Raw genomic sequence first — 57,671 nt, forward strand, 5'->3', positions numbered from 1 at the left:
CTTTTTTGGGAATGCATGTAAAGATAGGGTATGTTACGGAGTTACCTTGTGGGGTGATTGTTTCGGGGCTTTCAGTTATATCTTGAGATATATACTGACCATATCCTCTTGGGTCGGAACAGGAGAAAGTGAGAGTTAATGTTCCATCAAAAGATGTTTGGCTTAATCTTGATACCTGAGATATTTGACTAAAGTGGCCATAATAGGTGTATTCAGCATCATCACTAAAGACCATAGGATACTCTCCATCACCAGTTATGGTAATTAGATTTGATAGACGTTGAATCTTATCAACTCTGTCAGCTTCAGAAGTAGCTTTAATGGTAACATCAATTTCAAATACCCTTTGACCGTAACTATTGCCTTGAAAAATTTTACCCATCATACCAGGAACGTCTTGGACGTTCTCTGATATTTCTGGGCCGACATTTCTTTTGATGTCATTTACAATCAGATCAAGATCAGTGTTGGAGTTAAAACCACAAAAATTAAATGTTACTTCGTTCAAGTAGTTACCACTCCTTTAGCTAAGTTTCTTAATTTTGTTTTTTGATCTGCATACTTTTTATTGGTGTTGTAAATCTCTTTACCATCTAAGTAAAATGAGTTATCTTTGGCCAATAATTGAGTTAGCAGAGTGATTTGTTGCTGCATAAGGGTAATCTGAGCATCTTGTCGAGCAATAACCTCAGAGTAATCATTGTTCACTGTTACTTGTGAACCGTTAGGAACACCTAAAATCTGTTGAGTTTTAGATAACAGCTGCAATGCCCTTGTCCGTTTTAAAGGATCAAGTGGAATAATTGATTCAGGTTTATTTCCCTCAGCAATATTCGCAACTTGTGCCCTTGTAACAATGCCTCCGTTAGCGTAACCATGGCCTTGACCTAATGCTGATAGAGTTGGACCGTATCTATGTTTTGCATAGTTTAAGGCCGCCAACAGGTTATCGAAGCCATTAAAGATATTGTCATGGCCTTTAAATTTGTAGGCATTGAATGTACTTGAGATAGTTTGCATCAAGCCTTTAGCCAAATCGCCCCGAATCGTGTTTATATCTGTATAACCATGCTGAACGGCTTTTGGATCTCCACCAGATTCAGTTTGAATTTGTCTCAAAACTTTATTAACCATTTCAGTACTTGTTGATAGACCATTCATCTCGAGTGCTCTCTTAACTAAAGGTTTCCAACGCTGAACACCTTTTCCTGGTGGGTTATCAGCTGTAAGTAAACCTTTGATCCAATTTACGGCACCGTCTTTGACAGATGTAACTGCACCTTTAACCATACCGAGAGTTGGATCTTTAAGGGCATCCAATTTAGTGAACTTAGAGATTGCCATTTCTAATAACTTCGTTGGGTGAGTTGCATAAGACCAAATATCTTTTGCTGCATTCGTCACTTTAGAAGCTGCAGAAGAAGCAAACTCTTTCGTCTTATCCCATGCACTATCAAGCCAACCAATACCGGTTGAATACTTAGGCGCCATTTTAAGAAGAGCAGCTGTTTTATTTCCATCAAGAACTGATGTTCCTTTAGGAAGATTCAACATTGTTTCTTTCTTAGGAGATAAGAACATTTTGCCATTTGGAAGAGCTATTAACTCTTGTTTGTTCGGGCCTTTACCATCAGAAACAATAGCTGGTCCACCTGGGTGATTGTCAGTACCACGGGCATATTTTGGAACATCCCATTTAGGAATTCTTAATTTCTTAGGAGCATGAACTTTGTCGAGGATCCAGTTCACACCACCAGTTACACCATTGACCCCTTTAGCCAATCCTTCAATCAAGATCTTAGCAACGGCTTTGGCGCCCTTACCGATTGCTTTAGCACCATTCTTTAATCCATCACCCATCCGACGAGGTAAAGATTTGATGCCGTCAACCATCTTGGTCCAGATGTTTTGAGCACCTTTCTTTAATCCGTCAAAGATTTTTAAGGCGTTCTGTTTAATATTGGTGAAATACTTAACGACTGTTTTAAAGACATTTACAACTGGTTTGATGATTACGTTAGAAATTCCACTCCAAGCTTTTTTAGCGAAATTCCAGATCCAGCTGAAAACTTTTCCGATGAAGTCTTTGATGTTTCCAAATCGGGTTCTCACAGTGTTATACAAAAATTTCGCAGTAGTAACAAAGATTTTCTTGATCACTGACCAAGTTGTAGAGATTACTTTGCTTATTACTTTGAAAATTGTAGTCACAATAACTTTCATACCGTTAAATTCAAGTTTTAAGAATTTAACGATGTACTTAATTACTGTGGTAAACACGAGTTTGATTCCGCCCCAGACTTTGGAGATAACCGTTTTGATTCCACCAAAAACTGTACTCGCTGTTCTTTTCATGATATTAAAGTTGTCTTTCAAGAAGTTAACGATCCATTTGATTGGAGTCTTGAAGATAGACTTTAATACATTCCATAAGCCAACAAACAATGATTTGAAGGATCCAATGAATAACGCAGCGCCTTTAATCATTTTTCCGAACCACATTAATTGGATCGCATTCCAAATTAACTGGAAGGCTCCAAAGAACAATTGTTTGATACCTTCCCACATCTTCTTCCAGTTTCCAGTGAATAGACCACCAAAAACTTTCGCGATACCCATGATTACATTAAGTGTTCCATCAATAACACCTTTGATGTTATTCAGTACTGACTTAATAAGAGCCAAGGCTACCGTAAAAACCAATTTGAATACAACTGAAATTGGAGGAAGTAAGACTTTGAAAAGAGCTACGAGGGATTTGAGGATTGGACCTACAATCTGGAAGATGGTAGTCATAACAGTTGTAACCGTTTTAACTATACCTGAGAAGATATTGACAAAAGCTTTTGTTATCATCGGACCGTTCTGTTGCCAGAAAGCACGGATTTCAGTAGTTTTCGCTTTAATATAAGTTATAACAGACATGATTACTTGTCTTACTTGAGCAACCATACTTCTGATATTTGAAATATCTTTGGCACTCAAGACACCTGATAAAATCGATGTGCCTTTTTTGGTGTTACCAGAGAATAAAGCGAAAATACCAGTTATAACAGTTTTAACTTTGCCGTAAGCGCTCGTAAGTGGGGCAGTCATGTTATAAAATGCCGATTTTATCTTATTTACAGAATCGACAATGACTTTAACCATTTCTGGAGGCATTAGAGAAGATAAGAGACTTTTGCCTTTAGATTGATCACCTTTAAATAAAGCAAAGATCCCGGAGACAGCTTGTTTCACTTTTGAAAAGGCTGTTCCAATAGAAGCTCCAATTCCATTTATGAAATTACGGAAAGTCTCTGATTTCTGATATGCAACTGCAAAGGCAATTCCGAGGGTTGAAATGGCTGCAATTGCGAGTCCGATTGGCCCTAAAGCAAAGTTCATGACTGAACCTAGAGTTGCCATAATTGCTTCAGATTCAGCAATTTTCCGTGTGGCGCTAGCGACAATGGCCCCGAATTCTCCGAAACCTTTAATCGCTCCACCAATACCGATCATAGTAAATCCGATTGCAGTTGCAATTAGTCCAAGGACAGCGACTAATGCTGCCCCAATAACTAAAAAGTGTTGAACAGGAGAAGGAAGGGCATTGAATACATCTACAACTTTTTGAATAACTGTAGCAACGACTTTTAATGCTGGAGTAAGATTTTGTCCAATCGTAATTCCCGCAGTTTCAACTGATCCCTTTAACTGTTCAATTGTTCCTTTTAAGTTATCGAGTTTAGTTTTTGCAACATCATCTGCTGAAATCTTTCCTATTGCAGCTGCCATATCATCCATGCCTTTAGCGCCTTCTTTATAAAGGATATTGGCAGCACGGATTGCATCGGTACCGAACATAGTATTTAGAGCTTGTTGTCTCTGTTCATTACTCAAGTCTTTTAATCTATCCTTGAGTAAGGCAGCGATTTCGGAAATGCTTTTAAGGTTACCATTTTCATCGTAGAAAGCACTTGAAGCCAAACCAGAATATGTTGCTAATTTGTCATACTCTTTAGCTACTTTTGCAGCTGAAGCTCCATGACCAGCTTGGATTTTCGCTAATTTTTGAACGGCTGCTGATACATCTTTAAATTCTGTTGAAGCCGGTTTAATTCCACGGTCGACTAACCATTGATATGCCACTTTCGTGTTAGCTGTAGCTAATCCAAGAGAATCCATCATATCTGATGCAGCTTTTGTGTGAGGGGAAAGGTTAAGGAGCATTGTTTTGAGGGAGGTACCGGCATCTGAACCCTTCAATCCATTTTGAGCGAATGCAGCTAATGCTGTTGAGGTATCTCTGAAACTTAAACCAACACCTGAAGCAACTGCAGAAACCATTGATAAACCGTATTTTAATTCACCAACGTCAGTTGCAGAAGCGTTTGCTGCACCAGCTAAAATATTGGCAGCGTCAGCTACAGATATATTATCATCCCTGAATGCATTCAATGCTGTTGAAGCAATTTCTGCAGCATCTTTTAGTTCTAAACCACCAGCTGTAGCTAATGATAGGGCACCACTTAAACCCCCGTTGATAATATCTTTTACACTAACACCGGCCTTAACCAGTTCTTCTTCAGCTTGGGCAGCTTCTAATGCACTATACTTTGTTTTTGCACCTTGGATAACAGCAAGTTCTTCAAGAGCTTTCCCATACTTGTTTACTTCATCTGGGGCCATAACGGATTTTACAGCTGACATTTGGGATTCAAAATCCATGGCACTCTTAGTCGCAAACCCCAGTCCAAGAGTGAGGGCACCTGTCATTGGAACTACAGACTCTTTAATATTTGAACCAATATCGTGAATCTTTTCTCCAGTTTTTCTGGCTCGATCTGAAACTTCTCTCATTCTTGAAGAAACCTGTCCGAGGTTATCAGAAAGTTCTCCAACAGAAGGGGAGATACGGTCAAATCTGTTTCTTAATTGGTCTAAACGTTCTTGGGCCCGTTGTTGTTGTTCAGTATACCTTTGGAGTTCTTGCCTTGCTGCTTCAACCCTCGAATCATTCTCACCAAAAGTATTTGATAGATTATTGATTCTTTGTCTTTGGGCTTCAATTAGGTTATTGTAATGGTTAACTGTTTGGGATAAACCGTCAATTCTAGCACGTTGAGCCGAATAGACCCTACCACTTGCATTTAAAGAAGCAACATTCTCTTGAGTAGCCCGAGTAATGTTACTAATCTCTTGTCTTAAATCTGCTGTACCAGATTTGAGATCTTCGAGTCTACCTTCGGTAGTTCTTAGCTGTCTTTCCCAGGCAGCTTGTCGGGTAATTGCGGAGTTGATTTGTGAAGCTAATAGCTGAACTTGTTTTGAACCTTCACCATAAGTTTGAATGGCATTCTGGTGTTGTCTACGTAACTCATCAATTTTACGTTTGTTCGCATCCATTATTTGAGTAAGATCTTTAATCTTATTCTCTAATAGAGCGTATTCATCACCAGCATTTGAAAGAATCTCAAGGTTCGCTTTCATTGCTGTTTGAGCAACTCTAATTTCTCTCTTAATACCTTGAAGAGTATTAGAAAACTGGGTGCCATCCATTGATAATTGAATGACCATATTTCCTAGTGGGGTTCCAGTCGTCGCCATCGCTCCACCTCCATGACTTCATTAAATCGATTTGAAGAACTCTTCAATATCGTCAGTTTTTGTTTTCTTCTTTTTGTCTCCCATTAAGCGTAAGAAGCCATTTATGTCCATTTCTTCAATATCCTTATAAGACCAACCGGCCTCGATCAAATCTTTGTAAATCTGATCGAGGTTATCCAGGTAATCTTGGTATGACTTTATTCCGTCACTTTCGCTAGTTCCATCTGTGCCTTCTTTTTTTTAGCTTCTCCACCCAGTACGTCTTGGAGGATTCCAGATAAAACTTCGGCAATTTTGTCGGAGGCAATACCATCATAGATAGTGTCGAAATTGACTTTTTCACTTCTAAATAGGCTTGCGACAAGAGCAACCAATTCGTCTAATTGTTCAAGTTCATTCATAACTTCTGTTTCTTGCTTGACTCCGAATTCGATTACCCGACGTAATGCTCGGGCTGAGACAAATCCTTCAGTGAATGTTTCAACTTTGTCTAGTTCAGGGTTATATAATTCAATTTTTAGCATCGTAAAAATTTCTCTCCTTCGTTTATTTGGTATGTAAATAAAAAACTAGATGCCAAAGGCATCTAGCTTACTTGTGATTAGGCAGTAGTAGTATCAGAGGTTTCAGTAGGGGTTGTTGTTGAAGTGTTAGTTGAAGTTTTATCTTCAGCTGTTGTTCCATTCCAGCCAGGGAAGAGCAATTGAGTAAATGCAGACACAGTGAAGCCTTGAGTGCTTGTACGGCCTTTAGCATAAACAATACCGTCAGAATGGCGAGCAACAAATTCACCAGTCAAAGCACCATCGGTTGTATCAGCTTCCTGTCCTTTGTCCTCACCTGTTTTAAGATCGAATCCATCAGGGTGACCGAATTTACCTTTTGCAAGGGCAATATAAATGTCATCATTGGCCAGGCCTTTTGTTTTCATAATTACGGCACAATAAGGGGCAACTGTATCAGCACCAAGAGTTGTAATTCCATTTTCATTTGTCTTAGCTCCAGAGATGTCTGCGATCATTTCTTCTGTTAAATCAGCTGTATTAAGTTCTAATTTAGGGTTAGAAACACCGACAGCAGAAACATAGAATGGAACGTTGGAAGCATAGACTGTATTAGTCGTTGGAGCCAAACCTGAAATTTTAGCTTCAACAGCACCACCGACTTGGGCGTTAATTTTATGAACTTTTACTACCTGTTCTTGATCATTAAGAATAGCAATTTGGACTTCTTCAAAACCTAATGTTGCCACTAATGATTTCCTCCCTTAAAAAAAATAAGCCTACTCATGTTTGAGAAGGCTCAAATCGTTTAATATTTCAGTTGTTCGATAACGTCTTGCTAACATAAACAAATCAATGGTTGGATCTCTGTCTAACATTCCTGTGTATTGCGACCAATTATTTTCACCCATTAAAGTGTCTAAACGAGTTTTAAATTGATCGATTTTTGCTAGATCTGCAGCCCAAACTGTAATTTGAACACTAATTTCAGAAGAAAATGCTTTATTACTAACAAATCTACTTTGGAAATCGCTTATTTGAGTGATGCAAATAATCGGAGCATTTTCGACTTTTTGGAAGTCTTCAGGAACGTTGATTGAAAATATCATATCTTTGTTCATGAGATTTCCAATTTCTTGATCATTCATCAGCAAGTCATAAACTGTTTTTACTGATAAACTCACAATCCCAATCCTTTCTTGATCTCATTAGCCATAACTGACATGGCTTCTGAACGAGACTCTTCTTCAGTTCGTTGAATAAAACCTTGTGGAGCAATCCTTGATCCACCCATTGTTCCAAATTCAACAAACTTCGCTCTCCATTCAGTTTCTTTGCTATATCCAACTTTGATTTGGCCAAATGTATCAACACCGGAAATGACTACATCGTCTTTCAAGTGTTTGTGCTTATCTACCGGCCAAACTGGAGTATTGTCTTCTAATTTTTCAGCAACAACATGTGCAGCTGCTTTTAATGCTCGGTTTCGAACTTTTGTTTCACGTCCAGCCATTTGTTTCAAAGCTAATTCAATTCCTGAAGTATCTATATCTAGTCCCATTAAGACACCGCCTTTGCAACGATTAAGTCATACATAGAACTTTTTAGATCTGGCTGGATCTCAACGATTTTGTATTTCTGACCTTGAAAAGAGATCATCATGTCGTCTGTAATAGGGACCCTTTGTTTTGACCGAATTAAGAAGGTGATAATATTTTGAAGTTCTGTCCCGTAAGTAGTTATGAATTCTTTCAGTTGTTGTGATTCGACGCTGGCCCAACATGAGGTAACTTCCTTGTAGACCATAGTTGGGGCGCCATAAGAATCTTTTCCTTGAGTTTGTTTTAAAAACGTTATTCTTTTATTTAATTCACTAATATCAGGGCGTTTGGAAGGCATTAAGCATCAACCTCGTATGATTCATCATTCCAATTTCTATAAACATCAAGGAGTCCAGAAAACACATATGAGAGTTCACTTTTAGATGAAATTGATGCAGTCTGAATTTCTCTATGTTCATACCATTGGGAGATAAGGCTAAGTGCTGCGATAGTGAATTCAGCTGGAAGAGGATCGAATTCATCAAACTTTTTATTGAGGTAAGTTTGAATATAATTCTGCGCAGAAATAATCATCATCGAAATTAAAGCATCATCTGCGTCATGATCGACTTTGAGATAATTCTTTACAAAGTCGAGGTCTAACTCAGTGATTTTTACATTACTCAACATTGTTATCTACCTGTGATTCGTCAGGTTTTTCTACAACTTTGGGTTCTTTTTTGCCTTTTTTCGTTTCTTTAACTTCCTCTGCATGGCCATTCTTTACAAGGCTCTTGGCCAAATCTTTATTCTCAATCTCAACAACCTCGTTATGGTTAAAGACTGTTTTATGAGAAGGGAGATAAGCAGATTGTAGGAATTTCACTTTTGGCATATGGGTTACCTCCTTTGGTTATGTATAAAATGAGTATTTTATAAATGAAAAGAAGCTCCGAAGAGCTCCTAATCATTCATATTGTGAAAAGTTTCACATGATTAAGCAGAAGTAGTCGCAGTATCAACTTTTAACACAGAGATAGCTTGTGGGTTGTAGACTGCACCATCCATGTATCCATCAAGAACAAGTAATTGAGAACCACGGATAGCTTGTGTTGTATCACCTGTGACGTGTTGAAGAGCGAATCCTTTCTTAACCATTACTGCATAAGCATCTTGAACAGAACCAAAGATCGCAGGAGTTCCATCAGGAAGTTGATCAGTTACAATGACTTCAGCACCGAAAAGGGTATAAGTTAATTTACCGTTAACGACACCGTTTTGCATGTAGTAATGGCCCATAGAATCTTTCATCTTAGCGATTTGGTTGAAGAAACCACGTTGCATAATGAAAGAAGATGAAGCTAGGAATTCAGGATGAATAGAGTTATAGAGGTCCATTAAGTTATCAATAGTAACTGCACCAGAGACAGGGATTTTTTTAACTTCAGCATCGTTAACGATACCAGAGAATTCTTCTCCGCCTGTACCTACAAGGATTGATTTCTCAACTGCTTTACCTACTCGACGACCCAATAGGTTAAGAGAGTAATCAACGATGTTAACGGCTGTATCGTTAATTAACTGATTAGAAAGACTGATTGCTGCACCAACACGTTTTTGTGCAAGCTTAACTTCATCAAAAGAGATTTGAAGTTCAGATACATCTTCACCTTCACCAACAAATCCTGCAACAGAGTTAAGAGATTCCTTAGCAATCTTCAATGTTCCCGCAACAGATGGAAATTTAGTTGCTCGTGCAAATACCGGTGAAGTTTCTTCCATTTTAAGTACGATTGTTCCTTCAACATTCTCAGGAATTATGGCTCCACCTTGAGAAGTTGTTTGAAGAGCACGAACTTCTTCACCATCTTGACGACGGAGATACTGTTCAATACCGCGGAGTTCTTTTTCTTTATTATCCACTTTACGTTCCTCCATTGTTTTTTCATTTTTCTCGCCATCTTTCTGGCGACTTTCCAATTCGGAAATTTGGTTGTTTAAATCGGTAACATCAGCAGTCAATTCATCAAATTTTGATTTTTCTTCTGCTGATAATGAGCGAACTTCTTTTTCAGCATTTTTTAGTAGTTCATCTGCTTCATCTAACAGGGCATTTCGTTTTTCTTTAAGCGCTTTCAAATTCATATTTAAAGGAAACCTCCTGATTAATTTGATAGTCCAGTTAATTTATTTCGCAATTCTGATAATTCTTCAGAGACTATTGAACGTTTTTTCTCTCCGTCAGGATCTTCATCAGATTTATCTTTTTTAGGATCTTTTTCATCTGGTTTCGTTTCATCAACATTTTCAGGCTTATCTTTTGTTTCAGGTTCATCCTGTTCAGAGTCATTATCTTTAACTTCTGTTTGTTCTCCTGAATTTTCGGTATCCTTTTCCGGATCTTGTTCGTTCACTTTTTCTCTTAATTCAGCAGTAGCTTGTTCGATGAACTCTTTTTGTTCAGAACGAATTTCATCGATAGACTCTTTAAGAGAAGTTAATAAACGTTCTTCTAATCCTTCAAAGAGCTCTTTGATTTCATCCATATTTCTTTGCTCTCCTTCTTCTAATTCCGTTGGAATTTCAATGTCCTCAATAACATCAATTCCTCTGGCTGAGATTGTAGACTGTGAGTAGGCCGGATCTCGCACAACGGAAACTTCAAGTAATTCAAGATCATTAATGGTTCGTTCGTAAATGCCATCATCACGAACATCCCATGAATCATCTAAAGTTCTAAATCCAAATGACATATTCCGAAGAATTTTATCGTCTATCAATTGGTAATAATCATGTCCCCATGTAGTAGGAGAAATTGTAGCTTCCATATATAAACCGGTGCTGTCTTCAAATAATCGAAGGGAACCATTTCGTGTAGAAGCTAGAATATGTTTGGTGTTGTGTTCAGCAAGGAAGTCAATATTATCGGGGTTTCGTGACAGAGCTCGAGTAAATGCACCAGGTGCAATTTTCTCAACAAATTTCTTTCCAGAACCTAGTACTTCACTTAACTCTCCTGTTTTATTGACGTAACCGGAAACAGTCATTGAATCATTATCGTTATTGGCTCGAAGCTCGACCTTGCGGGATAAAAGCTCGAATTTCATAAATTGGTTACACCTCCTTGGAAAAAATAAAGGCCAATAAATCTATTGATTTACTGGCTCATCTTTTATCTTTGAATCTTTATCTTCAGAAGTTTGTTCATTTTCAATTGGAGGTTTATTTGAATCTAAATTAGATGGAGTAGGAGGTTGATTCTGATTTTGTGTGGAAGGTTGAGGATTGTTAGGATCAATCGTTTCTCCCATGTTTGGAATAGTCATTTTTCCGGTTTTAGGATTATAGAAAATTTGACCCAAACCCCACATAAAGAAGTCATCTTTAATTTCAGGCATGTCAATTCTTGAACGGCCTTCATTAAGCGAGATTAATCCTCCTTTTACAGCAGAAACAGTGGCATCGATTTTTTCTTTTTCTGTTGTTCTGAGCAATTCAGAAACATCAAATCTAAAATAATAACCTTGCTCTTTTTCCGTTTCTAATAGGAGAGATTTATTTAGAGCAGATTCAATCGCAGAAATGATCGGACCAACACAGTATTGAAGAAAATAGAGGTTATTTTGTTCGTTTGAAGCATACTTATTAGCCGAGGAATTTAGCATAGACTCTGGAATATTGAAGACTCTAGCAATCTCTGAGACTGTATTTTTCTTGGAGTTAGTTAAATCCATTTCACTTGGTTTCATTGAAATTGGATTGTAATCTAATCCTTCTTCCAAAATAATTGTCTTACCAGCTTTCTTTGGACCACTATAAAGGTTTTCCCAGGAAGATCTCAGGTTATCAATTGCTTTTTGGCTTAATCTTGATGTAGCTTTTAAGACACCTATAGGAAGGGCTCCGTTCTTTAATATTCCATTTGAGTATTCGATTTCATCAAGGGCAAGTCTGAGAAGCTTACTATTATTCTGGAGTATTCCTGATGAAGTAACTCCATCTTCACTGTCTCTTGTAAGAATAATCAATTCATCTGGAGTAAATTCATAAGTTCCAGTTTTGTTATTATAAAAATAATTGATCGTCGCCCATTTTTTATATCCCTGACTATAAGTTGTCACTGAAATATATTTAATGGGCAAGGGATAGAAGTTAGTAACCTCATTCCGAATTTTTTCGATCTTGATGTAGCTAGCTCCATACAGTAAATAGTCCTTAACCATTCTCTTTTTCATGTTATAACCGTTTATCAAATCATTTGGTTCATCATTTAAAAGAGAAACACGGTTATCAGGAATTTTAATTACTGCACCTTTTCGATCTTCTTTATATAAGTAGATTGGCAGCGATGCTATTGATGATGTAATAAGCTCAAGAGCCGAAACAACAGTGGGGATTCTCATAGCTTCTTCTTCTGTTATTGGACCACCATCACCAAAGTAAGAAGTAATAGAATATCCACCACCGTAGGAATATTGCATGGAACGGTCTTCTTTCTGCTTATTTTTTCTCGAAAAAATCCCCATTTAGGTTGGTTATCCTCCTTTCTTAGAGAATAATTAGTTCCCTTTCTTCAAAGTTGGAGGTTAAATTTTCTTCAACTTCTTTATTCCATAGGGCCATAGCGTTTAATATTGAGATAACCATATCAACTTTTCCTGTGGATTTTTTCTTATTAACGTAAGTATTGAGGTTGGAATCCTTAACCTCACGAGCATTTGAAAAGTTGATTTCCAGCAGTCTGTTTTGTAGATACTTAAAGCTGCCTTTCAAAACACGTTCTTTTACAAGTTTAGTAGCAGGGTGCAAGACAGAAGAATGCTGCTTAATTTCGATCGTGTCATAGCCTTCTTCGTACCATCGGTTAGCCGAAGCAACGCAGTTCCACCGGTCATAACCGATGCCTTTAATGATTACTCCATATTTCTTTTCGAGATCCAAGACAAAGTTTTCAACGAACCTATGGCTGATAACTTTATCACCACAGAAATAGCAATAACCATTATCTCTCATGGTAAAGTAATCAACCTTTTCAACTTTGGACTTATTTTCCGCACTATCTTCCGGAATAAAAGCCCAGGACTGAGCAACGTATTCATCTTTATCATGATCATAAGTAACCATTGAAACAGCTGTATTATCAGTAGTTTGAGATAAGTCAACACCAACAAACACTTCTCGACCTGTCCAATCATATGTAGTAATCATATTCTTCTTTAGTTCATCTGAAGGGATATAAACCTCTGAGTCGTCACCATCAACGAAAATATTCATATGCTTTGTTAAGAAGTTCTTTTTTGAACTTGGCATATCTAAAGCAGTTCTACGTTGCTTTTTTAAATATTCCAAGTTATCTTCGAGAACTTCAGCAAGTGGATTTGCTTCAATGAGGGATTTGTCAGATAGCCAATCTTTAGGATCATCAGGTTTATAAAGGAGGGCGAAAAGAGTGGGATCATCAATTAAATCATCCAGAACTTTTTGAGCGTATTCAACTTCTTCAGTCATAGGATTGTTTAATGATTCATAGGCTGTACTAATAAGAATTCCGGTACGGTTTACCATGTTCATTTGAGAAGATTGCATGGCATCAATAGGGTAACGGTTTCTTAATGCTCCAACTTCGTCTGCTACAAAAACGTTGGCCTTACGCAATATTGTTATCGTTAGGCTTTTTATCCTAACTTCTTACTGTCACCAGTAAGTTCGGCGTACATTTTTACCTTCGACTTTACTCGGTCAGGTATCGGACACTCTTGGGAATATTATATTCTATGCTTTTTTGGCAATAAAAAAGCATAGGTTCAATTCCTACGCTCTACGGTGGCTAAAGCTTTTAAACTTTAACTTACCTCGGTATTGTCTTATTTACGTTTTCTACATTTATCACTACAATAAAAACTTCTGCTTGATCTTCCGATAAAATCGGAGCCACATGTTTTACATTTACAATGGTATTCTCTATTTGGCATTTTAAATTTTGATTTAGGTTTAATTAATCTGCATTCTGGGCATTTTGTTACATTATGAATTTTTCCTTCAAATTCTTTCTCACAAATTCCACATATTAGTTTGTATCTTCTTTTCTTAGCAGCCTCGCTAATATTTTTGCGAGCTTCAACGGATAAGCTCTTTTTAGATTCTGACATTTTTCTTCTTGTTTCTTCAGATACAACTTTTCCTTTATTTCCTTCGGATATTTTTCTCTTTGTTTCTTCTGAATGGTGCTTTCCGTAATTTGGATTGTTTTCACCAGAAAGAGCTTCACTGATTTTGTTTATTGTCTCTTCTGAATGGCGTTTTCCATATAGTGGATGAAGATCTCTTCTTCTTCCATACATTGGATTATTTACACCACTTAGTAATACTTTTAATTTTTTTCTTACATCTTTTCTTTTAGAAGGATTTTTATCTCCAGAAATTTTTTCTCCGTTACCGTAATTCGGGTTTTTCTCACCAGTGTTATTTATTCTTTTTAGTTCAATATACTTGTTGTATCTCTCTTCACTCCAGCCGGCGATTAAATTACCACCATCACCACCAGAAGCAATATTATATCCTCTGGAAGTTTTATAGAATGAATCATATTTTTTTATATAGAATTTTTCTTTTTCATTTAATTCTTCGAGAGAATCTGCAGTATCGATCATTTCTAATTTAAAATTTTCTAACCCATACTTATCAATAGCTCGATTTATTAGAAGGCCACTTCCATAATAATCATTTAAAAATACTGCTGAGTGTTTTTTGCCAATATAGATTTTATCATTTACCATATTTGTAACTTTATAGATATAACCAAACATATTGCTCTACTCCTTAATTATATCTCTATAATATAATTATATATCGAGAACATATGTTCGTAAATAAGAATTCTACCGATTTTGCCCGATTTTCTAACATGATATTTCTATCATGCGACGGCAATAAGGCTATGTTTACCGTCCATACGGTTCTCAGAGTTAGCTAAAGGAATGAATTTAGATTTTGTGAGTAAACACCGTACTTCACTTCTTGTTATTTGGAACTGTTTTTGGATAGAAGGGTGAGAAGCTGTAATTGTTTGTTCAACTTCTTTTTTGACTATCGAAGAAAGCTCTTTATCTGGGGCAACAGAATAAAACTCGGAGTATTCTGGTTCAATTAAGAGCAAGAGGATAAAAATTAAAGCAACGAGGAATGATTTACCGGATTTACGACCAATTAGGAGTACTGACTTTTCATATCTTCTTTTAATTGGATTTTGTTTATACTTCCAACATAAAGCATTGACTAAGAAAAACCATTGGAATGGAGCCAAAGCATCATGAGTTGGCGTTCCAGCTTTCAATCCTGTGGCCATATTTATAAGCTTTGTTAAGCCATCAATTTTCTTAAGTTCATCTTCATCGATAAAAAATTCACAATCAGGATTGTGAACGTCAGAAATGAATTTGCAGCAAGCCTTTTTAACGTACTTGCCGGCAGTTAATTTACCTTCAACAACATCTCTAGCATACTGATAGGCAGGATGGGCTTTTAAATACGAAGAAACCATATTATCACTCACCCTCAGTATTATATTTATTGGCAAGGGTTGAAGGAATCGAACCGACATTTTCAGTTTTGGAGACTGACGTTTTACCATTAAACTAAACCCTCATGGCGTACTCGGTAGGATTCGAACCTACGACACTCGGTTTAACAGACCGATGCTCTAACCACCTGAGCTACGAGCACATAGAAAAAATCCCCACTGAAAATCGGAGTGAAAACAGCAGGGATTATAATTAGCTTTTTAATAATTTGAGTAACGGATCTTCTTCTTCGTTTTTTTGTTCAATTTTCAAACCCGCAAGTTGAGCCCTTGATGCTGGAGATAATCCAAGTTGGGTAGATAAAGCTCTAAACTGATTAAGATACTTCTGTTTTGTAGCAACTGCGGGATGTTCTTTTATTAAGGCATTCCCATACCTATCAATTGTGTTTAAAATAAGTCCTTCTTTATTAATAATTTCATCTGCTTGCCTCATTTTACTTAGACAATCAGCAGTTTGTTCGAGTAGAGGAATATCTAAATTGCAGAGGATATTACTTATCTCTAGTTCAGTAGTTAAGAATTTGTAATACTCTTGAGCTAATTCATCAAGATGTTCAGGAATTTCATTCACTAAATCATCATTTCCAAGTAGTTCTTGTTCTGCTTCGGCTCTTTCCTCCAATTGAGCTTTTGATTCTGAATGTCCTTGTTTGAGGGAAGCTGGCTTTCTAGGACGAGCCATCACATCACCTCTTAAAGTTTGAAGTCATAATTGTGATTTTCAAGATTAATGTTTGGTTTAAAATCAAGTTCACCGGAAGTACCTAATTGGAGGTTGCACGTTTTACAAAGGGTAATAAGATTGCTTTCTTCAAACATTAATTCGGGGTAATCAATTCGAGGTTTTATGTGGTGAACTTGCAATTCTGAAGAATTAACGATGCTATATTTGATTAGGCATCGTTGGCAGCAACCTTTGTCTCTGTGGATGATGAGACTTCTTAATTTTTTCCAACGTGCAGTGGAAAGGGGTTTTAAGTATTCTTTATTCTTTTGATAATATTTACGTTGGTATTGGTTCCGATTTCTGTTTTGCTTGCAAGAGCAAGTTTCATTTGAACCAATAATCTTCCCGCAATTATTACATATTTTCTTCTTCATAATCATCTTCCCAATCGTTTGGAGAAAGATCGTCAAAGTTTAAATCATCAGGTTGAATACCACAATAAGAGCATTCATAAATGACTTTTTTCTTTTTCCGATATGTAATAATAGGAGAATTACATTTAGAACAGATTAATTTAGTTCGATTATCTTTCATTTATTCATATTGATCTCCTTTTTTGAAGCTCAATATCTCGAACAATACTGTTTATGTCTCTAATATAAATGTACACAAGTCGAAAATTCTAAACAGTTTTTATTGATTTTTTTAAATAATTTCTTAAATAGAGTGTACGAACCTATGTTTGCGTTTTATAATTTTAAATGTAAGTTACTCAACTACTAAATCGGAGGGGATAAGTTATGAAAACTGAAGCTTATTCTAAACTTGAAACGATTCTGGGGTCCTTAAATTACATTGAAAATGTTGAAGGAGTGGTTCATCCGGAGACTATTTATGAACAAATATTGGACCCGAAAGTTAAAATTGTTCAGGTGATTGATGGAAATCTCTTTAATTTAAGGTACTCTAAGTCTTATAAAGAATTGAAGTTTGTATTTGCAGATGTTCAAGAGCGAGAGATTGATTCTCATATAATTAACTGTTTGGATGTCATTTATAAGTCATTAAACGACATTGGGAGCCTTTTAGACCAACTTACCATAAATTCTAAAGCCAGCTAAAAGACCATATCGTCTGATATGGTCCTTATTTATGCTTATTCTGACCTTTTTATTCATCTGAATTGAGGGATTTTTCAAAAAATGATCCTATTCGTATGAGCCTTTGGTGGTATAATATTAAATATATGTAAAGAAAAGGAGGTATTTGATTGTCTGTTTCGGATTTAATCCCATATCATTATGTAACCACAGACATTAATCATTGGTATGTTGTCATAAAGCAGGGTCGAGTTGAGAAAGCAAAAGAAATGAAAAGAAAAGTTGAAAAAGAATTCGATATGATGGAGAAAAATGAAAAAGTAGCAGTCTATCTTCAGCTATTAAAGCTGCGGCACGAAATAATGCTTTCGTATCTCGAACCTGACTCTGTTAAAAATATAGATGGTGTTTATGCTGATCTCAAAAAAACAAGGGAAAATATGGCCCCTGAATCCCTTACGAATACAATAGAGTTCTATTATAATTTTTTTACCGGTATGTATCACTTCAGAACAAGAGATTTAGTTATTGCCCTAACATATTACCGTGAAGCTGAAAAATATCTTGATTTATTAGATGAAAATGCAAATACAGATAAGGCCGAGTTCTATTTTAAAGTATCAGAGGTCTATTACTATATGAAAGAGACTCATTTCTCCATGAATTATGCTCAGCGAGCATACTCTATATTTAAAGAGCAAAAAGATGCTCAGGGTAATCTTACATATGGCAAAGAAATGGTCCAGTGTCAGTTTGTTATCTTCGGGAACTGGCTAGATAAAATGTGTTATGAAGATGCTTTAGAAACAGCTGAAAAAGCTTTAAAAGATGCCCTAGAAATAGGGGAGCAACATTTAATTGGTTCAGCTCATTTTAACGTGGGTTTATGTTATAATAACCTTGAAGAACTTGACAATGCTGAGAAACATTTTCAAATTTCTTATGAAATTCATAAGGATCGAAAGCACATTTATGAGTCAAAAGCGATTTTTAATCTGGCATATGTCAAAGCAAAGAAGAATGATTTAAAGGCTGCATTAGAATTATATCAGGAAGGCCAGAAGGTTGCTGCTCGGCACAACAACCAGGAAGTAACCGAGAAATTAAAACTGGTTAAAGGCCTTTATTTATCATTCGACTTACAAACACTTAGAGAAGTGTTCAAGTTCTTCGAAGAGAAAAACCTTTATGGTGATATGGAAGAATACGCTGTTGCTGTTGCTGATTTTTTGACCAACAAAGAAGACAGACATGATGCGGTCGATTTTTATCAAATGGCAATTGAAGCACGCAAACAAATTCAAAGGGGGAAACATTTAAATGAAAAAATGTAAAATTGCAATTTGTTTAGCGCTCTTGCTTGGCATTGTTGGAGTATCTAGCGCTTCATACGCTCTTTCTGAGCAGTCCACTTATAAGGTCGCAGATAGAGCAGCAACTTAATATGATAACGAAAAACCCCATTTGGATAGTCCAATGGGGTTTTTATTTTATCAACTCAATATTTATACCTGGGTTTTCATTTAAATCATGCACTGCATTGATAAATTCGTCAGTGTTCATAGGTTGAAAATTAAATTTTCCTTTTCCATATTCTTCAGCCGAGTCTGAAACTGCAAGAATGGTGCTACCACCTAATTCTCCTTGTAATGAATCAAACCATTTTATTGATTCAATAATACCCTCAACATAGAACTTCATTACAAACAAGTATACCGTATTCATGATTACATTCATTCTGAGAGCTAATCCTTTAACCGGTATACTTTCTTCCATATTTTTAATTTCATCTTTAACAGTACCCCATTTTTTATAACTTAATAAATAGCTTTGACTCATGGTTATATGGTTGCCGTGTTCATTGCTGATTAAATTAGAAATTGGGATCCCGAAATGTTGAGCCAGGTTCCTTAATTTATATAAAAATCTATATTCAAAATAATTATCATATATAACTGATAAAAAGTTATCAAATTCATCTTTGACTTTAGAATCAAAGGTTTTAGACAACGAAGAAGGAATATGATCAATGTACGTCCTAATCATCGATAAGTAATTCATAAATAGCCTATTGGCTTCAAATACAACATAATCTGGACTGCCTATTTCTGACGGGTCTTTATCTTTAATCGTATCTAAAAAATGTTCAAATTCTTCTCCATTTCTTACAATTAGGTTATATAAATTCTTATTATTTATATGTAGCCCAAGATACTTTCTGTACTGAAAATATTTTTCTTGTTCTTCTTGAGTGAAGTCTCTTTTAATATCAACTTCGTGCTCTCCTTCTTTTCTTGTCTTAATAGTCCCAATCCTATAATACAAAAATTTTCCCCCTCAACTAGGTTATTTTCTCTATATGTTTATTATATCCATCTAACTATTATTCTATAACAAAGAATGACAAAATTCTTGTTCCTTCTCCTAAATTTCAACACAATTTGGGCGTTTTGGGATGGTTGGTGTGAACGGACCTCCTCCAGTTATTCCTGTCGAGACCGATTTTTTTCCCGAAAGGGTAGGCGGCTACTTTTTCAAACCTCGATCCAACTCTCAGAGCAGGCGGCAATCATTTTCAACTCCACCCGAATTTTTCGTGTGTGAATTTTCCCTCACCTGTGTTTGATTTCTCCCTTTCAATTTACGTTTCATCATTCTCAGATATAAATATATTACAACTCTATAAACCCGGAGACATTTGAAGCTGAGAGTTCACTCCTTTATCAAATAACTCCAAGGTTATCTCGCCGTTGCAAATACCATTAAGCAATTAATGGTGGTGAAGATTCTTCATCTTCGCTGGGATCGATGGATAGACTAATCAATCGTCATTGACCATCCTTATCATTGACTTGCAGTTGATTAGTAATGTTATCCGTTGTCATGTGCTTTAAGTGTTTGAGCCAATAAGAATTAACTTATAAATCAACACTGGAGAAGAACGTATAGTTGTTTAGATGTGGTCGTAAGAATTCTAAACTTAATCTTCATGGATGCTTACGAATAGCTATGGTCTTTATATATCAATTAATTATTAATGAATATATTAAATAATAAATTAAATAAACATATGAGAAATTACGTAAGTAATTTCGAATAGACAATGCTTTAGCATTGGCATATTAAATTAATTCGCTAATGTGGTTTACGTTTTAATAGAGCCAGATATAATCATACCAATTATCAGACATTTCTAAAGTGGTGTTGTTAGATAACCAATTCAGCAGCACCACTTTCACTCAACTACTACATACATTAATCGGAGGGAGATATGATGTTTGAAGACTTTATTATTACTAATCACGTAATACAGCGATATGAACAAAGAGTAGGCGAATGCCGTAAAAATATTGAAAGTAGGATTAAGCGTGATGTAAGAAACTTAAATATAAAGCAGATAGTGAATAACGGTAATGTGAGGCATATCTTTACTAGAAATAGTAAGGAATTCATCTTTGTAAAAGAAAGAAATCGATGGATACTTACAACCGTTATTAAACGATCTCGTAATAATAACCATGAAGCTATTGAGAAAAGAAAAAGGATGGCAAAAAGAATGGCTGCATGTGTATAGAGCTAGATTCAAATATCTAGCTATTATTTTTGCAATATTCTGTAATCAGTGTGTACGACTCAAAAAAGAAGTGATAATATTATTTCGTTACTCGAAATAACCAAAGGAAAATCGGAGGACTCAACTACTATGATGAAGAAATATGTTGAAATTTTTAAGGAGATTAAAAACGAATCAAGCCGAAAAGGAAAAGAAGAATTACTAAGAAAATACGAAAATGTTGAGGGTTTAAAGGAGATTTTCAAGTTTGTTTACGACCCACTTGTTAAAACGGGTTTAGCAAAAAAGAAGATCGAAAAAGAAGTTTGTTTGCCGACTTATACTCAACTTGAAACCATCTTTGATGCTATGGCTTACGTAATTCTTTACAATACCGGATCTGATCAAATAATCCAATCAATTCAGATCTTTTTAAAGCAACTTAAAACAGAAGAAGAACGGGAACTGGCCAAATCTATATTAACAAAAGATTTGCCGATTGGAATCTCTTCAACTACTTTGAATAAAGTATACGGTAAAGGGTTTATCAGTAAACACAAGGTTATGAAAGGTCAAAAATACAATCCTGAAAAACACCTTACAAAAGGAGAAGAGTTCATTGTCTCACTTAAAGTCGATGGCTTCAGATCAACAACGAAGAACTTGGAAGAAGGCAGCGAATTCATTACAACCACCGGTGCCAAATACGAAGGATTAATTGAACTCGAAGAGTTAATGAAAAAACTTCCGACAGGATTTGTTTATGAAGGAGAACTCGTAAACGTGAATAGAGATAATCTTTCCTCATCGGACTTATTCCGGGCAACTCAAAGTCGTTTGAAGAAACACGGAATTAAAAAAGACGTTAGATTTTTGTTATTCGACATGATTCCAATTGATGATTATGAAAAAGGTGTTTTTGATGTTCCTTACAAAACTAGACGCTCTTTTTTAGAAGAAACGATCAAGAAGTCTCTGCCGGCAGATTCGTTAATTTCGGTTGTTCCTAAATTCTATGTTGGAAATGACAAGGATGTTATTGATGACTTGTTTCTTGAAGCAATTGGCCGTGGGGAAGAAGGATTAATGATTCATTTATCGGATGGAATATTTGAATTGAAAAAGTCTCCTAGCATTTTAAAAGTAAAACCAGAAGAAGAAGCAGATTTACGTTGTTTAGATGTTGTGGAAGACATACGTGGTGGTAAATGTGGATCAATTATTGTTGATTACAAAGGACATCGAGTGGCCGTAGCTGGATTAAAAGAGAAATGGAAAGTTGATTTTTGGAAAGATCCATCCTTGGTGGTTGGGAAGATTGTTGAGATTAAATACTTTCAAGAAAGTAAAAATGAACATGGAGGTTTATCTTTACGACAGCCTTCATTAAATAGAATTAGAGATGATAAAGATGAAGTGTCTTATTCATAACGTTATGGGCTTGGTTTTGTGCCAGGCCTTTTCTTTGTAATCCAAATGTAATACTGTTTTGATTTACGAATTCATATTCATAGATATAAGTATAAAAGGTTCTGAAAGAAAAAGAATGAACCAAATAAAAACAGGAGGGCAAGAACCTATGAAAAAACTAATTGCCGTATCGACATTAGTAGTATCGATGCTAATTGCTTCTCCCACGTTTGCTCAAGAAGTGAAACCTGGGGACACAATGTCAAAAATTGCGAGGGAAAATAATATGTCTCTGCAAGAATTGGCAGAAGCTAACCCACAAATCAAAAATCTTTCTTTGATTTTTCCGGGACAAGAAATAAACACGAAAGTTGGAGTTGAAAAACATAAATCAGGGGTTTATGAGGGATATAAACATTTTACTTCAACAGCATATTCAATGGGAACTGTTACGGCGACAGGAACGAAAGTTCAAGAAGGTCGTACGATTGCAGTTGATCCAAGTGTAATTCCGTTAGGATCTAAAGTTGAAATTAAATTTCCTGAAGGATATGAACACCTTAATGGTGTATATACGGCCGAAGATACTGGATCAGCTATTAAAGGAAACAAAATAGATGTCTATTTAAATGCTAATGACAAGTGCATTGAATTTGGTGTTAGAGATATTCAAGTTAAAATCTTAAAGTGAAGGGAATAATAATAAAGGCTGCCATTTCACTTTCTACCTCGCTATAGCCATTGTTGGGAGAGAATATAACGGCAGCCGAAAGTATTGATGGTCCGGTTAATCCGGATTATTTTTTTATTGTATAATCTTTGATTTAAAACACCCAAAAAATAATGACCAACCAAGAGACCACTAAAGTTGCAATAAACCACTTCTCTTGTAGAGAAATTAGAGCATAACAGATATATGATATGGTCAACATCACAATAGAAGTAATCTTAACATACCATCCAATTGATTCAGAAGAAAACGCGTAAACAAATAAAGAGATAAGAACAAGAACCATAAATACATTTCCCACGGTCTTTAATATGCTCTTTTTGTCATCAAAATTCATATTTTCAACCTCCAAAACAGGGTTACCTGGTCTTAAATACTCCTGGGCTGGTTTATTCGTCCAAGCTGTGTTTGGAACATTCTATCACAAAAAACCAACACGATATTATTCAACAACACAATACTTAGCCTACGATAAAAAAATATAGATATACAATCGTAGACATGTACGTATATAAAGATAGCAAGTATAGCAAACAAATAGGCTATGATTATAAAGTTTTCAGAACTCCTAGATAAACATTTGGAGTGATTAAAAGCAGACAGTTTATGTCTGCTTTTTTGATTTTTTATTCCTCAGCTAAATTAGATACTTGAACCCTTCCATCTTCAAAAATAATAATCGTCTGAAAGCTTTCACCAAACCCTTTTGTATCAGGATTATCACCTGGATAAGTTGGATATTTTTGTTTATTCATCCATTCACTCAACCTTTTATGAACTTCCTTATCAATGATTAACATATGTGGGTAGTACCTTCCGAGCTCTATTTCTTCCAATGGACCGCATGCTTGTTCTATAAAATGGTCCCCATACTTTTCTTTGAAAAACTTTATTGCTTCTTCAACACCTTTAAATTTAGGAAAGCTTTCGAATTTTTTTCTTGTTATTCTCTTAATCTCCATAATTCACCTCATAATTCCGAGTTTCTTCTATTATATATTATAAATTCATACTCATATATACATCATCAAGATCTTCTTGTGTAATACCTAAGTATTTCTTTGTAATTGCAATACTTGAATGATTCAAAGCTTCCATTATTAAAGCCAAAGAGTATCCTTTTTTATACGCCCAATATCCCCATGTCTTTCTCATGCTATGAGTTGATACCGGTTCTTTAATTCCAATGTAATCTGCAGCTGAAGATAATATATGGGCAGCTTGTTGACGGGAGATGGGTTTATTTCCTTTTCTGCTGAAAAACAAATAGGATTCCTGGTCAAGCTGATATTCTTTCATATATTCTCTAATTGCTTTTTGGAGGTTCTCAGTGATCGGAAATCTTTTATATTTTCCTGTCTTTTCTTCATGAAGATAAATGAATTCTTTCGGCTTTCTTCCATCCCAAATATCTCCAACCTTTAATTTAAGAATATCACTAATTCTGAGGGCAGAACTTATTCCAACCATGAACATTAAGTAATCTCTTTTGCTCTTTTCTCTCAAATACATTTTTAGTAATTCCAGTTGTTTTTTGTCTCTAATGGGACTCACCATATTCAAAATGATCACCTTCTAACCAATATGACATATTATAAGATAATTATATATTATGTAATATTCAAAAACAATGAAAAGTCGGCATCTCTTATAAACATTGATATGAAGGGATTTAACACTTTACATAATGTCATTGTGTAAGATTCGCAGACTTATAAATTCCGCCTTCCATTAATTTACATATGGAAAATTACGGATATAATCGTTATATAACTTCGAACATTAAATTAATTCAAAATAATATAGAACAAATTTATGGAGGAACAAATAAATGAGTTTTACATCACAGAGAAACTTTAAAGGGAGATTAGATGGAACGACAGTTCATGAAATTAACAAAAAAATTGATTTTGAAAAAACAACATTAGAGGAACGAAAAAAAGTTGTGGAAGAGATCCTAAATGAGACTAATTTCTATTCCGAGTATTTTGATGGTTATTTTAAAACAGGGATTACAACCAAAGACTTTTTATCCCATCAAAACAATGTTTGCAAATCACTAGATCGTATGGCCACATATTTATTAACCAGTGATGAAATTAAGAAAGAAGAAGAACAAGAGAAAACGGAGTACATTTTTTATTCAGATGAACGGTACTTTCAAAAGAAAGTTGAGAAAGAACAATCTATAGAATCATTGACGAACTCAGATAGCAATGATTTTTCCGAGAATGTTATTCACTTCTTGAAAAAAGAAGAAAGAAACAAAATTCTGCTTAGACCTCAATCGATTACAGCTTCAGATCTCGAAAGAGATGATTGGTTGGGGGAAATTTTAAGAAGTTATAAGCCATTCTATGATTTCGTAACACAAAAACTGAAGAATAAAGAAGGGAACCGGTTCATTTTATCTCGCATTAAAGGTCAGCTGCAGCACGATATGATTTATTCTAAAGATACATTGTTAGGCGTGTTCGGTTATAACCTTAAATACTTCTCCCAGAGTACAGAATACGATATTGATGTATTTGACTTCACAAATCCTCTTCACTTAAAAGGTGATGTAGTCGAAACAGAATCAGGAAAAACCATCTCAGCTAAAGGGTTATTATTCTTAAAACCAGATTTTGATCCAAATGATGATTTCAGCTTCATCTTATTAGATTTAAAATCGACAATCGAAAAAGCTGAGCTCACTGACTTCGAAAAAGAAGTCTTAAGACAAACCCAAAATGGATTAACTCAAGAAGAAATCGCTGCGAATTTTAACACATATCAAATGAAAATATCTCGAACCATCGATCGTATTGTTAAGAAGGTCGCTGCAGTTGGAGATAAATACGATGCTGAAGAAACAGAGGTCTAAGGATCTCTGTATTTTTCGTTTGAATCAGAAAATATTGAGAACAGGAGACTGAATGTATGTTTAAGTATGGACTTGAAGCAGAATGTCATGATGCTGTTATAAAAGGCAAAGATGGCAAAGGACACATTGATTTTTATTTGGCCAAGTACGTTACATTTAAACTCATTGAAAGAGACCCATTTATTAAACCAATTGAAATCCTAAATTTCATTTGGAAACATTACTATCCAGGAGAGATTACCCGATTTCTCAATAACGCAACAAAGCACTATGGAGATAGGGGAGAAGTAGAAAGGAATTACATCAAGTATTTCTTTCAAAGAATAGGACGGCCGATTTTTCAAGAGATTGTCGTTAGAAACCTCGTCAACAGCTGCCTAATGTTTTGGTTTGAAATTCCCTCATCAAAAGAAGATCGTAATTCGAAAATTGATGGAACGGTTCTTCATTTAAAAGACTCCAACATTTCTATTCCACTTCAAATTAAAAATCACAGACATATGGATTCTAAAGATCAGAAAGAAAAGCAAGAACAAATTAAATGTTACGGTAGACCAGCTGAATACCTAGAGGTCCATTTCTTTAATGATGATATGGTTAATGGAGAATTATATTGGATCGAAGGAGACATAAAAGTTCTATTTACAAACAGAGGTCTTGATAAAACGTCGATACAGTCCTTTGAAACAAAAATATTAAAAGAAATGGCCAAAAAAGCTGAAAATCAATTTACGTTTTCAAAGGCACAGATATAATAACAAAAATTACCGTGAGGTGATAATAAGTGAGCACACCAGGTTACGAAGCTTTAACCAGGAAGGTTAAGAGTTTTCGTGAGAATCTATCGACTCGAACTAAAAATGATAAGACCTGGCTCTTATATGAATCAGTAAATGAATTAAGTGAAGAAGACCTTAAAGACCTTGGTTTAACGATTGTTGATCTGGCTGAAATAGTCAGCAATGAAATAGATCAAAACCCCTTTACATTAAAGAAAGAACATTTAGTACATTGAGGAGAATGATCATGGAAAAAGCAAAAGGTTTAGACTACGCCAAATCTCAAGTTGAAGAGTTTCACCGAGCATTCCATCACCCAATCTCAGAAAAACCAACACCTATTCCTGAAGATGTTGCTTTGGCCAGAACCATCTGGACGGCTGAAGAGTTAGTTGAATTCTTATATGCAACAGCAGGTGGAAACAAAACAAAATTTTATGGGTTGGTAACAGAATTAATCCGGGGAATTACTGCTGCAGAATCTAAAGTGATTAAGAAAGGTCCGGTTGAGGATATTCTTGTTGATCAAATGGATGCATTAACTGATGTTAATTATTTTGTTCAAGGATCATTTGTCGTTGCTGGAGTTAAACCACAACCACTCTTTGATATTGTTCAAGACGCAAACATGGCCAAGTTATTTCCGGATGGTAAACCGAGATATGACTTAGGCAATAGTGGAAAGATACTTAAACCGGAAGGTTGGCAACCACCTGAACCAAAGATCAAAGCAGAAATTGAAAATCAAATCAAAAAATCGGAGGAACACTAATATTATGCAGAAGGTAAATTTCAAAAACTTGACTACTACTGAATTAAACGAATTTATTTCCAAAGCAGCAGAAGAACTCACTAAGAGAGCTAATAAGTCACCTAGAGTTATTACTGCTAGAAAGAAAGTTATTGAAGATGCAAAGTCAGACCTTGAAAACTTAAAAGATTCCACTATGTGCGATGGATATGAAGTTGGATCTTATGCTACTGTTCCTGAATACCATATCAATAGAAAAAAACGTGTCGTAACAGTTCTATTAAAAGGTTATAGGTCTGGAAGAATTTACGCAAAAGGTATTGCTAAATGTGATCCGAGAGATACCTTTAATGAGCATATTGGTAAAGCGATCGCTTTATACCGAGCTTTATCTAAAAAAGTTCCTACAAAGTACTTAACAGTTGAAAATCCTGTGGAACCAGAGATTGGAGATATTATTCTCACATCTTATCCGGAATTTGAAAATGAAAGAATTAGAGTTGTGAAAAGCATGAGTGAAGCGATGGCTGATGATGCAGCGATGTTAAGATCACCGGTTGTTAAGAATTTTACGTTTATCGTTGACGATTCAAAATCAGCATAATAGGTCGCTTAGGCGGCCTCATTACTTGGAGGAATACAAATGAAACTTAAATATGTTAAATCCTTATTGGCAGTAGTCGTTACTTTCGGTTTACTGTTGCCACCTACAATATCAGAAGCAGCTGGCTTTAGTGGTGGAAGTGCCAGGGTTTCTTCATCATTTTCTTCATCTAAATCCAGCTTCAGTAGTGGTAGTCGGAGTTCTGGATCATCATATAGTGGAAGTTACAAATCCGGTTATTCTAAACCAAGTTCAAGTTCTAGCTCGAGCTCAGGGTCAAGCTCAAGTTCGAGGAAATCTAGCTTTAGTTCTAGCTTTAAATCATTCTTTGGTGGATCATCTAAAAAATCTACAAAGTCGGATAAATCAAAATCCAAATCAATTTCTTTAACAAAAAAATCTTCAAATAAAACAAAATCAACACTATCTAAGAAGAGTTCTGCTAAAAAATCATCAGGGTCGTTCTCAGGCGCTACATCAAAGGTAAAAGGAAAAACCTATAGTGGAAGAACCACAAAAGCTTATGTTGGTGGCAGAACCGTTTCTGTTAATCATTACTACAATGCAGGATTTTCTCCTTCAGGTTGGTTTGGATATTATAACGGTTTTACGATGGGAATGTTCATGACAAGTATGATGCACCCCTGGGGTTACACCTATCATCCAGTCGGAGGACCAGGTTATGTTTCCTATGGAGCTTCACCTATTGCCTGGATCGTTGATGTCATCGCTTTGATCATTATTTTAATCATTGTCATTGCTATCATCCGTGCTTACAAATCATCTAAGACTTACAAAAGGAGATTTTGATTATGAGATTAATATTAAATGGGCAAGAAATTGTAGATGGAATTTGTGTTTTTATTTCAAATGACGCAGCCATTTCTCCAGAAGATGTTGAAATAAAAGAACTAACATATAACAATCACAAAGGGTTTATTGCTGAGGTTCGTTATGGACCTTTAAGAAGACAATTTCTTGGAACAACTCAGATCTCGGAAGGCATTATTCAGTTCTTAGAGGAATACCACAACTTCAATCCAGATTTGACGGTTGTAGAGTTGAAATACGATGAAAAATTAGGATTTCATGCTGAAGTCTTGGTAAACGAAGGAGAAGATCAATGCTTTCATTTATTATAACGTTTATTTGCTTCTTTTTATCCTATGGTATTGGATATTTAGACGGAAAATCAGAGGATTAAAGCTAAATTCAGATATAAAATTCAGATTTTATGCTAATTAAAGGGCTCAATAGGAGCTCTTTTTTAGTTGCTCAACTACTATAGATAACGAATCGGAGGAATTAATATGTCTTATTGGGATAGCTATACTGACGTTGAAGTACTTATCGGAAAAACTCTTACTAAAATTGAACAAAAGGGTGTAGGAGAATTAATCTTTCATACCTCGGATGGAGAATCTTATATAATGTATCATGAGCAAGACTGCTGCGAATCAGTCTATTTAGAAGAGATTATTGGTGATTTAGATGATTTAATTGGATCTCCAATAACAATGGCTGAAGAAATTTCTCAAGTTGGTGAATCTGATTGGGGATCAGCAACATGGACCTTCTATAAATTTGCTACAATCAATGGTTATGTAACTCTAAGATGGTTAGGTGAATCTAACGGATATTATTCTGAATCAGTTGATTTCAGAAAGCTGTAGGGGAACTCGAAAGAGTTCTCTTTTTTTGTTTACGTTTTCGGTCGATTAGATATAAATACAAAAAATAAATCTCGGGTTAGATATTATTTAAAAAAATAAATAATTTATTATTTATTTTTTGATTTACGTTTCTAAAACCCAAGATATAAAAGATATGTAATAAAAATCACTCACAAATCGGAGGAAATTCTTATGTTAAATGAAATCGAAAAACTCTACGCTTATCTTCAATTTCGCCAAGCTGGTATGGATCAAGATGAAGCTATGCAAGCTATCGGTGATTTAGAATTTCTTATTCTTATGGACCAACTTAAATCAATTCTTGATGAAGTTCAGAAAGAAGTTACAGAGGAATCTGAAGCATCAGAAATTGAAGATCTATTGAAAGAAATTTTCTCGTAACTCATGGGAGTCTTATAAGAATAAATAACTCAACTACTATCAAATCGGAGGAAAATCACATGGAAAATAAAGAATTAAGACAACTTCAAAATAATGTTCAAGTAATCGGAACTCTTAAATCGAAAGATTTAGAGGTCAAAACAAGTAAAAAAGGCAATAAGTATATGTCTGGTAACCTGGTTGTTCTTTCAAAATTTGATAACCATGTTCAGGAAATCAAAATTTCAGTGTTTATGATGGAATCATCAAAACTTTTTAAAGGCATTGAAACTGTAAAAAATGAATACAAAACTATTGAAGATGATGGGGCAGATGCAGCCGATCGAATTGAAGTTAATGGAGAACTTACATTAAATGAATACTACAATGTTCAGGGAAACCTTGTTCAGTTTAATCAAGTTAAAGGAATCTTCTTTAACCGTTTAGATGAAACAAATGATCGACCAGATAAAGCAATTGCGACGATTGATACAGTTGTTCAAGGATTTGAACCAGTTATTAAGAATGACCTTCCAACTGGAGAATACAAAGTTAAAGGTTTCACTGTTGGTTGGGGAAATGAAGTTATTGAACTTAAAAATACGATTGTTGGTCCTGAACTTGCTGAAGCATTTATGGATTTATACCCTACAGGTTCTACTGGTCAATTAAACTTCAAGATTAATAACTATGCTGTTGTGGACGAAGTTAAAGAATCAGAAAGCCAAGTTTCACATGGCTTTGGATCCACTGAAAAAGCAGAAGTTCGTCAGGTAACGAACTATGTAAACAATATTGAAGTAATCGGTGGAGAAATTCCTTACTTTGGTGATAAAGCTTATACAGAAGAAGAAATAGAAACGGCCCTTCAAATCCGAAAACTCAAGCTTCAAGAGCTTTCTCAACCAGCTGAAGATACCCCACCAAGTGGTTTTGGTACAAATGGAAATGATCTTCCTCCTGGATCTCTACCAACTGGAATGGAACCACCACAAGATGATAACCCATTTAGTGATGCTCCAAATACAGACGATATGCCAGATTTTTAATGTTTTAATCCGGCCAATGAGAAGAAATTCTCGTTGGCTTTTCTATGAACAAATATGAGATGAGGTTGATAAAAATGAAATTATACTTAGCTAACGGTTTATTTGGAATCGCAGATCGAAACTTTAACGACACATTAGCCGCAAAAATCAGAGAAGAAATCCCTGAACTTGAAGTATATCTTCCTCAAGAAAATGTTGTTGTTAATGATAAAAAAGCAAGTGCAACAAGTACCCAGATTGCTAACGCTGATACTGAGCACCTCCTATCAAGTGATATTTTGATCGCTGTTCTAGATGGAGTAGAAATTGATTCTGGTGTTGCTGCAGAGATCGGTGTTTTCTCAACAACTGGACGTCCTATCCTTGGTTTGTATACTGATGTTCGGCAGTTAGGAAATGACAATGCTAAAAAGGTTCTAACATTAGTTGATGATATTACCGAAAACCAATTCCAATATCGTAATCTTTATGTTATTGGCTTGATCAAGAAAACAAATGGTGGAATATTCTCTACCGTAGATGATTTAGTAGTTGCTTTAAAAAAGAAAAATGATGAATTAAAACAATCAGTTGAAAAAGAGGTGGCTCCCCAGTGATAAACTTTCTTTTGAATTGGCTGCCAGTACTAGGAACGGTGTTCCTGACAATTTGTTACCTACCTCAAATAAGAAAAACGTATGTAACAAAAGACGTAAATGGTATGAGCGTATTATTCTGGCTTTCTCTAAATGTCGCTTTGATCTTTATGCTCGTTAATGCCATTATGATCTTTATTAAGTTCGGCACATGGGGGACTATGATTACTGAAGCCTTAAATGAAGCTCTTGCTTTAATTATGTTGATCATGGTTCTAAAATATAGAAAAAACTCTTCATATGTTGTTCCCCAGGCATTAATTACAGCTGAATGGTTAAAGCAAAAGTTTAATGAAGAAAACGACAAGAGACAAGGATAATTCCTTGTTTCTTTTTTGTGCTTTAATTTACGTTTTTCACTATCCAGATAGAATACAAAAGGACTTGAAAGAAGACGGAGGTTAATAGATGAAAAATTCTTATAAAGTTGGTGATAAAGCAATTATAATCAGGCAATTTTGTGGCCATGAATTTGAGATAGGTGAGATTGTTACCATCTTACATGATGCTGGTCACTCTGATTTTTTCCAAGCAAGTGATGGGAAAAATACCTGGTACGTTTCAATCAACGAGCTTTATCCATATGAATTGATAAAGAAAAAATACAGGAAGAATTTAAAAAACACCGGCAAAATTTATTAATTAATTTACGTTTTCCAATCACCAGATATAAATAAAAAGTAATCACATTAAACAAATCGGAGGAACTCAACTATGGCAATTAACTTATTAAATTTAGAGCCGATTAAGGCAAGTACGGATTTAGCATCCTACACTTCATTTATTTATGGTGTTCCTAAAATCGGTAAAACATCTTTTGTTCATAAGCTCTATGGAGATCGAGTTTTATTTATCGCCACAGAAAAACGGCATAAAGTGCTTGTTGGTGCCAATGTTCAGTACGTTTCAAATTGGATTGAATACCTTCAAGTTTTAGCTCAGCTGCAGAACAAAAAAATTAAAGAACGATACGATGTTGTTTGCATTGATACCGTAGAAAACCTTTACGCAATGCTTGAAACATATATCCTTTCAAAGTATGACAAAACAGAGTTCGGCCAGGTTGAATGGGGAAAAGACTGGGTTGATCTTAAAAATGATTGGAAGAAAAATCTTCAGCAAATTGAACGACTAGGCTACACTCCTGTGTTTATTGCTCACGCAACTCAAGTCACAACTAAGATTCCTGTTTCAGGTGTCCTTCAAGAACAGGTAAACGACACTATGACTCTTGTAACTGATAAAAAGACCAAAGAACAATACTATCAATTTGAAAAGTATGTTCCAGATCTAAAAGATAAAGTCATGGCTCCAATCAACAAAATGGTTGATAACATCTTGTTCATGACAGTTACAACTGATGAACACATGAATGAACATCGTGTAATCCATCTTCGAGAAACACTTCAATGGCAAGCCGGTTCAACATTTGAAGGTATTGCTCCAGTAATTCCTTTGGATGCTGAAGCATATAAAAAAGCCGTTACTGATGCAATTAATCTAATTGATCCTTCTCAATTGAAAGAAGAAAAAGAATCAGTTGGATTACAAGAAGAACAGCTGGATTATGATGCTCTGATGCAAGAAGCTCGTGAGCTTGGTGTTCAGTTCCATAAAGCAAATCGTATGGATGAAGTTAATAGAATTGTAGATGAAGTATTTGGAGCCGGCAATAAGTTAACCGATGCTTCCAAAGAACAAGTTCAGCCGTTATTCGTTGCAATTCAAAAAATGAAAGAAATTCTTTAATAATTGCGAGGGGATGATTATGTCGTCCTCTCTTGCTTTAACTCAACTACTGCAAGAAAGGAAATAGGTTATGACAGTTGTAATTAAAGACAAGAATAAAAAACGTGAACGACGAATGGAATTTGATAGAGAAAGATTGATTTCATTTATTAAACGTGGATTCGAAAATATTGAGGTTAATCCAACCACAAAAGAGAGTTACATTTCTAAAGTGGTCCGGACAATCGAGAGAAGAGAAGAAATCGAATCAAAAGATATTACGAAAATTCTCATTCAAAATGCTTTGGTTCTTACAAATGACATTAAGAATGATTCTGGATACGTGTCGCCTGATTACCTTGTAAACACTAACTGGAATAGATTTGCCCGTTATGTAAAGCTCCAAGAGTTATATAAAAGAGCTTCTAAAAATAGATCTTATGATTCAAAAGAGAAGTATGGTGATTTCTATGGTCTTATCGTGACTCTCACCGAAAAAGGCTTGTATACTCCCGATATTCTTGCTAATTACACGCGAGAAGAATTAGTTAAGGCCGGAAATTCAATTGTTCCCGAACGTGATGAATTATTTGATTTTGCAGGGCTTCATTCACTATCTGGTCGCTATTGTGTTAAAGACTTTGACAAATCAGTTTATGAATTGCCACAAGAAAGATTTATGATTGCTGCCCTTCACCTGATGATGCCAGAGGAAAAAGACCGAGTGGAGAAAGCAATTGAACTATACTGGGCGCTTTCTAACCTTTACCTTACACTTGCTACTCCAACTTTAATGAATGCTGGCCGTGTTACCGGTGGTTTATCAAGTTGTTTTGTTCTAACAACTGAAGACTCACTTCGTGGAATTTTTGATGATAACACTGATGTTTCTACGTTCTCTAAAAATGGTGCCGGTATTGGTATTTATTTTGGAAAATTACGAGCAACTGGATCAGATATTCGAGGACATAAAGGCGCTGCCAGTGGAATACTAGGATGGATTAAACAACTTGATAACACGGCCGTTTCCGTTGATCAGTTAGGACAAAGACCTGGAGCCGTTGCTGTGTATCTAGATATATGGCACAAAGATATTGAAGACTTCATAGATCTTCGTCTCAATACTGGTGATAAATCAAAACGAGCTTACAACGTTTTCACTGGTCTTTGTATTCCGGATGAATTTATGAGACAAGTTGAAAAACGTGGTGACTTCTATCTTTTTGATCCTCATGAGATCAAACAAAAGATGGGATTCAGTCTTGAAGACTTCTACGATAAGAAAAAACTTGGTGAAAAAGAAACACCAAATCCAATTGATCATGCTTGGACTTACCACTATTACTTATGCGTTGATAATAACAATTTAGATAAGAGACGTGTACCAGCAATTGAATTGAAAAAGAGATACATGAAGGCTCAATTAGAAACTGGAATTCCATATATGTTTTATCGTGACACGGTTAACCGTAATAATCCAAACTCTCATTCAGGAATGATCTATTCTTCTAACTTGTGTTCTGAAATCGCTCAAAATATGTCACCTTCGTTTGTAACTCAAGAGACGATTAATTGGGAAACAGGAGAAGTAATCATTCATAAACAAATTGGTGATCTAGTAACATGCAACCTCAGTTCCTTGGTTGTTAATAGAACAGAAAAAGATGGAGTAACAGAGAGAGTTATCAAAATTCAAATGAGAGCCCTTGATAACGTTATTTCTCTCTTAAAGGTCCCTGTTCCTCAAGCTCAATACACAAATATGAAGTATCGTGCTGTTGGGGCAGGAGAACAAGGTATTGCTGCTTTATTAGCTCAAGAAGGAATCATGTGGGATTCAGAACAGGCTATTGAATATATCTCCAAACTTGAAGAAAAAATCATGTTGAATTGCATTAAAGCTTCAGCTTTATTAGGAAAAGAAAAAGGTAGCTATCCTGTTTTTGAAGGTTCGAAATGGCAAACTGGAGAATGGTTTGAAGAACGTGATTTAAACTCTCCCGAGTGGTTGGAAGTTAAAGAATTGGCTTCTAAGTACATGAGAAATGGATACCTAAGAGCTATTGCCCCGACTGGTGGAACATCAGTTATTGCTGGATCAACTCCAGGAATCGACCCAATCTTTGATGTTATCTACTTTGAACGAAAAAAAGACTTCCACCTTCCTATTTTGGTTCCGGAATTAAATCAAAAAACATGGTTCTTCTACAAACCAACTATGAAAATGGAATACGAAAATGAAAAACAATTAGCTCACCTTTGGGCTATTAAACACAACGCTGCTCGTCAAAAGTTTGTAGACCAAGCTATTTCTCATAACTTCTATATTCCTCAGGACATTAAGGCTAAGAATTTCTATAAGCTTCATATGGAAAACTGGAAAGCCGGTGTGAAAACTTCTTACTACACTCGATCTTGGGATCAAAAACATGAAAGTTCATGCCTGGCATGTTCAGCTTAATATATTAAAGAAGTGGGGGCGAAAGCTCCCTTTTTTGATTTACGTTTTTAATACTCCAGATATAAATATTAAGAGATTTTTATGAATACGGAGGAACGCTTATATGGAACAATTGACGAAACAAGTGAGAGTTTTTAACGAGAATTTACCTAACAAAGGCGAGAGAATGTTCGATGATGTAAGTGGTATTCTCTTCTGGGATGACATTATTAATCAAGTCTACTACGAACTTATTAAAGAAATGAGAGAAGTATTCTGGATTCCGGATGAAGTATCCATGAGTAAGGATAAAGTACAGTGGGCTACTGAAATGAATGAAATGGAACAAGAGTTGTTTTTAAATGCTATCGGAATTTTGGCTGTACTCGATTCTATTGCTACATATTTTGATAATGTTGCTGCATATTATATTAGAGATTCTGCAATTAAAGCCCTTATGGCTTTTGTAGCTGCAATGGAAACAATTCATAACGAATCTTACACATATATTCTAAGTTCGGTTAGCTCTAAAGCCGTCTCTTTAGATGTATTTGAACGACCAAAAAAGAACGAATTCATGATTAGAAGAAACAAGCTAATGATGGATCTGTTTGATGAGTTCATCCAAAATCCTACTCCGGAGACTTTTGCAAAAGGATTGGTTGCAATGAGTGGCCTAGAAGGTTTATGTTTCGTAAATGGATTTACACCGTTCTATCATTTTAATAGAAACGGAAAAATGTTTGGGACCGGAACTGTTATTCAGTATATTCAACGTGATGAAATGAAGCACTCTTACTTCCAAACAATCCTGGTACGTGACATTCTAACTCAATATCCTGAACTTAATACTGAAGAGTTTTCTGAGTTTGTATATGATTTCTTCACTGAGCTTGTACAACTTGAAAGAGAGTTCTGTGAGGATCTTTATAAAAACACTCCTGATATTGATATTGAAGAAGTAAAAGAGTACATCGGGTACCGGGCGAATTTAATTTTAGACAACCTGGGACTCGACCAAATATTCTCAGCAAAGAAAAATCCTATGCCTTGGATAACAGCTTTTGATCCTGATAATTTGAATAATACAAAACGAGATTTCTTTGAGGATAAAGAAGTAAACTATGGCAAAGCGAATGAACAAAAGAATGATTGGGATGACCTATGAGATGGGTTCGCTCCCAATTATTCTTGCTTCAAATACGGGTAACACTAGAACCTTTATTCCGTTTATCCAAGAGTATGCTAAAAGGGATCTGCAGGTTATTGAAGACTTTAACAATCCTTTCCCTAGTTGTAATAGTTTGGCTATTGGGGCATATACTTGGGGTAACGGAAAAATACCTAAGAGACTCAAAGAATATCTTATTGAAAACCATTTACAGCTGCATGGAAGAGAAATTTTTATATTTGGGAGTGGTAATTCAGTTTATCCTAAATTCTGTGGGGCAGTTGAGGGAATAAAGAAAATTTGTTTGGATTGTGGCGCTGATGTCATAGCTGCTTTTAAATTTGAACAGAGATTCAATCCTGAGAAACTAACTAAGTTAGAATTGAATAAATTAATAGGCAGCATTAAATATTGGAGTCGTTAACGGCTCCTTTTTTATTTAATTTTTTATTGAATTATGATTTACGTTTTTGTTTACCCAGATAAAATAACAAAGATTTCAGAAGGGAGAGATATTTATGTTTATTATTTATCTTTTATTTTTTTATTTAGCCATTCCTAGCATATTGATTAAGTTTAGCATATCACGAATTTTCCATTACAACATTGATTTCTGGGGTCTTTACTTTATCTTTATTGCACTATACTTCTTAAGAATTGTGTTTAAAAAATGACTAGAGGAAGTATTATTTTTGTAAGAAGAAAAGGTATCATTTCTAAACTGATTAGGTTATTTGATCATCGAGGAAAGTTTAGTCATGTGGCCATTGCTATATCTGATACAGAAATTCTAGAAGCCGATATAAACATTGTTTCAAGAGTTAAAAAGTTCAATCTCAAAGAATACTCATATTATGAGATTCTTGATTTAGGATTGAGTTCAGAACAACAGGAAAAAGTTGTTGAGATTAGCAAAGCGTATATAGGCAAGAAATATGACTATGCACAAATTTTTGGTTATATCATTAAAAACCTATTCCACCTCAAAGGAAAGATTTTATTCAACAATCCCAACAATTTAATTTGCTCGGAGTTAGTGTTTAATGTTCTAGATCACCTTGGAATTACTAATGATCTTGGGATCACCGGTGAGGTACGAGGAATTGATCTAACTCCAAATGAACTATATGATCTCCTCAAATATTTATCTAAAAGCATTGAAACGAGCCAAACCTAAAAAGTTTGGCTTTTTAAATACGAACATATGTACGTTATATTCCAGATATTGTATAATTTAAATGTAAGAGATAAATAACTTTAAGGAGAGAGACACAAATGCTCAACTACGCAACTTTAAAGCCAGGAGAATTGATTAATTTTAAGGAGGGCGTTGGCAGCACTTATGATCTTCTAAAGAAAGAAATCCAAGGAACTCTTGCTTTGACAAGCATTGAGGAGTTAGACGTGTGGTACGACGATGGATTTCTTTTAAAGGAAGAGACCCCAATGCCATCCCTTATTATAAAAAACACCCCAAATCCATCTATCACCGATTGGGATGTAGTGATCTGTGGGAATATTATGTTCGCTTCAAGTAATGAAGACGGAGATACAATTAGTCTTACCGAGGAAGCCACAAAGATATTAAGCAAATTTAAACTGGCTTTGTTAGGAACCAACCCTGTTTGGGTTTATCACAATTATGAAGTGAAACAGTCATAATTCAACTTTAATCGACCGATTTAACCTAAGAAAATAGCAATCTCTTGCTATGATTCTACCAACCCCATCTTATGAGAATCATAGCAGTGTATGTATGCTATATGGTTATGACAAAAATCTCGACATTATTCCGATGTCGGGGTTTTTAATTATAAAATACTTATTTTATAATTAAATGAACCAGAACCGAGAAAAAATGGTTTTATATGTTAAGGATAGTGAAAATTAAAGAGGGGAAAACACTTATGGAATCACCAAAAAAATGGTTTGTTTTTAAATATGAACATATAGATTACTTAGATAATATCGAGCTTTTAGAACCCGACAGCAATAAAGCACTTTTAGATGAATTAAAGCAATTATTTAAAAAAGAAGGTTGGGAGGGTGACGGGGAAATCGGGCAGATATGGCTACCTCCTTTTGTGTTACATAAAGCTAACAGTTATGGACATTGGGTTTATCATGTGAAACAACAGAATAATGGCACGTCATTTCTCGCTTCAAGATTATTCCTTCCATTTGGGGAATTACTAAAGCAGAATGCCTCTAAACAAAATTTATCTATACCTGATGACGAAAATGAGCCTGTGAATAACGAAGGACGCAACATAATTCAACACGAGGTGGATTCTTTCAAGAAAGATCTCTTCTCTTACAAAGATAATATTGAAAAAGAATTAAAAGCAATTGATGAAATCTCAAACCAAAAAATAAAAGAAGAAATTGAAGAAAAAATACTCGGATACAATCAATGTATGTTAATTCAACTTTTGAATGACTTTATGGACAACTGCTACTTACAACTGTTAATTGAAGTATTAGAGAACGGTAATAAAAGCAAACTGAAGCTATCAAAGAAAAATGTTAAATTAGATCTGAATAAAATGGATGGAGATGATTGGCTAACAATCGCTAACATTATTAGTGATGTCTATGATGATTATAGACGAACTGGTTTTACAGATAAATTATCCAGACTAACAAAACCTTTAGATTATGAAATGAGTAAACAAGATAAAGAGTTAAGGCACGAAATAATAAAGCATGTAATCATTAGGAATTGTATTCAACATCATAATTGGAATTTAGACAGGGATTCATTAAATTATAGCTTGCCAAACGCAGATTCAATTGAAGTAATGAGTGATGAGAATTCAACAATAGAAATAAATAAGTATAAACGTATTAAACTTTCCAAAACGGAATTATATGAAATTATAGACAACCTCAATTCATTTGCTGAAACATTATCATCACGTGTCGGTGAAAAGATTAAAACCAGGTATAAACAAATTTAGGCGGCCATATATTGGTCGTCTTTTTTAATTTCAAAAATTTACGTTTCAGGTGATCCAGATATAATAACAAAAAATAAAGGAGCATTTGAAAATGAGCAGCAGATTAGTTAAATGCTACGGAACATGTGAACAAAAACATCCCCAATCTATTATGCAAAAATTCAAAAGCAAAAACTACTGCCCTACATGTTATAAGAAAAAAGTTAAAGAGGTCGAAGATCGAGAAAACCTTTATAACAAATGTAAAGAAGTCTTTGGTATCTCTTTTCCTACAGGTTTAATGCTTAGGCAGATCAAACAGTTTAAAGAGGAACGAGGATACACTTACAAGAATATAGGTTTCGCTCTTGATTACATAGTAAGAATCAAAAAAATACAATTGGAATTAAAGTATGGTTTGGCTCTTATCCCCCACTATTATGATGAAATGATTGACTACTATAAGGATCTCAAAAGAAGAAGAGAGAATATGGTAGTTAAAAAAATAGAAACCCAAAAGGTTCAAATAAAGCCACCCTCCCTGTCTCAAAACAGATATAGAGACAAGAAATTAATAAACATGGAGGATTTATTGAAATGACAGAAGTTAACTCAGCTACTACTGATAATGTAATGAAAGCTTTAAACCCTACTCGTGCAGTCTATTCTGTTATAGGCTCACTTTGTAAAAACCCCCATCTTTTAAGAGATTCGGAGATTATCATTACAGAAAAAGACTTTGCTCATGAATTTCATCAAATTGTGTTTTCTTCAATATATAATATCGCTTACTCAAATTATGAAGTCACTAAGATTGATGAAATTGACCTCGATAATTACCTAGCTTCTTTTCCTCAGCACTATAAGATCTGGGAAAAAAATGATGGTTTATCTTATATAAGAAAATCAATAGCTCATGCAAATGAAAATACCTTTAAAAGCAGCTATGATCGACTGAAAAAGATTTCTTTATTAAGACACTACGTATTAAATGGAATTGATGTGTCAGATCTTTATGATTGGAAGTCTACTGACTTAAAGGTTCGGAATGATGGAATGAAAAAAATAGACAGCATGACTGTTAATGAAATAATCGACCATTACACAATTAAGTTGACTAAGATTAAAGACGAATTTAATATCGGCCAAGAGACAAAAAGCTTTATGGCTGGTGATGACTTGGATACTCTTCTGGATGAGTTAGACGAAGATCCTGAGTACGGAAACCCATTCACGAACAAGTTCTATAACACAATATTCCGTGGAAAACGGAAAACAAAGCTTATGCTGCGTTCAGCTGGTACGGGGACGGGGAAAACTCGTCAAGCATTAGCTGATATGTGTAATGCTTCGTGTGACGAAATTTTTGATATTGACCAAAACAAATATGTAAGCAATGGTCCATCAATCCCTACCCTATTCATATCAACGGAGCTTGTAAAAAGAGAAGTTCAAACAATTATGCTTGCTTTCATTTCTGGAGTCGATGAAGACGTAATCAAAGATGGCAAGTATTCTGAAGTAGTTTTAAGAAGGCTCAAAAAAGCAATCGAAATTTTAAAGAGGGCTCCTATCTTCTGCGAATATGTAAATGACTTCTCAATTTCAGATATTGAAACAATTATTGAACGACATATTATTGAAAACAATATTCAAGAGTGTGCCTTCGACTATATTCAAATGACCCCGAAACTCTCCAGAACAATGGCAAGTGCGTTTGGGAATCATCTTCGGGAAGACCAGATTCTTCATCAGTTTTCATCATCATTAAAGATTCTTGCTGAGAAGTACGATATTTTTATTGCTTCTTCGACTCAGTTAAATAGAGGTTCTAAGGATATTGAAAATAGAGACCCTTCAGCCCTTCGTGGTGGACAAGCCACAGCAGATAAAGTTGACTTTGGCATACTTACATTTAGGGCGGGAGCTTCAGATCATCATAATCTAAAGCACATTTTGCAAACCGGTTTTACTAACAAAAAACCAAACTACTCTCATTGGGTTTATAAAAATCGTGGGGGAAAGTACAGTAACGTAATTATCTGGACTTACATGAATTTAGGAACTATGAGAGAAGAGCCATTATTCGTTACAGACTACGATTTTAATTTGCTAGATGTTCACCCAATGGATATTGAATATGCCATCGAAGCAACTGAAAATTCGGCTGAAGAAGTGCCCGTTTTTTAAGAGAAGATGATTCTTCTCTTTTTTTACGTTTTTATTTATTCAGATAAAATAACTTAAACAGGGTTAAGAGGTGAATTGATTTGGATGCCAACGAAGTAAAACAATCCTTGAGTGAAAATGACATATTCACCTTACTTCAAGAGTTAGGAGCCCAGCCTAAATTAAAAGGTTCAAATATTATATGCAAAACGATCTGTCATAACGGTCATAGCCATAAGCTTACCTACTATTCTAACTCTCATTCATTTTATTGCTTTACAGAATGCGGACACATAGACCTGTACGGATTAATAGGGAAAATAAAAGGGTTAACTTTTTTTGAGTCATTTAAATTTGTTTGTCAGAGATTTGGATTATCATACAGAAATACAAAATATGGCTCAGATAAAGTGGATATGTCTTTCTTTGAAAAGTTTGAACCAAAAGATATGGCAGCAGAAATTAAGCTGTTAGATAAGAAAATCCTTAATTCTTATTATGACTACTATCATAAGTCTTGGATAGAAGACAACATTTCTCCAAAGACAATGAAGAAGTTTAATATTAAGTACTCAGTTTTAGATAACCAAATAATCATACCTCACTATGATCTTAAAGGAAATCTTATTGGGGTCCGGGCCAGGAACTTAAATCAGGAATTAGTGGACTCCGGAAAAAAATATATGCCTGTGTTTTACAAAAATCGTTTTTTAAAGCACCCCACCGGCGCCTGCCTTTATGGATTGAATTTTAACTTGGAACAAATAACAGATTACGGAGCAATTATCTTGTGTGAATCTGAAAAGTCAGTCATGCAGATAGATACTATGTTTCCTGATATGTCTATTGCGGTAGGTTTAAGTGGATCAACTCTCACTGACACCCAGCTAGAAATAATAAACGACTTAGGTATTGAGCGTGTCATAATTGCATTAGATAAAGAATTCACAGAAGTCGGAAGTATCGAAGAAAGATACTACATCGAGAAAATCAATAGTGTTTTTATTAATAAACTTGGTTCCAGGTTCGAAACAAGCGTGATGTGGGATGTTGAAGGCCTTCTTGATTTAAAAGACAGTCCTTCCGATAAAGGTCCGGAAACTTTCATGAAATTATTCCACAACCGAATCCTAGTAGCTTGATTTACGTTTTAAAAACCCCAGATATAATAACGAAGATTCAACTACTAGGAGGAAAAATTTATGAGAAGTGTTATAAAAATCGAGATCGACCGTCCTTTAAACAAAGATGAAATTGAATATGTAAATAAATTATCAGATGAAGAAAAAGAAGAAAAAATCAAAAGAATGAACTATGCAATCAAAGATATGTTGGAGCTAGAAGGAATCCTCCCCCAATTCCTGAAAATCACTAATGAAATTGTTGGTGAATCCAATGAAGATTAAACAAATCGGTCCTTACAATGGGGACATCATCGACACCATACTGAAGAATAGAAATATTAAGGATATTGATACATTCCTTAATCCTAACAGCAGCGAGGATCTTAATCCTTTTGATCTTCATAATATTGAACTAGGCGCGAATGTACTTCTTGCTCATTTGCTTATAAACGACCACATCGGTATTTTAGTTGATGCTGACGCTGATGGATTCTCGTCTGCATCAATAATCTATCAATATATAAAAAAAATCGAACCAGATTCGCATGTTTCATATTTTCTTCATGATCGAAAAGCTCATGGATTAACCGATGAAATTTCTCAAAAGATTGCTGACTCATCAATAGATTTAATTATTATTCCTGATGCAGCGTCTAATGATGTTGATGAACTTCAAAGGCTTTATTACATGGGAATTGACATTATCGTCCTAGATCACCATGAAGTAGATAAGATGCCGACGCACGGAATTTTAATTAATAACCAATTAGACGAGAATAAAAGCACTAATAAGAATTTAGTTGGTGCAGGTATGGCCTATAAGTTTTGCCAGGCCTTAGATAGGATTTTAGATACTCATTATGCAGATGATCTACTCGACTTAGTTGCTATCGGTCAAATTGGAGATACTTCAGATATAAGTGAAAATGAGGTCAGAAATCTAGTCTTCCGTGGTCTTGAGGCGATCAATAATCCCTTGGTTAGAGTCGCTGTAATGGATGTTTTCGGAAGCCTAGAAGGCATTGCCCCAAAAGATCTCTCTTTCTCTATCATTCCAATGATTAATGCTGTGGTTCGTGTTGGAACTGAAGATGAAAAAGATCTGCTGTTTAGGGCATTAAATAAGATCGGTGATGGACGAGTTTGGAATGTAGAGAAACGAAAGAAAAATAAAACGACCGGAAAATTTGAAAAGATATTGGTTGAGCAAGATCTATATGAATATGCCTATGATATGATGAAAAAAGTTAAGGGCCGTCAGAACTCAATGATTAAAAAGTCTTTAGAGAAACTTAGCAGCAGTACATACAACGAAGGCGGAATTTCAATTGCTTTACTTGATTCTTCTAATGAAGCTGCGATTACTGGTTTAGTTGCTAATAAAGTTGCTAAAAAGTATCAGAAGCCGGCTTTAGTGCTCTATTACAAAGATAAGAAATATGTTGGATCGGGGCGTGGAGATGAAAAAGTATTGTCTTCCCTTAAAGACTGGTGCAATGAAACTGGCCTAGTTGAGTTTGCTCAAGGACATGCCAATGCTTTTGGAATCTCTATCCCTGAAAATAACTTCGAGGAATTCAAAAAACGAACGCATGAAGTTGAACAGAATGAGTTTGTTTATGAGGTTGACCTCATAGTAAAGGAAAATGTTAATCGGTCTCTTATCGAAGACGTTACTGATAATAAACACTTATTTGGTGGGAAAGTTCAAGAACCCCTACTGGCTTTTGTCGGAATCAAAATTAATAAGAACTTTATACGTCAAAAAGGTTCCATGTTGACCTTTTATGAAAATGGTGTTGAGTTTGTTATGTACGGAGCACCCGAAGGATTATATGAGAGTCTAAAAAATAATTTCGACAGGCAAATTACGATGGATTTCGTTGGTACCCCATCTGTTAACGTTTATGGTAATAAACGAACTCTTCAATTAGTATTGGTAGACTGTGAAAGAAATGAATCTGGCCAATATGATTTTATTGAGGTACCTGACGAAATTACCGCAGAAACTATTATTTTTTAGGCACAACAGTTATGACAGTCACAACAACAGCCATAACGGTTACAGCAGTAGTTGTAATTGTTATGGCTATCTTTATTTACCGAACTGCCACCACTTTTTCTTTTTGTTGTTTTCTAAGATCAATTGTTTTAATTCCTGGGTTTCTCTAATTGACTGTAGTAACAACTTGTCTCTATCTGTAGAACCACTTTCTAAAAGCTTTTGTGTTTGATTTTGGCTTTCTAACAACTGATCTATTTGTTTCTGTTGATTTTTTATAATTTCATGCATTTGTTCCATTGTTTCTTTCATAACTGTTATATCCACCGGTGGTTCTTCAAATTCAGTGGCTGCTGCTGACTCTTTCCACACAGTTACATCAGTTATAGAAGATATAACTGTCTTAACAGCATCTACAACTTTGATTCCTTTTTCGTTTTTAATCTGAATCAGTCGCTTAAAAATCTCCAAATCTCTCTCTGAGAAGATTACTTTTCCTGTGCGACTTCTCGTAAATCTGTATCCGTTCTCTTCTATCAAGAGATAGTACTTCTTAATAGTTGATGGAGATAACCCAAGTTCTCGGGCTACATCATCGACACCAGCGAAAACATTCATAACAGTTATAACCTCCGATTATAGTAGTCATAACAATCATATCATAGACAAAATAGCTTTTTAGAAAAAACGTAATAAAAGTTTCGACATTAATTTACGTTTTCGAATCACCAGATATAAATAAAGAGAAAACAACATATTTAAATCGGAGGAATAATTATGACTCAAACTACTAAATCATTATCTCCAGGCAAGAAACAACATGTTTATATTGCTGCACCATTTTTCAAGCCAGATCAAATCACTCGTGTTGCTTTGGTCGAGACATTACTTGAAAAACATGGATTAACTTACTTTTCACCAAGAAAACAATCAGCAATCGGCCCAATATCATCGCCTGAAGTTCGCAAAAAGTCTTTTGATATGAATGTAAGAGGAATTGAAGAATCAGAGCTTGTTATTGCCATCACTGATGATAAAGATATGGGAACCATTTTTGAAGCCGGACATGCTTATGCATCGGGTGTTCCAGTAATTTATGTGGCCTTCACACTCGGTAAAGATGGAATGTTCAACTTAATGCTAGCTGAGTCCGGAAAAGCTGCGTGTAAAACGGTTGAGGAATTGGAAGCTGCCATACTTGGTCAAGAAATCTATTATGAAGGTTTAATTGAATAATTTATTTAATAAATTCAATAATTAATATCAAAAGATAACTGATTAAATAATTTTTTATTGGTTTTATTCAATAATCATCTATCAGTACATATGGAGGAACCAACATGAAAGTAATTAAATTTAAACAAAATGCTTGCCGTCCTTGTCAGATGCTTGAGAACTTCCATACTTTTGAGCTGGGAGTCGAGCCGGATATAACTTATAACCTTTCAAATGGTGATGATGAATCAATAAATGCTGCTATGAAGTTTGGTATTATGGCAGCCCCAGTCTTGGTACTTGTTGATGATGATGAAAATGAGATTGAAAGAATCGTTGGATTTGACGGTAAACAAGATCTGATTCGAGATATGTTCTTAAAAGCAGGAAGAATCGAGGGATAATTTCCCTCGTAACTTTTATAACAGATATAACTTAACTCAATTACTCACAAAAAGGAGACACAACAGTTATGACTTACTATAACCGTGGAAAAGTACGGGCTTTAGGAGATACACAAATCTTAGGACTTGGAGAGATTATCCGATACAATAATCGCCCGAAAATCAAACATGAAAATGTTGCTGAACATACGTTTTACGTAATTACAACGGTCCTAAAGATCTGCCAGATGTATAACATTGATGATTATATTAAGCTCAAGGCTTTAGAGTTCGCTGCCGTTCATGATATTCCAGAGATTTTCTTAGGAGATGTACCATACGATACGAAAGTAGAAAATCCCGACTTAACAGAGATCCTCGAGCAAGCTGAAGTGGTTAGTTTAAAAAAGAATATGCCTGAGTATGCTGAAGCTTATGAACAATTCCTCAAAGAAGAAAAAGAGGAGACGATTGCTTATCTAATCGTTAAGCTTGCCGATACGGTTTCTGTCCTTCAATATTCCAATAGTGAAATCGAGCTTGGAAATAAAACAAAACAAATGAAAAGTATTAATGATGGGGCGCAGGAGCGTGTTTTAAACTTAATTGAGAAGTTGGAAAAAGCAATTGAGAGTAATTTGAAGATTGATAAGATTGATACTGTAGTATTTTGATAGAGAAGTCGATTTTTCGGCTTCTTTTTTATTTTGTAAGAAAGAGAAATCCTCCTTTCGTAGAATGCGTAAGCGCTTTTACACAAAGTACAAAACGCAAATCTCCTAATTTGCGTTCCAAGCTCAGTCTATATATTGTAATTTGAAAGATTTTCATTTAAAGTATAAGTAACGTAATAGATACGGCTTTTGGAAAAGGGCAGACGGCACACCTCCATGTCTAGAAAGAAGGAGGTGAGAATATGCCAGTAGAAAGCGCACTTGGATTGATGTTTCAATTTGGTCTCCTTATTGTCGGAATCTTGTCGCTTGCCAATTCCAACAAAAAAAAGTAGGAACGAATGATGTGACGGTCAGAGCGTTCCTACATTTAATTTAGCTTTTTAGACAAAGCCGTCTCCCTCAGGAGCTATTCTATTACAGATCGAAGATGTTGCACCATCTTCGGTCTTTTTTATTTTATTCGTTTACGAATATTTTATTCATTCGAAAACGATAAACAACAATGCAACATTACCATGTAACATTATGATGTAATATTACTACGTAATATATACTTAATATATAGTGATTGTATCAACAAAGTTATAGTGTGTCCAGTATGGATCCCCATTGAGGCAATGAAAAATTTGTACAGCCACGTAAATATTTTTGTGTTTATTTATGTCGTTAATTTTGTGTCGCAGAAACATAACAAAAAATGAAACATCCTCGTCCTTAAATTTCTTACCACCACTGTATGCTATTAGCATATGAAGAATAAAACGAAAAAGTGACTCTATAATAAAAACACTATTTTATGTTAAAATTATTCTGCTATGGATACGGAAAAATTATCAAATTCAATGATCAGGTTGTTTAATGAAAACGGCAATATTCCTATGAACCAATATGAAGCTTTAACAGCCACAAATATACTTGGAAGGAGTGCAAGGTCTGGAGATTATAAGTACATTGCTTTTATCTGTCCTGGCTTGAAAGGCTTCTTTAATTGGCACTCTCATGTTAGGAATGGAATAAAAGCAACGGTCGTTAAAGCTGGCCAAGCTAAAATAGTCTACAAAGAAGGCTTGGAAGTAATAGATGAACTTGTTCTGAAATATTATGATTCAGAGGTTGATGTATCAGCAATTGAAGCATCTAATTCAGCCTATTATGCTGAACAGTGCATAAATTACGTTTGTAAGGCCCTGATAGAGCTCCAGAGATCCGATTTGATTAAATATATATATTCATCAGAAGTTATCTCTGATGAGCCCGAAAACGATGATTCTAATGGTCCTCAATGGATATACATTTTTAGGCATCCTAAAGTAAAAAACGAACTTAAAATTGGAATGACCGTTCGTCCTTGGCAAGAGCGTTATGCCGAAGCAAATATGAATACATATACCTCAAGAGACTTGGAAGTAGTAGCCACATTCCCTTGCAAGGATTGTAAAGCAGTTGAGAGATTGATCCACTCTCAATTTGAAGAGTACAGACTTCCACCAAAGACTGGCCAAACTAAGCAACCGGAGTGGTTTGAATTCCCTGAAGACAAAGTTGATGAAGTAATCACTCGGATTGAAAAGTTTATGAAATCAATAGATTTGTTAGCTTTATAAAGGGCTGGAGAATTGTCTCTAGCCTTTTTACGTTTTTATTTAACCAGATATAAAAGTTATGTCAGATATAAAAGTTATGCCAATAATTAATTTGGAGGACCAGCAATGATTGAGGTACAAGGAAAATTCAATACAGCAAAAATCTATACGGATAATGTTGAAAAAACGGCCATGTCTCAAATAATTGAGCTATGCAACCAAGAGTTTGCTAAAGACAGTCAAATTCGTATAATGCCGGATACTCACGCAGGGGCCGGTTGCACAATTGGAACGACGATGACAATTCAAGATAAAGTAGTTCCCAACCTAGTTGGTGTTGATATTGGCTGCGGAATGATGGTCACTAAAATTAATGTAAGTAAAGACGAGATTAACTTCGATCAACTCGATGATGTTATTCATAAATATGTTCCAAGTGGTTTTGGTATTCATAGTAAACACCACTGGTATTCTGATGCTGTAGATATAGAGAAAGTACTGGCTCCAGTGAATGTTGATCGAGCTAAGAAGAGTATCGGAACACTTGGAGGAGGAAACCACTTTATCGAGATAAATGAAGGGTCAAATGGTTGCATTTATCTTGTAATTCATAGTGGGAGCCGGAATCTAGGAAAACAAGTTGCTGAGCACTACCAAAAATTCGCTTACGAAGAACTTTCAAATGCTACATCTGAAAAAGAAAAAATTATTGCTCAATTAAAAGCAGAAGGAAGAGAACAGGATATACATGAAGCTCTTCGAGGAGTTAAATCTCCTAAAATTAAAAAAGACTTGGCTTACCTGCAAGGAGACGGATTCAAGGATTATATGCATGATATGAAAATCGCTCAAAATTATGCTGCTTATAACCGTTTAGCAATGTCAAACACGATTATGAAGCATATGGGTTGGGATTTAATAGACCGATTTGATAGCATTCATAATTTCATCGACATTGACAACATGATCCTTCGTAAAGGCGCCACCTCTGCACAAGAAGGAGAAAGATTAATTATTCCTATTAACATGAGAGATGGGTCAATTATTGCTACAGGAAAAGGGAATCCTGATTGGAACTTTAGTGGACCTCATGGAGCTGGCCGGATAATGTCTAGATCAAAAGCAAAAGAAAATCTGAAACTAGAAGACTTTCAAGAGACAATGAAACAAGCTGGTATATGGACGAGCTCAGTAAGTGAAAACACATTAGACGAAGCCCCAATGGTTTATAAGCCAATGGAAGAAATCATTTCGAATATTAATGATACCGTGGAAATTAATGAGATCATTAAACCACTTTATAACTTTAAAGCTAATTAACTTTAAGACTGCTTCGGCAGTCTTTTTTTATATTCCGATTTACGTTTTAGAAATACCAGATATAAATACAAAGTAAAACAAAGAGATTAAAGAAATCGGAGGATATAACGGTTATGACTAACTCAACTACTGCTATTGTTGCGCCGACACCTGAATTTGTTAAGCCAAAAATTATCATCCTTGAAGGTGTTGATCGTTCAGGAAAGTCAACTTTACAACAAGCTATAAATAAAGCCACTAACTACAAGCATATTGTAGTCGACAGAGGCCCAATTGGTTTCAAAACATACTGTGACCTTTTTAGTCGGGATCCTCAATTATGGGATAGCTATGATGATTTAGAAAAACACCTAGCTAAAATGGAAGACGTACTCGTAATTTACCTCGATTGTAATACAAAGGTTCTTATAGATCGTTGTCTTCAGACGGGTCATGAAATTCTTGATTATGATCTTCATAAGCATTTTTATAAATTTTATTTTGATAAGTCCCCAATGAAGAAGATCATTGTAAACACAACATATAAGACTCCTGAGGAAATTGCTAACGATCTTGTCAAGGAGGGAGTCCTTTAATGAAAAAGGTTGTAATTTACTGCGATGGCGCAGCAAGAAATAACGGAAAAGACAACAATATCGGGGGTTTTGGGGCAGTTCTTCGATATGGTAACCACGTTAAAACCATTAAGGCAGGCTTCAGAAACGTGACTAATAACATGATGGAAATTCGTGCAGCTATTGAAGCCCTTAAACAATTAAAAACAACTAATATCCCTGTAGAAATCAATACTGATTCTGCATATCTGTGTAACTGTATGAATCAAGGTTGGTATAAGAAATGGATGAATAACGGATGGGTTACAGCTGGTAAAAAGCCGGTGGAGAATCGCCAGTTATGGATTGAATTAATTGAACTGGTCGAACAATTCCCGTTTATCACTTTTAACAAAGTTAAAGGCCATTCAGGAATCCCGGATAATGAACTTGCTGATAGATTAGCAAATGAGGCAATGGATGAACTTACAAGAGGTGCTGCCGTATGAATGAATCAGTCTTCATTATTGTTTATGAGCACGAGGATGAATTCGGATTTAAAGAATCAAGGATGGATACTTTCCGAAGTAAAGAGTTCGCTTTATCTTTTGTCGCGGGGTTCGCAACATCACATGATGATAAAAAACTGGAAAGTGCTTTCTCGGTTAATAAAGAAGGATTACTTACAAAGTACGAAGTTGTTTTTGAGGGGAAATTAAAATTTATTGAAAAAAACCAATAAAAAATTATTAAATCGATTTACGTTTTCATACTTTTAGATATAAATATATTGTAATTCTTATTGAAAAAAATATTGAAAAATCGGAGGAATTAAACTATGCCTAAAAACAATAACCTTGAGCCTGTTAAATTGCCTATGCCAATTCGCTTTGGTGAAAAGCCTGATTTTGAATTCAAAAATGATTTAGAGAATATTAAAGTTACTCTTGTTGATTATACTCCTTGGGAAAGCATCATTCATTACCTCCCTGGATATGTGAATGCTACCTGGGCTGATGAACCTGAAGAAACATATAGCATGGCACAGGTGGTTGATGATATTGAAAAAGCCTTTACCTTTAAAACGCTACCTTCAATACTTGAAACGATTCGTTTAACATTCCGAATTGAAGGAATTTCAGTCCAAGACGTAACCCATTTAATTCGTCATAGAACATTTTCGTTCTCGGCTCAATGTACAGGGGATCGTTGGTTATCTCATACAACTGCAGTTATTCCTGAGTCTATTGAAAATTCCCCTGAGTTTTTAGAAAGATACAAAGATCTTACTCGTCAATGTCGTGAGCTTTATGCTGAAATGATTGATTCTAGGAAGATTTCAATTATGGATGCTCGACTTATTCTGAATAAAAACCATGATAACTTTTATTATGCTTCAATGAATGTTAAAGATTTATTGGCATTCTGCAAGCAGCGTATTGATCGCCAGATTCAACCGAAGTCAGATAACATTATTGCATATCAAATGTATCTTGAGCTGTGTCGGGCATATCCTATTGCTCATTTAGACCTGATCGACTTTGAAATGCCAAGTTTCCATTACATCAAGAATGCTCGAAATGGACATGCCACAAACCTGTACTTCCCAGAAGAAAACTCAGATAAATTCGAATGGAATGAAAAAGACTTTATTTATCAAGACTACCGTGAAAATATTAATGGAACCAACCCTCCAGAAGGGCCAACTAAGTTTCAAAAAATGTTCCAAGAATATAAAAATCAACTTGAAGAATGGAAAATTGCTTCAAAACAGTATATGGATCACCTTGCAGGCCGAGGAGAAGATGAGTAATGTTACAATTTCCTCGAATCCCATCTGTAGGCGAACTTGAATATTTAAAAGAAAATGATGAAATGATCTTGTATGAATCCTTCACGATGATTAATCCTCAGACCAGGAATACCTTTCCTGACTCTGATGAACCTTATTATACTTCACTCGAAATGCAACTAAGACACTTACTTTACAAGTATGATAAAGGGTGGATCTCAAGTGAAAGACAAGTTATGTTATCAAGTGACGAATGTATCTCAGCAGTTCATTTTATATTCGACAATGAGAAACGAGTAATTGGAATTAACGTTTTTCAAAGATCTTCTAACTTGTTTAATTTAGAAGATGACGTTCAATTCTTTAATTACTTCATTGATAAGTACTTAAAAGGGCATAAGAAGATTAAGCTGACATACTTTGTGTCGCAGCCACACATCTTTAAAAACAAAAATAAAAAAATAGAAGATTAACAAATAGCCACTCATCTGAGTGGTTATTTTTTTTACATTTTTCAGTCATCCAATTTACGTTTTTGCTGGTCCAGATATAAATACTTTGTAATACAAAAGAAATGAGGTATTAACAATGGCTCGACTACTACGAAGTATCAATAGAAGTATAGAAAAGTATAAGAAAAAACCTTTCTTAACTCATTCACACACTGATGCATCAAATTTTCGACTAAGAGATGCGATTAATAAACCAGAAGAATTGATTGATTACTGCCATGAGATTGGATTGAGTGGAGTAGTTATAACAGATCACGAAACTTTATCATCCCATGTAAAAGCTCATAAGTATGTTGAAGAGAATAAAGAGCGTCTTGGAGATTTTAAACTAGGGTTCGGCAATGAAATTTACCTGGTTGATAAAGAAGATACCATGGAGAAAAAATCATTAAACCAAAAGATTAGTTTTCACCACTTTATATTAATCGCCAAGTCACAAAAAGGATATGAAGGTCTGAAAAAACTTAGCTCTAAAGCTTGGTACAACTCTTTCTTCTACCGTGGAATGGAACGTGTTCCTACGTACAAAGATGAATTAATGTCTTTAATGCAGGAGTACCAAGGGGAAATTATTGCTTGTACAGCTTGTGTTGGTGGAGAACTTCCTCAGTCTCTAATTTCATATCATGATAATCCTACTCCTGAAAATAAAAAACGAGTACATGATTTCATTGTTTGGTTAAAAGGTGTTTTTGGAGAAGATCTTTATTTTGAACTGCAGCCATCAAAAAACCGTGACCAATTAGTAGCTAATGAAATGATGCTAAAAGTGTCGGAAGCTTACAACGTTAAATGTATTGTCTCTACTGATGCCCATTATCTAAATAAAAAATATGCTCCGGCACATAAAATATACCTTACAGCATCAGAAGGGGAGAGAGAAGTTGATGAATTTTACGCCACAACTTACGTTATGGGATATGAAGAATTGCTTGAGTACTTTGACGAGGAACTATTAGATGTTCTTGTTGATAATACGAATGAGATAAGATCCAAACTTGGAACAATTACATTTGCCCAAGAAACTAAAGTTCCGAAAGCTCATATTCCGAAATATGAAATGAGCCAACTATTTGTTCCTCACTATATGGAATACGAATACATTAGAAAATATGCTGAAAGCAGATACGACATCGATCGTTATTATCTTCATTTAATTGCCGAAGGTATGGTTGCGAAGAAACAAGATCTGAATAAAGAGAACCTTTCAAGAATAAATACTGAGCTTGATGAGCTTTACCATATTACTGAAAATCTTGGTCAGCCACTTTCATCTTATTTTGTCCTTTCAAAAGATGTGGTTGATTTGATGTGGCAAGTCTCGCTAGTTGGTGTGAGCCGTGGATCGGCATGTTGCTTTTATCTGAATTACCTTTTAGACATTGTTCAGCTGAATCCAATGAAATTTAACCTACCTCATTGGAGATTCTTATCAAAAGAACGGCCAGAACTCCCCGATATTGACCTAGATTCTGAAGGATCAAAGCGCCATGAAATTATCCAAATCACAAAAGAGCACTATGGAGAAGAGAACGTCTTGAACATGGGGACTTTTACAACAGAGGGTACTCGTTCAACTGTGTTAACTTCTTGCCGTGGATTAGGAATTGATAAAGATATTGCTCATAATATTGCTAACCTAATTCCTACTCGTAAGGGTGGCATCTGGAGCTTGCACGAATGCTTTTACGGAAACCCAAAAGAAGGAACTAAACCGGCTAAAGAATTCTGCCGTGAAGTTGAAAAGTATGAAGGTTTAAAAGAAGCAATGCTCTCTATTGAAGGATTAATTTCCGGCCGTGGCCAACATGCTTCAGGAGTTATTATTTTCCCTGATGGATATATAAAACAAAATGCCATGATGAAAACAACTTCTGGGCTGCCTATCACTCAGTTTGATGCAGAAGACAGTATCTATATGGGTGGGCTCAAATTAGATTACCTGTCCATTAATGCTCTCGATAGAATTAGAACAGCTTTAGATCTTCTTTTGGAACATGGAAAAATTGAATGGCAAGGCTCATTGAGAGAAACTTACAATAAATATTTTCATCCAGATGTTCTTGAAATGGAATCACCAAGAATGTTCGATTTACTATTTGAAGGACATGTTTTGAATGCTTTTCAATTTGAGACAGCTGTTGGGCAACAGGCACTTACTAAAATTAATCCTCGATCCTTTGATGAGTTATGCGCTGGCAACTCTTTAATGAGATTGAGTACTGATGGAGAGCAGCCACTTGATAAATATGTTCGTTTCAAAAACAACATTCAAGATTGGTACGAAGAAATGAAAACAGCCGGTTTGAATGAGGAAGAAATTAAGATTCTTGAGGAACATTTACTTGATAGGTATGGCATTTGTGATACTCAAGAAGGGCTAATGTTGCTTGCTATGGATGAAAGAATTGCTGGGTTCAGCCTAACTCAAGCTAATAAATTCCGGAAAGCTGTTGCAAAGGCAAACCAAAAATTAATTGAAGATCAAAGAATTAAATTTTATGAAGGTGGAGAAAAAACTGGGGCTCGTAAAGTATTCCTGGACTATGTTTGGAATAAAGAACTTAAACCTCAGTTTGGATACTCTTTCTCATTACCTCATATTGCTGGGTACACAATGATCTTAATGATTGAAATGAATATCTGCCATAGATATGGAGCGATTTATTGGAAGACAGCTTGCTTATCAGTTAACGCGGGGATGATAGGTGAAACTGAGAAAGGCACAAAATACGGTGCAATTGCTAAAGCTGTTGGAGATATGAAAGGTGATATTTTAAACCCGGACATTAACCTTTCAAATAAAGAATTCACACCTTTAGAGGAAGAGAATAAGATCTTATTCGGTCTCAAGCCGATTGCCGGTTTAGGAACAGATGCAATAGAAAAAATCATTGAACATCGGCCTTATAAGAGCTTTGGGGACTTCTTTAAGAAGATAGTCGATCCTGGTCTAATTTCTGAAGCTAAAGTTGTTTCGTTAATAAAAGCTGGTTGCTTTGATTCTTTTTATCCAAACAGGCGACTCTTAATGATCGACTTTGTTAAGGCAATTACCCCTAAAAAAGAAAAGCTTACAATGGTCCAACTACCAACTATAATTCACTTAGCTGATAAGCAAAGATTTGGAACTGAGCTTGAAGTCTATAAGTTTAGAAATAAACTTTTTGGAAGAAATAAAGTCCCTATGACAAGAGAAATCGAACAAGAATTTATGGATTTCTTACAGGCGTACCCTTATCAAGTTGATTATGAATTTAAAGACGGAAAACTTTGTGTTGATCAGAAAACCTTCGATAAAGCTTACAAAGAGATTATCGAGCCATTAAGAATGTGGGTTACTTCTCCTGAAGCTGCCGAACAATTTAACAAGATTAAAATGAAAGAGTTCTGGGCCAAACACTGCCAAGGAACAATTGAAGCTTGGGAAATGGAAACATTACTATTCTACTCTAAAAAGCATGAGTTAGATTACATGCCATTACACAACTACTTTAATATTGCTAATTTTAACGATCTGCCGTCTAACCCAGTTATAACTGGATACAAAAAAAATAGAAGAGGAAATGATGTCCCTCAATACAAGATCGATGTTATTGCTGGAACTGTAGTTGAAAAAAACAAGCAGAAGTCTCTCGTCCATGTCCTAACTCAAGATGCTGGCGTTGTAACTGTAAGATATTCTAAAGGTCAGTTTGCTCACTATGATAAAAAGGTCGTTCGAGTGCATGGTAAAGAAAAAGAAGTCCTTGATCCATCTTGGTTCGAACGAGGAAGTAAACTTGTTCTGGTTGGCTTTAGGCGTGGAGAAGAATTCGTCCTTCGGACAACAGGAACTCAATTTAAGCACAGCACAATGAAAATCAAAGGTTATGACTCCGAGAAGTTATACCTTCAAATGGCTAAAGTCGCAGAGTAATCTGCGGCTTTTGTTGCTTCTACAGGGCTCTACAAGGAAATTAGTTTGCTTTGATAATATAACCAACCATCTAAATGCACAATATCGCAGTCATGATTTACATTTCTGTTATAACCGATATAATACCCTCAGTCATGACGGTCATAAGTAATTTATTTAAAAAATAATGTAATAAATGATTTACGTTTTTCAATAACCAGATATAAATATAAAGAATTAAATAACAACTTAAATAATAATATAAATAAAAAATTATTTAAGTTGGAGAAAGGACTCAACTACTACTATGAATCAATTTATTCTTGATAGTCAGAAAGAGTTTCAAAAACGTATGGGTCATGACCTTGATAACATGACTCTTCAGGAAAAAGCCACATACATCAAGACTATGATGCTTTGGACGATTGATGAACTCAGTGAAGCTCTTCATGAACTTCCTTATGCTAAAGAATGGTCCAGCAAGTATGAAAAAGAAGATTATGATCTTGAAAAACAGCAGCAGCTATTTAAGGAAGAGGTCATTGATGCTTTGCATTTCTTTACGAATATTCTCATTGCTGCACAAATGACAGAGGAAGAAATTTTAAAATTGTATAAAGAAAAGAACCGGTTGAATTATCGCCGGCAAGAGGATCCAAAACTCGGTTATGTCCGGGGGTAAACTTAGTGATCAAAAAAATCTTAGAGACACTTTTAATTCATTCAATTGGTTATCTGATTTGTTTAGGATGGATCAGTCTTGGTTTTATTC

65 protein-coding genes and 2 tRNA genes are annotated in these 57,671 nt (G+C 35.2%); 43 read left to right on the forward strand and 24 right to left on the reverse strand.

Features of this window, described 5'->3' with window-relative positions; genetic code table 11:
* From MHH82_RS40615 to MHH82_RS40710, 20 genes are all read right to left on the reverse strand, one after another.
* Positions 1-508, reverse strand: a 508-nt coding sequence (locus MHH82_RS40615) for a distal tail protein Dit (protein WP_340970744.1), incomplete at its 3' end; no start/stop codon positions are given.
* Positions 505-5,589 (reverse strand): phage tail tape measure protein, encoded by a 5,085-nt coding sequence (locus tag MHH82_RS40620; RefSeq protein ID WP_213397228.1) that lies wholly within the window; start codon positions 5,587-5,589, stop codon positions 505-507. The genes MHH82_RS40620 and MHH82_RS40615, both read right to left, overlap by 4 nt.
* Positions 5,590-5,786: 197 nt before the next feature.
* Positions 5,787-6,113, reverse strand: a complete 327-nt coding sequence (gpG, locus tag MHH82_RS40625) for a phage tail assembly chaperone G (protein ID WP_013603363.1) — start codon at positions 6,111-6,113, stop codon at positions 5,787-5,789.
* Positions 6,114-6,190: 77 nt separating this feature from the next.
* The gene (locus tag MHH82_RS40630; protein ID WP_064911605.1) at positions 6,191-6,841 is read right to left on the reverse strand and encodes a major tail protein; all 651 of its coding nucleotides are present in this window, start codon (positions 6,839-6,841) and stop codon (positions 6,191-6,193) included.
* 30 nt (positions 6,842-6,871) lie between these two features.
* Positions 6,872-7,276 carry a hypothetical protein gene (locus MHH82_RS40635; protein WP_043940291.1) on the reverse strand — a complete coding sequence of 135 codons (405 nt, stop codon included), beginning with the start codon at positions 7,274-7,276 and terminating at the stop codon, positions 6,872-6,874.
* Positions 7,273-7,653 carry an HK97-gp10 family putative phage morphogenesis protein gene (locus MHH82_RS40640; protein ID WP_064911607.1) on the reverse strand — a complete coding sequence of 127 codons (381 nt, stop codon included), beginning with the start codon at positions 7,651-7,653 and terminating at the stop codon, positions 7,273-7,275. Before MHH82_RS40640 ends, MHH82_RS40635 begins: the two co-directional genes overlap by 4 nt.
* Positions 7,653-7,991, reverse strand: a complete 339-nt coding sequence (locus MHH82_RS40645; RefSeq protein ID WP_013603366.1) for a phage head closure protein — start codon at positions 7,989-7,991, stop codon at positions 7,653-7,655. Before MHH82_RS40645 ends, MHH82_RS40640 begins: the two co-directional genes overlap by 1 nt.
* Positions 7,991-8,323, reverse strand: coding sequence for a head-tail connector protein (locus tag MHH82_RS40650; RefSeq protein WP_009968726.1), 333 nt, complete (start codon positions 8,321-8,323; stop codon positions 7,991-7,993). Before MHH82_RS40650 ends, MHH82_RS40645 begins: the two co-directional genes overlap by 1 nt.
* The gene (locus tag MHH82_RS40655) at positions 8,313-8,528 is read right to left on the reverse strand and encodes a hypothetical protein (protein WP_009968725.1); all 216 of its coding nucleotides are present in this window, start codon (positions 8,526-8,528) and stop codon (positions 8,313-8,315) included. Before MHH82_RS40655 ends, MHH82_RS40650 begins: the two co-directional genes overlap by 11 nt.
* 101 nt (positions 8,529-8,629) lie before the next feature.
* On the reverse strand, positions 8,630-9,778 hold the full coding sequence (locus MHH82_RS40660; RefSeq protein WP_064911609.1) for a phage major capsid protein: 1,149 nt from the start codon (positions 9,776-9,778) through the stop codon (positions 8,630-8,632).
* Positions 9,779-9,798: 20 nt separating this feature from the next.
* Complete coding sequence (locus tag MHH82_RS40665) at positions 9,799-10,740, reverse strand: HK97 family phage prohead protease (protein ID WP_064911610.1); 942 nt, start codon at positions 10,738-10,740, stop codon at positions 9,799-9,801.
* Between the two features lie 42 nt (positions 10,741-10,782).
* Positions 10,783-12,159: a phage portal protein gene (locus tag MHH82_RS40670; RefSeq protein WP_064911611.1), complete on the reverse strand. Its 1,377-nt coding sequence runs from the start codon at positions 12,157-12,159 to the stop codon at positions 10,783-10,785.
* Positions 12,160-12,181: 22 nt separating this feature from the next.
* Complete coding sequence (locus MHH82_RS40675; RefSeq protein ID WP_013603372.1) at positions 12,182-13,288, reverse strand: terminase TerL endonuclease subunit; 1,107 nt, start codon at positions 13,286-13,288, stop codon at positions 12,182-12,184.
* 209 nt (positions 13,289-13,497) lie between these two features.
* Positions 13,498-14,439, reverse strand: a complete 942-nt coding sequence (locus MHH82_RS40680; RefSeq protein ID WP_013603373.1) for an NUMOD3 domain-containing DNA-binding protein — start codon at positions 14,437-14,439, stop codon at positions 13,498-13,500.
* Positions 14,440-14,549: 110 nt separating this feature from the next.
* A complete protein-coding gene (locus MHH82_RS40685; RefSeq protein ID WP_013603374.1) occupies positions 14,550-15,173 on the reverse strand; it encodes a terminase large subunit domain-containing protein in 624 nt (207 codons plus the stop codon).
* 30 nt (positions 15,174-15,203) lie between these two features.
* Positions 15,204-15,277 (reverse strand) — tRNA-Trp (locus MHH82_RS40690).
* A 1-nt stretch (position 15,278) separates the two neighbouring features.
* Positions 15,279-15,355 (reverse strand) — tRNA-Asn (locus MHH82_RS40695).
* Positions 15,356-15,405: 50 nt separating this feature from the next.
* Complete coding sequence (locus MHH82_RS40700; RefSeq protein ID WP_013603375.1) at positions 15,406-15,897, reverse strand: phage terminase small subunit P27 family; 492 nt, start codon at positions 15,895-15,897, stop codon at positions 15,406-15,408.
* Between the two features lie 11 nt (positions 15,898-15,908).
* Entirely contained in the window at positions 15,909-16,322 is a 414-nt protein-coding gene (locus MHH82_RS40705; RefSeq protein ID WP_043940294.1) for an HNH endonuclease, read from the reverse strand.
* Positions 16,297-16,476, reverse strand: a complete 180-nt coding sequence (locus tag MHH82_RS40710) for a hypothetical protein (RefSeq protein ID WP_009968676.1) — start codon at positions 16,474-16,476, stop codon at positions 16,297-16,299. The genes MHH82_RS40705 and MHH82_RS40710 overlap by 26 nt, the downstream gene beginning before the upstream one ends.
* A gap of 206 nt (positions 16,477-16,682) precedes the next feature.
* Here MHH82_RS40710 and MHH82_RS40715 point away from each other — a divergent pair, with 206 nt between their 5' ends.
* Both MHH82_RS40715 and MHH82_RS40720 read left to right on the forward strand, forming a co-directional pair.
* Positions 16,683-17,003: a hypothetical protein gene (locus MHH82_RS40715; RefSeq protein WP_213397230.1), complete on the forward strand. Its 321-nt coding sequence runs from the start codon at positions 16,683-16,685 to the stop codon at positions 17,001-17,003.
* A 149-nt stretch (positions 17,004-17,152) separates the two neighbouring features.
* Complete coding sequence (locus MHH82_RS40720) at positions 17,153-18,316, forward strand: response regulator aspartate phosphatase (RefSeq protein WP_064911613.1); 1,164 nt, start codon at positions 17,153-17,155, stop codon at positions 18,314-18,316.
* 151 nt (positions 18,317-18,467) lie between these two features.
* Here the strand turns inward: MHH82_RS40720 and MHH82_RS40725 are convergent, their stop codons facing one another.
* Positions 18,468-19,307: a hypothetical protein gene (locus tag MHH82_RS40725; protein WP_213397232.1), complete on the reverse strand. Its 840-nt coding sequence runs from the start codon at positions 19,305-19,307 to the stop codon at positions 18,468-18,470.
* Between the two features lie 946 nt (positions 19,308-20,253).
* Between MHH82_RS40725 and MHH82_RS40730 the strand changes: the two genes are divergently transcribed.
* From MHH82_RS40730 to MHH82_RS40740, 3 genes are all read left to right on the forward strand, one after another.
* Positions 20,254-20,556, forward strand: coding sequence for a hypothetical protein (locus MHH82_RS40730; protein WP_166637603.1), 303 nt, complete (start codon positions 20,254-20,256; stop codon positions 20,554-20,556).
* Between the two features lie 129 nt (positions 20,557-20,685).
* Positions 20,686-21,966 (forward strand): ATP-dependent DNA ligase, encoded by a 1,281-nt coding sequence (locus MHH82_RS40735; protein ID WP_043940297.1) that lies wholly within the window; start codon positions 20,686-20,688, stop codon positions 21,964-21,966.
* Positions 21,967-22,114: 148 nt separating this feature from the next.
* The gene (locus tag MHH82_RS40740) at positions 22,115-22,636 is read left to right on the forward strand and encodes a 3D domain-containing protein (protein WP_009968644.1); all 522 of its coding nucleotides are present in this window, start codon (positions 22,115-22,117) and stop codon (positions 22,634-22,636) included.
* Positions 22,637-23,301: 665 nt separating this feature from the next.
* On the opposite strand, the gene MHH82_RS40745 is transcribed toward MHH82_RS40740, so the two are convergent.
* On the reverse strand, positions 23,302-23,637 hold the full coding sequence (locus MHH82_RS40745; protein ID WP_009968570.1) for a hypothetical protein: 336 nt from the start codon (positions 23,635-23,637) through the stop codon (positions 23,302-23,304).
* Positions 23,638-23,674: 37 nt separating this feature from the next.
* A complete protein-coding gene (locus MHH82_RS40750) occupies positions 23,675-24,232 on the reverse strand; it encodes a site-specific integrase (protein ID WP_050820707.1) in 558 nt (185 codons plus the stop codon).
* A gap of 274 nt (positions 24,233-24,506) precedes the next feature.
* On the opposite strand from MHH82_RS40750, the gene MHH82_RS40755 reads away from it, so the two are divergent.
* The 25 genes from MHH82_RS40755 (at position 24,507) to MHH82_RS40875 (ending at position 45,007) form a co-directional block, all read left to right on the forward strand.
* Positions 24,507-25,541, forward strand: a complete 1,035-nt coding sequence (locus MHH82_RS40755) for a hypothetical protein (protein WP_129138239.1) — start codon at positions 24,507-24,509, stop codon at positions 25,539-25,541.
* Between the two features lie 56 nt (positions 25,542-25,597).
* Positions 25,598-26,296, forward strand: coding sequence for a hypothetical protein (locus MHH82_RS40760; RefSeq protein ID WP_020846138.1), 699 nt, complete (start codon positions 25,598-25,600; stop codon positions 26,294-26,296).
* 29 nt (positions 26,297-26,325) lie between these two features.
* Complete coding sequence (locus tag MHH82_RS40765; protein WP_043940302.1) at positions 26,326-26,556, forward strand: hypothetical protein; 231 nt, start codon at positions 26,326-26,328, stop codon at positions 26,554-26,556.
* Between the two features lie 11 nt (positions 26,557-26,567).
* The gene (locus MHH82_RS40770; RefSeq protein WP_213397234.1) at positions 26,568-27,092 is read left to right on the forward strand and encodes an HAD family hydrolase; all 525 of its coding nucleotides are present in this window, start codon (positions 26,568-26,570) and stop codon (positions 27,090-27,092) included.
* Between the two features lie 4 nt (positions 27,093-27,096).
* A complete protein-coding gene (locus tag MHH82_RS40775) occupies positions 27,097-27,675 on the forward strand; it encodes a hypothetical protein (RefSeq protein WP_043940304.1) in 579 nt (192 codons plus the stop codon).
* 39 nt (positions 27,676-27,714) lie between these two features.
* Complete coding sequence (locus tag MHH82_RS40780) at positions 27,715-28,485, forward strand: hypothetical protein (protein WP_213397236.1); 771 nt, start codon at positions 27,715-27,717, stop codon at positions 28,483-28,485.
* Between the two features lie 2 nt (positions 28,486-28,487).
* Entirely contained in the window at positions 28,488-28,817 is a 330-nt protein-coding gene (locus MHH82_RS40785) for a DUF2653 family protein (RefSeq protein ID WP_340797497.1), read from the forward strand.
* A 168-nt stretch (positions 28,818-28,985) separates the two neighbouring features.
* Positions 28,986-29,348: a DUF7448 domain-containing protein gene (locus MHH82_RS40790; RefSeq protein WP_043940307.1), complete on the forward strand. Its 363-nt coding sequence runs from the start codon at positions 28,986-28,988 to the stop codon at positions 29,346-29,348.
* Positions 29,349-29,540: 192 nt separating this feature from the next.
* Entirely contained in the window at positions 29,541-29,750 is a 210-nt protein-coding gene (locus tag MHH82_RS40795; RefSeq protein ID WP_095374999.1) for a hypothetical protein, read from the forward strand.
* A 59-nt stretch (positions 29,751-29,809) separates the two neighbouring features.
* The gene (locus MHH82_RS40800) at positions 29,810-30,778 is read left to right on the forward strand and encodes a hypothetical protein (RefSeq protein ID WP_250629418.1); all 969 of its coding nucleotides are present in this window, start codon (positions 29,810-29,812) and stop codon (positions 30,776-30,778) included.
* 74 nt (positions 30,779-30,852) lie between these two features.
* Entirely contained in the window at positions 30,853-31,374 is a 522-nt protein-coding gene (locus MHH82_RS40805; RefSeq protein ID WP_282358051.1) for a nucleoside 2-deoxyribosyltransferase, read from the forward strand.
* Positions 31,371-31,733, forward strand: coding sequence for a PQ-loop domain-containing transporter (locus MHH82_RS40810; protein WP_213394120.1), 363 nt, complete (start codon positions 31,371-31,373; stop codon positions 31,731-31,733). The genes MHH82_RS40805 and MHH82_RS40810 overlap by 4 nt, the downstream gene beginning before the upstream one ends.
* Before the next feature lie 88 nt (positions 31,734-31,821).
* Entirely contained in the window at positions 31,822-32,055 is a 234-nt protein-coding gene (locus tag MHH82_RS40815; protein ID WP_095375001.1) for a hypothetical protein, read from the forward strand.
* A gap of 72 nt (positions 32,056-32,127) precedes the next feature.
* Positions 32,128-33,162: an AAA family ATPase gene (locus tag MHH82_RS40820; RefSeq protein ID WP_009968592.1), complete on the forward strand. Its 1,035-nt coding sequence runs from the start codon at positions 32,128-32,130 to the stop codon at positions 33,160-33,162.
* Positions 33,163-33,232: 70 nt separating this feature from the next.
* A complete protein-coding gene (locus tag MHH82_RS40825) occupies positions 33,233-35,602 on the forward strand; it encodes a ribonucleoside-diphosphate reductase subunit alpha (protein ID WP_013603309.1) in 2,370 nt (789 codons plus the stop codon).
* 103 nt (positions 35,603-35,705) lie between these two features.
* Positions 35,706-36,749 carry a ribonucleotide-diphosphate reductase subunit beta gene (locus MHH82_RS40830; RefSeq protein WP_009968623.1) on the forward strand — a complete coding sequence of 348 codons (1,044 nt, stop codon included), beginning with the start codon at positions 35,706-35,708 and terminating at the stop codon, positions 36,747-36,749.
* Complete coding sequence (locus MHH82_RS40835; protein WP_250629417.1) at positions 36,706-37,176, forward strand: flavodoxin domain-containing protein; 471 nt, start codon at positions 36,706-36,708, stop codon at positions 37,174-37,176. The genes MHH82_RS40830 and MHH82_RS40835 overlap by 44 nt, the downstream gene beginning before the upstream one ends.
* Positions 37,177-37,422: 246 nt before the next feature.
* Positions 37,423-37,929, forward strand: coding sequence for a YiiX/YebB-like N1pC/P60 family cysteine hydrolase (locus MHH82_RS40840; RefSeq protein WP_009968618.1), 507 nt, complete (start codon positions 37,423-37,425; stop codon positions 37,927-37,929).
* Between the two features lie 98 nt (positions 37,930-38,027).
* Complete coding sequence (locus MHH82_RS40845) at positions 38,028-38,414, forward strand: DUF3846 domain-containing protein (protein WP_213397177.1); 387 nt, start codon at positions 38,028-38,030, stop codon at positions 38,412-38,414.
* A 245-nt stretch (positions 38,415-38,659) separates the two neighbouring features.
* Positions 38,660-39,712 carry a hypothetical protein gene (locus MHH82_RS40850; RefSeq protein WP_213397179.1) on the forward strand — a complete coding sequence of 351 codons (1,053 nt, stop codon included), beginning with the start codon at positions 38,660-38,662 and terminating at the stop codon, positions 39,710-39,712.
* Between the two features lie 91 nt (positions 39,713-39,803).
* The gene (locus MHH82_RS40855) at positions 39,804-40,292 is read left to right on the forward strand and encodes a hypothetical protein (RefSeq protein WP_213397181.1); all 489 of its coding nucleotides are present in this window, start codon (positions 39,804-39,806) and stop codon (positions 40,290-40,292) included.
* Positions 40,289-41,881 carry a DnaB-like helicase C-terminal domain-containing protein gene (locus MHH82_RS40860; protein ID WP_213397183.1) on the forward strand — a complete coding sequence of 531 codons (1,593 nt, stop codon included), beginning with the start codon at positions 40,289-40,291 and terminating at the stop codon, positions 41,879-41,881. The genes MHH82_RS40855 and MHH82_RS40860 overlap by 4 nt, the downstream gene beginning before the upstream one ends.
* 80 nt (positions 41,882-41,961) lie before the next feature.
* Entirely contained in the window at positions 41,962-43,002 is a 1,041-nt protein-coding gene (locus MHH82_RS40865) for a hypothetical protein (protein ID WP_213397185.1), read from the forward strand.
* Positions 43,003-43,062: 60 nt separating this feature from the next.
* A complete protein-coding gene (locus MHH82_RS40870; protein ID WP_213397190.1) occupies positions 43,063-43,266 on the forward strand; it encodes a hypothetical protein in 204 nt (67 codons plus the stop codon).
* The gene (locus tag MHH82_RS40875) at positions 43,256-45,007 is read left to right on the forward strand and encodes a DHH family phosphoesterase (RefSeq protein ID WP_213397192.1); all 1,752 of its coding nucleotides are present in this window, start codon (positions 43,256-43,258) and stop codon (positions 45,005-45,007) included. The genes MHH82_RS40870 and MHH82_RS40875 overlap by 11 nt, the downstream gene beginning before the upstream one ends.
* 72 nt (positions 45,008-45,079) lie before the next feature.
* On the opposite strand, the gene MHH82_RS40880 is transcribed toward MHH82_RS40875, so the two are convergent.
* Entirely contained in the window at positions 45,080-45,604 is a 525-nt protein-coding gene (locus MHH82_RS40880; RefSeq protein ID WP_013603319.1) for a DUF3967 domain-containing protein, read from the reverse strand.
* Positions 45,605-45,763: 159 nt separating this feature from the next.
* Here MHH82_RS40880 and MHH82_RS40885 point away from each other — a divergent pair, with 159 nt between their 5' ends.
* The 13 genes from MHH82_RS40885 (at position 45,764) to MHH82_RS40945 (ending at position 57,581) form a co-directional block, all read left to right on the forward strand.
* Positions 45,764-46,222 (forward strand): nucleoside 2-deoxyribosyltransferase, encoded by a 459-nt coding sequence (locus MHH82_RS40885; protein ID WP_013603320.1) that lies wholly within the window; start codon positions 45,764-45,766, stop codon positions 46,220-46,222.
* A gap of 104 nt (positions 46,223-46,326) precedes the next feature.
* Positions 46,327-46,605, forward strand: coding sequence for a thioredoxin family protein (locus MHH82_RS40890; protein ID WP_013603321.1), 279 nt, complete (start codon positions 46,327-46,329; stop codon positions 46,603-46,605).
* 68 nt (positions 46,606-46,673) lie between these two features.
* Positions 46,674-47,258, forward strand: coding sequence for a YfbR-like 5'-deoxynucleotidase (locus MHH82_RS40895; protein ID WP_013603322.1), 585 nt, complete (start codon positions 46,674-46,676; stop codon positions 47,256-47,258).
* Between the two features lie 242 nt (positions 47,259-47,500).
* Positions 47,501-47,593, forward strand: coding sequence for a competence inhibitor ComI (gene comI, locus MHH82_RS40900; RefSeq protein ID WP_020846149.1), 93 nt, complete (start codon positions 47,501-47,503; stop codon positions 47,591-47,593).
* A gap of 483 nt (positions 47,594-48,076) precedes the next feature.
* Complete coding sequence (locus MHH82_RS40905; protein ID WP_013603323.1) at positions 48,077-48,865, forward strand: GIY-YIG nuclease family protein; 789 nt, start codon at positions 48,077-48,079, stop codon at positions 48,863-48,865.
* Between the two features lie 105 nt (positions 48,866-48,970).
* Positions 48,971-50,164: an RtcB family protein gene (locus tag MHH82_RS40910; protein ID WP_129138236.1), complete on the forward strand. Its 1,194-nt coding sequence runs from the start codon at positions 48,971-48,973 to the stop codon at positions 50,162-50,164.
* Positions 50,165-50,277: 113 nt separating this feature from the next.
* A complete protein-coding gene (locus tag MHH82_RS40915) occupies positions 50,278-50,739 on the forward strand; it encodes a hypothetical protein (protein ID WP_129138235.1) in 462 nt (153 codons plus the stop codon).
* Entirely contained in the window at positions 50,739-51,206 is a 468-nt protein-coding gene (locus tag MHH82_RS40920) for a ribonuclease H family protein (protein ID WP_129138234.1), read from the forward strand. Before MHH82_RS40915 ends, MHH82_RS40920 begins: the two co-directional genes overlap by 1 nt.
* Positions 51,203-51,439, forward strand: coding sequence for a hypothetical protein (locus tag MHH82_RS40925; protein ID WP_013603327.1), 237 nt, complete (start codon positions 51,203-51,205; stop codon positions 51,437-51,439). The genes MHH82_RS40920 and MHH82_RS40925 overlap by 4 nt, the downstream gene beginning before the upstream one ends.
* A gap of 96 nt (positions 51,440-51,535) precedes the next feature.
* Entirely contained in the window at positions 51,536-52,510 is a 975-nt protein-coding gene (locus tag MHH82_RS40930) for an FAD-dependent thymidylate synthase (protein WP_013603328.1), read from the forward strand.
* Complete coding sequence (locus MHH82_RS40935) at positions 52,510-52,962, forward strand: hypothetical protein (RefSeq protein ID WP_013603329.1); 453 nt, start codon at positions 52,510-52,512, stop codon at positions 52,960-52,962. The genes MHH82_RS40930 and MHH82_RS40935 overlap by 1 nt, the downstream gene beginning before the upstream one ends.
* A gap of 115 nt (positions 52,963-53,077) precedes the next feature.
* A complete protein-coding gene (locus MHH82_RS40940; RefSeq protein WP_213397195.1) occupies positions 53,078-56,920 on the forward strand; it encodes a PHP domain-containing protein in 3,843 nt (1,280 codons plus the stop codon).
* A gap of 286 nt (positions 56,921-57,206) precedes the next feature.
* Positions 57,207-57,581: a dUTPase gene (locus MHH82_RS40945; protein WP_013603331.1), complete on the forward strand. Its 375-nt coding sequence runs from the start codon at positions 57,207-57,209 to the stop codon at positions 57,579-57,581.
* Positions 57,582-57,671: the final 90 nt, after the last annotated feature.

The organism is Bacillus sp. FSL K6-6540, assembly GCF_038007545.1.

Excerpts from the sequence above, each read along its gene's own strand:
- MHH82_RS40890 (WP_013603321.1), top strand. The coding sequence starts at position 46,327 with ATGAAAGTAATTAAATTTAAACAAAATGCTTGCCGTCCTTGTCAGATG.
- MHH82_RS40700 (WP_013603375.1), bottom strand. The coding sequence starts at position 15,897 with ATGGCTCGTCCTAGAAAGCCAGCTTCCCTCAAACAAGGACATTCAGAA.
- MHH82_RS40775 (WP_043940304.1), top strand. The coding sequence starts at position 27,097 with ATGCAGAAGGTAAATTTCAAAAACTTGACTACTACTGAATTAAACGAA.
- MHH82_RS40655 (WP_009968725.1), bottom strand. The coding sequence starts at position 8,528 with ATGCCAAAAGTGAAATTCCTACAATCTGCTTATCTCCCTTCTCATAAA.
- MHH82_RS40770 (WP_213397234.1), top strand. The coding sequence starts at position 26,568 with ATGGAAAAAGCAAAAGGTTTAGACTACGCCAAATCTCAAGTTGAAGAG.
- MHH82_RS40880 (WP_013603319.1), bottom strand. The coding sequence starts at position 45,604 with ATGAATGTTTTCGCTGGTGTCGATGATGTAGCCCGAGAACTTGGGTTA.
- MHH82_RS40915 (WP_129138235.1), top strand. The coding sequence starts at position 50,278 with ATGACTAACTCAACTACTGCTATTGTTGCGCCGACACCTGAATTTGTT.
- MHH82_RS40815 (WP_095375001.1), top strand. The coding sequence starts at position 31,822 with ATGAAAAATTCTTATAAAGTTGGTGATAAAGCAATTATAATCAGGCAA.
- MHH82_RS40790 (WP_043940307.1), top strand. The coding sequence starts at position 28,986 with ATGTCTTATTGGGATAGCTATACTGACGTTGAAGTACTTATCGGAAAA.
- MHH82_RS40945 (WP_013603331.1), top strand. The coding sequence starts at position 57,207 with ATGAATCAATTTATTCTTGATAGTCAGAAAGAGTTTCAAAAACGTATG.
- MHH82_RS40800 (WP_250629418.1), top strand. The coding sequence starts at position 29,810 with ATGGAAAATAAAGAATTAAGACAACTTCAAAATAATGTTCAAGTAATC.
- MHH82_RS40845 (WP_213397177.1), top strand. The coding sequence starts at position 38,028 with ATGCTCAACTACGCAACTTTAAAGCCAGGAGAATTGATTAATTTTAAG.
- MHH82_RS40680 (WP_013603373.1), bottom strand. The coding sequence starts at position 14,439 with ATGTTTGGTTATATCTATAAAGTTACAAATATGGTAAATGATAAAATC.
- MHH82_RS40665 (WP_064911610.1), bottom strand. The coding sequence starts at position 10,740 with ATGAAATTCGAGCTTTTATCCCGCAAGGTCGAGCTTCGAGCCAATAAC.
- MHH82_RS40850 (WP_213397179.1), top strand. The coding sequence starts at position 38,660 with ATGGAATCACCAAAAAAATGGTTTGTTTTTAAATATGAACATATAGAT.
- MHH82_RS40660 (WP_064911609.1), bottom strand. The coding sequence starts at position 9,778 with ATGAATTTGAAAGCGCTTAAAGAAAAACGAAATGCCCTGTTAGATGAA.
- MHH82_RS40840 (WP_009968618.1), top strand. The coding sequence starts at position 37,423 with ATGACTAGAGGAAGTATTATTTTTGTAAGAAGAAAAGGTATCATTTCT.
- MHH82_RS40940 (WP_213397195.1), top strand. The coding sequence starts at position 53,078 with ATGGCTCGACTACTACGAAGTATCAATAGAAGTATAGAAAAGTATAAG.
- MHH82_RS40745 (WP_009968570.1), bottom strand. The coding sequence starts at position 23,637 with ATGGAGATTAAGAGAATAACAAGAAAAAAATTCGAAAGCTTTCCTAAA.
- MHH82_RS40885 (WP_013603320.1), top strand. The coding sequence starts at position 45,764 with ATGACTCAAACTACTAAATCATTATCTCCAGGCAAGAAACAACATGTT.
- MHH82_RS40825 (WP_013603309.1), top strand. The coding sequence starts at position 33,233 with ATGACAGTTGTAATTAAAGACAAGAATAAAAAACGTGAACGACGAATG.
- MHH82_RS40760 (WP_020846138.1), top strand. The coding sequence starts at position 25,598 with ATGTTTAAGTATGGACTTGAAGCAGAATGTCATGATGCTGTTATAAAA.
- MHH82_RS40735 (WP_043940297.1), top strand. The coding sequence starts at position 20,686 with ATGATGAAGAAATATGTTGAAATTTTTAAGGAGATTAAAAACGAATCA.
- MHH82_RS40870 (WP_213397190.1), top strand. The coding sequence starts at position 43,063 with ATGAGAAGTGTTATAAAAATCGAGATCGACCGTCCTTTAAACAAAGAT.
- gpG (WP_013603363.1), bottom strand. The coding sequence starts at position 6,113 with ATGCTAAAAATTGAATTATATAACCCTGAACTAGACAAAGTTGAAACA.
- MHH82_RS40750 (WP_050820707.1), bottom strand. The coding sequence starts at position 24,232 with ATGGTGAGTCCCATTAGAGACAAAAAACAACTGGAATTACTAAAAATG.
- MHH82_RS40805 (WP_282358051.1), top strand. The coding sequence starts at position 30,853 with ATGAAATTATACTTAGCTAACGGTTTATTTGGAATCGCAGATCGAAAC.
- MHH82_RS40705 (WP_043940294.1), bottom strand. The coding sequence starts at position 16,322 with ATGATTATGAAGAAGAAAATATGTAATAATTGCGGGAAGATTATTGGT.
- MHH82_RS40835 (WP_250629417.1), top strand. The coding sequence starts at position 36,706 with ATGGCAAAGCGAATGAACAAAAGAATGATTGGGATGACCTATGAGATG.
- MHH82_RS40640 (WP_064911607.1), bottom strand. The coding sequence starts at position 7,653 with ATGGGACTAGATATAGATACTTCAGGAATTGAATTAGCTTTGAAACAA.
- MHH82_RS40785 (WP_340797497.1), top strand. The coding sequence starts at position 28,488 with ATGAGATTAATATTAAATGGGCAAGAAATTGTAGATGGAATTTGTGTT.
- MHH82_RS40740 (WP_009968644.1), top strand. The coding sequence starts at position 22,115 with ATGAAAAAACTAATTGCCGTATCGACATTAGTAGTATCGATGCTAATT.
- MHH82_RS40715 (WP_213397230.1), top strand. The coding sequence starts at position 16,683 with ATGAAAACTGAAGCTTATTCTAAACTTGAAACGATTCTGGGGTCCTTA.
- MHH82_RS40795 (WP_095374999.1), top strand. The coding sequence starts at position 29,541 with ATGTTAAATGAAATCGAAAAACTCTACGCTTATCTTCAATTTCGCCAA.
- MHH82_RS40860 (WP_213397183.1), top strand. The coding sequence starts at position 40,289 with ATGACAGAAGTTAACTCAGCTACTACTGATAATGTAATGAAAGCTTTA.
- MHH82_RS40755 (WP_129138239.1), top strand. The coding sequence starts at position 24,507 with ATGAGTTTTACATCACAGAGAAACTTTAAAGGGAGATTAGATGGAACG.
- MHH82_RS40935 (WP_013603329.1), top strand. The coding sequence starts at position 52,510 with ATGTTACAATTTCCTCGAATCCCATCTGTAGGCGAACTTGAATATTTA.
- MHH82_RS40855 (WP_213397181.1), top strand. The coding sequence starts at position 39,804 with ATGAGCAGCAGATTAGTTAAATGCTACGGAACATGTGAACAAAAACAT.
- MHH82_RS40650 (WP_009968726.1), bottom strand. The coding sequence starts at position 8,323 with ATGTTGAGTAATGTAAAAATCACTGAGTTAGACCTCGACTTTGTAAAG.
- MHH82_RS40780 (WP_213397236.1), top strand. The coding sequence starts at position 27,715 with ATGAAACTTAAATATGTTAAATCCTTATTGGCAGTAGTCGTTACTTTC.
- MHH82_RS40895 (WP_013603322.1), top strand. The coding sequence starts at position 46,674 with ATGACTTACTATAACCGTGGAAAAGTACGGGCTTTAGGAGATACACAA.
- MHH82_RS40645 (WP_013603366.1), bottom strand. The coding sequence starts at position 7,991 with ATGCCTTCCAAACGCCCTGATATTAGTGAATTAAATAAAAGAATAACG.
- MHH82_RS40930 (WP_013603328.1), top strand. The coding sequence starts at position 51,536 with ATGCCTAAAAACAATAACCTTGAGCCTGTTAAATTGCCTATGCCAATT.
- comI (WP_020846149.1), top strand. The coding sequence starts at position 47,501 with ATGCCAGTAGAAAGCGCACTTGGATTGATGTTTCAATTTGGTCTCCTT.
- MHH82_RS40730 (WP_166637603.1), top strand. The coding sequence starts at position 20,254 with ATGATGTTTGAAGACTTTATTATTACTAATCACGTAATACAGCGATAT.
- MHH82_RS40710 (WP_009968676.1), bottom strand. The coding sequence starts at position 16,476 with ATGAAAGATAATCGAACTAAATTAATCTGTTCTAAATGTAATTCTCCT.
- MHH82_RS40830 (WP_009968623.1), top strand. The coding sequence starts at position 35,706 with ATGGAACAATTGACGAAACAAGTGAGAGTTTTTAACGAGAATTTACCT.
- MHH82_RS40920 (WP_129138234.1), top strand. The coding sequence starts at position 50,739 with ATGAAAAAGGTTGTAATTTACTGCGATGGCGCAGCAAGAAATAACGGA.
- MHH82_RS40820 (WP_009968592.1), top strand. The coding sequence starts at position 32,128 with ATGGCAATTAACTTATTAAATTTAGAGCCGATTAAGGCAAGTACGGAT.
- MHH82_RS40875 (WP_213397192.1), top strand. The coding sequence starts at position 43,256 with ATGAAGATTAAACAAATCGGTCCTTACAATGGGGACATCATCGACACC.
- MHH82_RS40620 (WP_213397228.1), bottom strand. The coding sequence starts at position 5,589 with ATGGCGACGACTGGAACCCCACTAGGAAATATGGTCATTCAATTATCA.
- MHH82_RS40905 (WP_013603323.1), top strand. The coding sequence starts at position 48,077 with ATGGATACGGAAAAATTATCAAATTCAATGATCAGGTTGTTTAATGAA.
- MHH82_RS40670 (WP_064911611.1), bottom strand. The coding sequence starts at position 12,159 with ATGGGGATTTTTTCGAGAAAAAATAAGCAGAAAGAAGACCGTTCCATG.
- MHH82_RS40910 (WP_129138236.1), top strand. The coding sequence starts at position 48,971 with ATGATTGAGGTACAAGGAAAATTCAATACAGCAAAAATCTATACGGAT.
- MHH82_RS40685 (WP_013603374.1), bottom strand. The coding sequence starts at position 15,173 with ATGGTTTCTTCGTATTTAAAAGCCCATCCTGCCTATCAGTATGCTAGA.
- MHH82_RS40925 (WP_013603327.1), top strand. The coding sequence starts at position 51,203 with ATGAATGAATCAGTCTTCATTATTGTTTATGAGCACGAGGATGAATTC.